The organism is Streptomyces asiaticus (genome assembly GCF_018138715.1).
GTDB lineage: Bacteria > Actinomycetota > Actinomycetes > Streptomycetales > Streptomycetaceae > Streptomyces > Streptomyces asiaticus.
Window position 1 is genome coordinate 3,830,270 of record NZ_JAGSHX010000006.1, and the last position, 55,515, is coordinate 3,885,784.

General features: G+C 71.3%; 52 protein-coding genes and 1 pseudogene (1 of these 53 running past the window's edge). 15 read left to right on the top strand and 38 right to left on the bottom strand.

The window, feature by feature from the left end; translation table 11 throughout:
• Positions 1–540 carry the 3' portion of a VanZ family protein gene (locus KHP12_RS23530; RefSeq protein ID WP_086880615.1) on the top strand. Its footprint begins 36 nt before the window's first position, so only the last 540 of its 576 coding nucleotides appear in the window; its start codon lies off the left edge, out of view; the stop codon is at positions 538–540.
• A gap of 60 nt (positions 541–600) precedes the next feature.
• On the top strand, positions 601–804 hold the full coding sequence (locus KHP12_RS23535) for a PspC domain-containing protein (RefSeq protein ID WP_037953531.1): 204 nt from the start codon (positions 601–603) through the stop codon (positions 802–804).
• Positions 805–936: 132 nt separating this feature from the next.
• Here KHP12_RS23535 and KHP12_RS23540 read toward each other — a convergent pair whose 3' ends face one another.
• Positions 937–1,176: a hypothetical protein gene (locus KHP12_RS23540; RefSeq protein WP_086880616.1), complete on the bottom strand. Its 240-nt coding sequence runs from the start codon at positions 1,174–1,176 to the stop codon at positions 937–939.
• 124 nt (positions 1,177–1,300) lie between these two features.
• Entirely contained in the window at positions 1,301–2,467 is a 1,167-nt protein-coding gene (locus KHP12_RS23545) for an adenosine deaminase (protein ID WP_086880617.1), read from the bottom strand.
• Between the two features lie 104 nt (positions 2,468–2,571).
• Between KHP12_RS23545 and KHP12_RS23550 the strand changes: the two genes are divergently transcribed.
• Complete coding sequence (locus KHP12_RS23550; RefSeq protein WP_086880618.1) at positions 2,572–3,339, top strand: alpha/beta hydrolase; 768 nt, start codon at positions 2,572–2,574, stop codon at positions 3,337–3,339.
• 570 nt (positions 3,340–3,909) lie between these two features.
• Here KHP12_RS23550 and KHP12_RS23555 read toward each other — a convergent pair.
• Positions 3,910–5,229, bottom strand: coding sequence for an MFS transporter (locus KHP12_RS23555; protein ID WP_086886066.1), 1,320 nt, complete (start codon positions 5,227–5,229; stop codon positions 3,910–3,912).
• Between the two features lie 92 nt (positions 5,230–5,321).
• Here KHP12_RS23555 and KHP12_RS23560 point away from each other — a divergent pair, with 92 nt between their 5' ends.
• Positions 5,322–6,275: a LysR family transcriptional regulator gene (locus KHP12_RS23560; protein WP_211833672.1), complete on the top strand. Its 954-nt coding sequence runs from the start codon at positions 5,322–5,324 to the stop codon at positions 6,273–6,275.
• A gap of 327 nt (positions 6,276–6,602) precedes the next feature.
• Here the strand turns inward: KHP12_RS23560 and KHP12_RS23565 are convergent.
• The 14 genes and pseudogenes from KHP12_RS23565 to KHP12_RS23630 all read right to left on the bottom strand — a co-directional run bounded on the left by KHP12_RS23565 (position 6,603) and on the right by KHP12_RS23630 (position 23,725).
• Positions 6,603–7,421 (bottom strand): annotated as a pseudogene (locus KHP12_RS23565) (IS5 family transposase).
• Between the two features lie 45 nt (positions 7,422–7,466).
• Complete coding sequence (locus KHP12_RS23570; RefSeq protein ID WP_086886366.1) at positions 7,467–8,684, bottom strand: helix-turn-helix transcriptional regulator; 1,218 nt, start codon at positions 8,682–8,684, stop codon at positions 7,467–7,469.
• Between the two features lie 191 nt (positions 8,685–8,875).
• The gene (locus KHP12_RS52915; RefSeq protein ID WP_208653299.1) at positions 8,876–9,085 is read right to left on the bottom strand and encodes a hypothetical protein; all 210 of its coding nucleotides are present in this window, start codon (positions 9,083–9,085) and stop codon (positions 8,876–8,878) included.
• A gap of 978 nt (positions 9,086–10,063) precedes the next feature.
• The gene (locus KHP12_RS23580; RefSeq protein ID WP_086886368.1) at positions 10,064–11,347 is read right to left on the bottom strand and encodes a thymidine phosphorylase; all 1,284 of its coding nucleotides are present in this window, start codon (positions 11,345–11,347) and stop codon (positions 10,064–10,066) included.
• Between the two features lie 89 nt (positions 11,348–11,436).
• Positions 11,437–11,859: a cytidine deaminase gene (locus KHP12_RS23585; protein ID WP_086886369.1), complete on the bottom strand. Its 423-nt coding sequence runs from the start codon at positions 11,857–11,859 to the stop codon at positions 11,437–11,439.
• Positions 11,856–13,151: an ABC transporter permease gene (locus KHP12_RS23590; protein ID WP_086886370.1), complete on the bottom strand. Its 1,296-nt coding sequence runs from the start codon at positions 13,149–13,151 to the stop codon at positions 11,856–11,858. The genes KHP12_RS23585 and KHP12_RS23590 overlap by 4 nt, the downstream gene beginning before the upstream one ends.
• Positions 13,148–14,275 carry an ABC transporter permease gene (locus KHP12_RS23595; RefSeq protein ID WP_086886371.1) on the bottom strand — a complete coding sequence of 376 codons (1,128 nt, stop codon included), beginning with the start codon at positions 14,273–14,275 and terminating at the stop codon, positions 13,148–13,150. The genes KHP12_RS23590 and KHP12_RS23595 overlap by 4 nt, the downstream gene beginning before the upstream one ends.
• Positions 14,272–15,918, bottom strand: a complete 1,647-nt coding sequence (locus tag KHP12_RS23600) for an ABC transporter ATP-binding protein (RefSeq protein WP_308017054.1) — start codon at positions 15,916–15,918, stop codon at positions 14,272–14,274. The genes KHP12_RS23595 and KHP12_RS23600 overlap by 4 nt, the downstream gene beginning before the upstream one ends.
• 127 nt (positions 15,919–16,045) lie before the next feature.
• The gene (locus tag KHP12_RS23605; RefSeq protein WP_086883672.1) at positions 16,046–17,080 is read right to left on the bottom strand and encodes a BMP family lipoprotein; all 1,035 of its coding nucleotides are present in this window, start codon (positions 17,078–17,080) and stop codon (positions 16,046–16,048) included.
• A gap of 251 nt (positions 17,081–17,331) precedes the next feature.
• Positions 17,332–18,552, bottom strand: a complete 1,221-nt coding sequence (locus KHP12_RS23610) for an amidohydrolase (protein ID WP_086883671.1) — start codon at positions 18,550–18,552, stop codon at positions 17,332–17,334.
• Positions 18,553–18,801: 249 nt separating this feature from the next.
• On the bottom strand, positions 18,802–20,028 hold the full coding sequence (locus KHP12_RS23615) for a hypothetical protein (protein ID WP_211833682.1): 1,227 nt from the start codon (positions 20,026–20,028) through the stop codon (positions 18,802–18,804).
• 116 nt (positions 20,029–20,144) lie between these two features.
• A complete protein-coding gene (locus tag KHP12_RS23620; protein ID WP_086883669.1) occupies positions 20,145–21,083 on the bottom strand; it encodes an N-acetylneuraminate synthase family protein in 939 nt (312 codons plus the stop codon).
• Positions 21,084–22,283: an acylneuraminate cytidylyltransferase gene (locus KHP12_RS23625; protein WP_086883668.1), complete on the bottom strand. Its 1,200-nt coding sequence runs from the start codon at positions 22,281–22,283 to the stop codon at positions 21,084–21,086.
• A gap of 80 nt (positions 22,284–22,363) precedes the next feature.
• On the bottom strand, positions 22,364–23,725 hold the full coding sequence (locus KHP12_RS23630) for a DUF6716 putative glycosyltransferase (protein ID WP_086883667.1): 1,362 nt from the start codon (positions 23,723–23,725) through the stop codon (positions 22,364–22,366).
• 187 nt (positions 23,726–23,912) lie between these two features.
• Between KHP12_RS23630 and KHP12_RS23635 the strand changes: the two genes are divergently transcribed.
• The 3 genes from KHP12_RS23635 to KHP12_RS23645 all read left to right on the top strand — a co-directional run bounded on the left by KHP12_RS23635 (position 23,913) and on the right by KHP12_RS23645 (position 27,621).
• The gene (locus KHP12_RS23635; RefSeq protein WP_037953487.1) at positions 23,913–24,890 is read left to right on the top strand and encodes a glycosyltransferase family 2 protein; all 978 of its coding nucleotides are present in this window, start codon (positions 23,913–23,915) and stop codon (positions 24,888–24,890) included.
• Entirely contained in the window at positions 24,890–26,299 is a 1,410-nt protein-coding gene (locus KHP12_RS23640; protein WP_086883666.1) for a polysialyltransferase family glycosyltransferase, read from the top strand. Before KHP12_RS23635 ends, KHP12_RS23640 begins: the two co-directional genes overlap by 1 nt.
• 203 nt (positions 26,300–26,502) lie before the next feature.
• The gene (locus KHP12_RS23645) at positions 26,503–27,621 is read left to right on the top strand and encodes an acyltransferase family protein (RefSeq protein ID WP_372455313.1); all 1,119 of its coding nucleotides are present in this window, start codon (positions 26,503–26,505) and stop codon (positions 27,619–27,621) included.
• Positions 27,622–27,677: 56 nt separating this feature from the next.
• Here the strand turns inward: KHP12_RS23645 and KHP12_RS23650 are convergent, their stop codons facing one another.
• The 7 genes from KHP12_RS23650 to KHP12_RS23680 all read right to left on the bottom strand — a co-directional run bounded on the left by KHP12_RS23650 (position 27,678) and on the right by KHP12_RS23680 (position 35,722).
• Positions 27,678–28,580 (bottom strand): aminoglycoside phosphotransferase family protein, encoded by a 903-nt coding sequence (locus tag KHP12_RS23650; RefSeq protein WP_086883665.1) that lies wholly within the window; start codon positions 28,578–28,580, stop codon positions 27,678–27,680.
• Between the two features lie 417 nt (positions 28,581–28,997).
• Positions 28,998–30,425: a CoA transferase gene (locus KHP12_RS23655; protein WP_210609401.1), complete on the bottom strand. Its 1,428-nt coding sequence runs from the start codon at positions 30,423–30,425 to the stop codon at positions 28,998–29,000.
• Between the two features lie 94 nt (positions 30,426–30,519).
• A complete protein-coding gene (locus tag KHP12_RS23660) occupies positions 30,520–31,521 on the bottom strand; it encodes a trypsin-like serine peptidase (RefSeq protein ID WP_210609403.1) in 1,002 nt (333 codons plus the stop codon).
• Between the two features lie 380 nt (positions 31,522–31,901).
• Positions 31,902–32,930 carry an L-idonate 5-dehydrogenase gene (locus KHP12_RS23665; RefSeq protein ID WP_210609405.1) on the bottom strand — a complete coding sequence of 343 codons (1,029 nt, stop codon included), beginning with the start codon at positions 32,928–32,930 and terminating at the stop codon, positions 31,902–31,904.
• 38 nt (positions 32,931–32,968) lie between these two features.
• On the bottom strand, positions 32,969–33,748 hold the full coding sequence (locus KHP12_RS23670; protein ID WP_086886134.1) for a glucose 1-dehydrogenase: 780 nt from the start codon (positions 33,746–33,748) through the stop codon (positions 32,969–32,971).
• A gap of 43 nt (positions 33,749–33,791) precedes the next feature.
• A complete protein-coding gene (locus KHP12_RS23675) occupies positions 33,792–35,189 on the bottom strand; it encodes a GntT/GntP/DsdX family permease (protein ID WP_086886135.1) in 1,398 nt (465 codons plus the stop codon).
• Between the two features lie 20 nt (positions 35,190–35,209).
• Positions 35,210–35,722 carry a gluconokinase gene (locus KHP12_RS23680; RefSeq protein WP_037953470.1) on the bottom strand — a complete coding sequence of 171 codons (513 nt, stop codon included), beginning with the start codon at positions 35,720–35,722 and terminating at the stop codon, positions 35,210–35,212.
• A gap of 133 nt (positions 35,723–35,855) precedes the next feature.
• On the opposite strand from KHP12_RS23680, the gene KHP12_RS23685 reads away from it, so the two are divergent.
• Entirely contained in the window at positions 35,856–36,587 is a 732-nt protein-coding gene (locus tag KHP12_RS23685; RefSeq protein ID WP_086886136.1) for a FadR/GntR family transcriptional regulator, read from the top strand.
• Positions 36,588–36,815: 228 nt separating this feature from the next.
• Here the strand turns inward: KHP12_RS23685 and KHP12_RS23690 are convergent, their stop codons facing one another.
• Entirely contained in the window at positions 36,816–37,565 is a 750-nt protein-coding gene (locus KHP12_RS23690) for an SDR family NAD(P)-dependent oxidoreductase (RefSeq protein ID WP_037953468.1), read from the bottom strand.
• A 96-nt stretch (positions 37,566–37,661) separates the two neighbouring features.
• Here KHP12_RS23690 and KHP12_RS23695 point away from each other — a divergent pair, with 96 nt between their 5' ends.
• On the top strand, positions 37,662–38,273 hold the full coding sequence (locus KHP12_RS23695) for a TetR/AcrR family transcriptional regulator (RefSeq protein WP_086885940.1): 612 nt from the start codon (positions 37,662–37,664) through the stop codon (positions 38,271–38,273).
• Positions 38,274–38,297: 24 nt separating this feature from the next.
• On the opposite strand, the gene KHP12_RS23700 is transcribed toward KHP12_RS23695, so the two are convergent.
• From KHP12_RS23700 to KHP12_RS23715, 4 genes are all read right to left on the bottom strand, one after another.
• On the bottom strand, positions 38,298–38,489 hold the full coding sequence (locus KHP12_RS23700) for a PIN domain-containing protein (protein WP_244203412.1): 192 nt from the start codon (positions 38,487–38,489) through the stop codon (positions 38,298–38,300).
• On the bottom strand, positions 38,486–38,779 hold the full coding sequence (locus tag KHP12_RS23705; RefSeq protein ID WP_086885932.1) for a type II toxin-antitoxin system VapB family antitoxin: 294 nt from the start codon (positions 38,777–38,779) through the stop codon (positions 38,486–38,488). Before KHP12_RS23705 ends, KHP12_RS23700 begins: the two co-directional genes overlap by 4 nt.
• A gap of 90 nt (positions 38,780–38,869) precedes the next feature.
• On the bottom strand, positions 38,870–39,697 hold the full coding sequence (locus KHP12_RS23710) for a DUF1963 domain-containing protein (RefSeq protein ID WP_086885933.1): 828 nt from the start codon (positions 39,695–39,697) through the stop codon (positions 38,870–38,872).
• Between the two features lie 39 nt (positions 39,698–39,736).
• The gene (locus KHP12_RS23715; RefSeq protein ID WP_086885934.1) at positions 39,737–40,072 is read right to left on the bottom strand and encodes an ATP-binding protein; all 336 of its coding nucleotides are present in this window, start codon (positions 40,070–40,072) and stop codon (positions 39,737–39,739) included.
• Between the two features lie 195 nt (positions 40,073–40,267).
• On the opposite strand from KHP12_RS23715, the gene KHP12_RS23720 reads away from it, so the two are divergent.
• Genes KHP12_RS23720 through KHP12_RS23730 form a run of 3 tightly spaced genes read left to right on the top strand, consistent with a single transcriptional unit; the run spans position 40,268 to position 41,833 of the window.
• Positions 40,268–41,008, top strand: a complete 741-nt coding sequence (locus tag KHP12_RS23720) for a helix-turn-helix domain-containing protein (protein WP_086885935.1) — start codon at positions 40,268–40,270, stop codon at positions 41,006–41,008.
• Positions 41,009–41,031: 23 nt separating this feature from the next.
• Positions 41,032–41,403 (top strand): hypothetical protein, encoded by a 372-nt coding sequence (locus tag KHP12_RS23725; RefSeq protein ID WP_244203413.1) that lies wholly within the window; start codon positions 41,032–41,034, stop codon positions 41,401–41,403.
• A gap of 40 nt (positions 41,404–41,443) precedes the next feature.
• Entirely contained in the window at positions 41,444–41,833 is a 390-nt protein-coding gene (locus tag KHP12_RS23730) for a hypothetical protein (RefSeq protein WP_086885936.1), read from the top strand.
• A 71-nt stretch (positions 41,834–41,904) separates the two neighbouring features.
• Here the strand turns inward: KHP12_RS23730 and KHP12_RS23735 are convergent, their stop codons facing one another.
• Together KHP12_RS23735 and KHP12_RS23740 are read right to left on the bottom strand one after the other, a co-directional pair.
• Complete coding sequence (locus KHP12_RS23735) at positions 41,905–42,678, bottom strand: SAM-dependent methyltransferase (RefSeq protein WP_086885942.1); 774 nt, start codon at positions 42,676–42,678, stop codon at positions 41,905–41,907.
• A gap of 233 nt (positions 42,679–42,911) precedes the next feature.
• A complete protein-coding gene (locus KHP12_RS23740; protein WP_086885937.1) occupies positions 42,912–44,324 on the bottom strand; it encodes an amidase in 1,413 nt (470 codons plus the stop codon).
• A gap of 149 nt (positions 44,325–44,473) precedes the next feature.
• On the opposite strand from KHP12_RS23740, the gene KHP12_RS23745 reads away from it, so the two are divergent.
• The gene (locus KHP12_RS23745; RefSeq protein ID WP_106969093.1) at positions 44,474–44,620 is read left to right on the top strand and encodes an SCO1431 family membrane protein; all 147 of its coding nucleotides are present in this window, start codon (positions 44,474–44,476) and stop codon (positions 44,618–44,620) included.
• Between the two features lie 22 nt (positions 44,621–44,642).
• Here KHP12_RS23745 and KHP12_RS23750 read toward each other — a convergent pair whose 3' ends face one another.
• Complete coding sequence (locus KHP12_RS23750; protein ID WP_086885938.1) at positions 44,643–45,905, bottom strand: alpha/beta hydrolase family protein; 1,263 nt, start codon at positions 45,903–45,905, stop codon at positions 44,643–44,645.
• Between the two features lie 120 nt (positions 45,906–46,025).
• Between KHP12_RS23750 and KHP12_RS23755 the strand changes: the two genes are divergently transcribed.
• Positions 46,026–46,742: a B3/B4 domain-containing protein gene (locus KHP12_RS23755; protein WP_210609407.1), complete on the top strand. Its 717-nt coding sequence runs from the start codon at positions 46,026–46,028 to the stop codon at positions 46,740–46,742.
• A gap of 370 nt (positions 46,743–47,112) precedes the next feature.
• On the opposite strand, the gene KHP12_RS23760 is transcribed toward KHP12_RS23755, so the two are convergent.
• Positions 47,113–47,328, bottom strand: coding sequence for a hypothetical protein (locus tag KHP12_RS23760; RefSeq protein WP_210609409.1), 216 nt, complete (start codon positions 47,326–47,328; stop codon positions 47,113–47,115).
• A 116-nt stretch (positions 47,329–47,444) separates the two neighbouring features.
• Complete coding sequence (locus KHP12_RS23765; protein ID WP_086886517.1) at positions 47,445–49,034, bottom strand: acyl-CoA mutase large subunit family protein; 1,590 nt, start codon at positions 49,032–49,034, stop codon at positions 47,445–47,447.
• Between the two features lie 131 nt (positions 49,035–49,165).
• On the opposite strand from KHP12_RS23765, the gene KHP12_RS23770 reads away from it, so the two are divergent.
• Complete coding sequence (locus tag KHP12_RS23770) at positions 49,166–50,062, top strand: L,D-transpeptidase family protein (RefSeq protein WP_244203517.1); 897 nt, start codon at positions 49,166–49,168, stop codon at positions 50,060–50,062.
• 239 nt (positions 50,063–50,301) lie between these two features.
• Here KHP12_RS23770 and KHP12_RS23775 read toward each other — a convergent pair whose 3' ends face one another.
• The 4 genes from KHP12_RS23775 to KHP12_RS23790 all read right to left on the bottom strand — a co-directional run bounded on the left by KHP12_RS23775 (position 50,302) and on the right by KHP12_RS23790 (position 55,303).
• A complete protein-coding gene (locus tag KHP12_RS23775; protein WP_211833684.1) occupies positions 50,302–51,537 on the bottom strand; it encodes a hypothetical protein in 1,236 nt (411 codons plus the stop codon).
• Positions 51,537–52,217, bottom strand: coding sequence for an RNA polymerase sigma factor (locus tag KHP12_RS23780; RefSeq protein ID WP_086881042.1), 681 nt, complete (start codon positions 52,215–52,217; stop codon positions 51,537–51,539). The genes KHP12_RS23775 and KHP12_RS23780 overlap by 1 nt, the downstream gene beginning before the upstream one ends.
• A 61-nt stretch (positions 52,218–52,278) precedes the next feature.
• A complete protein-coding gene (locus KHP12_RS23785) occupies positions 52,279–53,331 on the bottom strand; it encodes a DUF4328 domain-containing protein (RefSeq protein ID WP_086881041.1) in 1,053 nt (350 codons plus the stop codon).
• A 328-nt stretch (positions 53,332–53,659) separates the two neighbouring features.
• Positions 53,660–55,303: a beta-N-acetylhexosaminidase gene (locus tag KHP12_RS23790; RefSeq protein WP_211833686.1), complete on the bottom strand. Its 1,644-nt coding sequence runs from the start codon at positions 55,301–55,303 to the stop codon at positions 53,660–53,662.
• Between the last annotated feature and the right edge of the window lie 212 nt (positions 55,304–55,515).

Here is a 55,515-nt window from a genome sequence, read left to right on the forward strand (position 1 = left end):
TACCGCGTCGCGGGCTTCGTGCTCCTCGTGGCCCACCTCTCGTTCGTCTGCTGGCTGACCCTGCGACCGGTGAACGTCCCCTGGGTGTCCGCGTCCACCCTCGAACCACTGGCCACCATCCGCGCCGATCTGGCGCTCAGCCCCTGGTCGGCCGCCCGTTCCATCGGAGGCGGGCTGCTGCTGCTCGCGCCGCTGGGAGTGCTGCTGCCGCTGGCCGGGGGCCGGGTGGAGGCGTATCCGCTGGCCTCGCTGATCCGTACGGCCTTCACCGGGGCGATGGTGGCCATGGGGTTCGCGCTGCTGCGCAGCGAGGTGACCGGGCAGATCATGAACGTGGACGCGGTGCTGCTGAACACCGTCGGGGTCGCCCTCGCGCATGTGCTGGTGGTGCCCGCCGTACGGGCCCGGCTCCGCCGCCGGGCCGACCGGGGCCGGGCGGCCCCCCTCCCCCGGAACGACGGCGCCCAGGCCCCGACCCCGACGATTCCCAGGGTCGGGATCGCACCGTGGAGCGACGTCTCCTCCGGCTCGCGGACATAGCTTTGAGGACATCGGGAACCAGCTCTTCCCGAGCCCACCCGACGACGAGGAGTGCCCATCATGGCCGCACCGCTGGTCCGCCCCCGCCACGACAAGAAGATCGCCGGTGTCTGCGCCGGTCTCGCCCGGCGCTTCGGGACCACCCCGACGACGATGCGGGTGCTCTTCGTGGTCTCGTGTCTGCTGCCGGGGCCGCAGTTCCTGCTCTATATCGCGCTGTGGTTCCTGCTTCCGGCGGAGGACGCCTATCGCGAGGCGTGGTGACCCGTCGCGCCGACGGCGCGGGGTGACCCCGCATACGTAAGCGCCGTTACCCCGCATACGGACCCATACGGAAATGACCGGGCCGCACACCCCCTTCGGGATGTGCGGCCCGGCCGTGTGCCCAGGCGGGGTTCAGCCGAGCTTGACGAGGCCGAGGCTGCCCAGCGGGAGCTGGCTCAGCATGCCCTGGGCGGGCTTGGCCTGAGGGGCGGCGGGGGCCGCGGGCTGGCCGGCGGTGGGCTGCCCCGGGGCGGCGACACGGCCCGCGGAGCCACCGGGGACCGGCGCCGCGGACGCGGCGCTGCCTCCGGCGACGACGGCGGCGGCACCGAGGGCAATGACACCGAGAGTCTTGAGGGTTCCCTGCTTCATCAGAAATCTGTCCTTGAGACGGGGGCTTGACCGATACGGAAACGTAGCCATGGATTTCGGCTGCCCGCAAACACCGAAAACGGCCTCCGTTACCCCGCCCGGGTCGTGTGCCAGTGTCGCCCGCTCAGCTGCTCTCGGGTGCGGAATCCCTGGTCACAGCCGATGCGGAGGCCACATTGCGGAACAGCCATTCGGACTTGAGCTCGGCGTATCCGGGCTTGATCACGTCACTGATCATCGCCAGACGTTCGTCAAAAGGAATGAAGGCCGATTTCATCGCATTGACCGTGAACCATTGCATGTCGTCGAGCGTGTAATGGAACGTTGATACAAGATGCTGGAATTCCCCGCTCATGCTCGTCCCGCTCATCAGACGATTATCCGTATTCACGGTGGCGCGGAAATGCAGCCGACGGAGCAGCCCGATGGGGTGCTCGGCGTACGAACTGGCCGCGCCGGTCTGGAGGTTGGAGGTCGGGCACAGCTCCAGCGGGATGCGCTTGTCGCGGACGTACGAGGCGAGGCGGCCGAGGCTGAGGGAGCCGTCGTCCCCGACCTCGATGTCGTCGATGATGCGGACGCCGTGGCCCAGCCGGTCGGCGCCGCACCACTGGAGCGCCTGCCAGATGGAGGGCAGTCCGAACGCCTCGCCCGCGTGGATCGTGAAGTGGTTGTTCTCCCGCTTCAGATACTCGAAGGCGTCCAGGTGGCGGGTGGGCGGGAACCCGGCCTCGGCGCCCGCGATGTCGAAGCCGACCACGCCCAGGTCGCGGTAGCGGTTGGCGAGTTCGGCGATCTCCAGGGCGCGGGCCGCGTGGCGCATCGCGGTCAGCAGCGCGCCGACGCGGATGCGGTGGCCGTTCTCCCAGGCCCGGCGCTCACCCTCGCGGAAGCCCTCGTTGACCGCCTCGACGACCTGCTCCAGGGTCAGCCCGCCCTCCAGGTGCTGCTCGGGGGCGTAGCGGATCTCGGCGTAGACGACGCCGTCCTCGGCGAGGTCCTCGGCGCATTCGGCGGCGACCCTGACGAGCGCGTCGCGGGTCTGCATCACGCCGACGGTGTGGGAGAACGTCTCCAGATAGCGCTCCAGCGACCCGGAGTCCGCCGCCTCGCGGAACCAGATGCCCAGCTTGTCGGGCTCGGTCTCCGGGAGCGCGGCGTACCCGGTCTCCCTCGCGAGGTCGACGATGGTGCCCGGGCGCAGCCCACCGTCGAGGTGGTCGTGCAGCAGCACCTTGGGGGCGCGGCGGATCTGTTCGGGGGTGGGCTCATGGGTGTGCTCGCTCGTCATCTGGGCAGCGTAGCCCCTACGCGCGTAGAACGTGAGGGATAGATACGGAACAGTGACCCGCACGGGTAGTGGAGTACACCAGTCCTTCTGCGATCGTTTCTGCCATGGCTCAGCAAGCGTTGCCCGAGCGGGGCGCACGGCTGGGGCGGCCGATGGGCGCGGCCGCCGCGCGAACGACCGTACATGGTGTGGTGCTGCTGCTCCCCGAGGGGGAGCCCAGTGGGACCAGACGGCCGTCCAGACTCTCGGTGGCCGCCACGCTGCCGCTGGCCCGGCGGCTGGTCCGGGCGGGCCGGGAGGAGGGGCTGGCCGCCCATGTCGTCCACTACCGGTGCCGGGGCTGGAACGGGGCGGCCGCCGATGCCGCGTCCGATGCCACCTGGGCGGTGGAGGAGGTGGTGCGGCGCTACGGCGACGTGCCGGTCTGCCTCGTGGGCCACGGCATGGGCGGGCGCGCCGCCCTCCGCGCCGCCGGGCACGAGGCCGTCACCTCGGTGGTGGCGCTGGCGCCCTGGCTTCCGGCACCGGACGAGGTGCTCGAACCCGAGCCGGTGAAGCAGTTGGTGGGACGGCAGGTGCTGATCGCCCACGGCACGAATGACGAGCGCACCGACCCCGAACTGTCCTACCGGCTGGCGGAACGGGCCAAGAAGGCCAACCGCGATGTGTGCCGCTTCGAGGTGCACACCGATGGGCACGGGCTGCATCAGCACCGCTCCGAGGTGCAGGCGCTGGCCGCGGACTTCCTCCTCGGCTCCCTCTTCCACTCCGGCTTCTCCCGCCCGGTGACCGACGCGCTGGCGGCTCCGCCGCCGCTGGGTCTGCGGATGCCGCTGGCGGCGGGCTTCGGGGCGAATCTGGGCCGGCGTTGAGCGCTTGGTTGTGCGCCTCTGGGTTTGCGTTCGCTGCCGGGTGCGTCGGGGTCCGGGTACGTCGCCGGGTGCGGCGCCGTCTCGCGCCTTCGGCGCCTGCACGCTTGGGGCCGGGGGCCGGGCCCGCGCCGCCGGACGAAGGGGCCGCCCCGCCGGACAGTGGCGGAACGGCCCCTTCGCGCTTCGGGGGTCGGCCCTGGCAGGGCGCTTACGGGGGGGCGGGTGGATCTTTCCCCTCTCCCGCCCCTTCCCGATACCAGGGGCTCCGCCCCTGGACCCCGGGGTCTGAGGCGGAGCCCCAGCTCCACCCGGGGCCCGGGGCAGAGCCCCGAACCCACCCCCGAGCCCTGGGGCAGAGCCCCGAACCCACCCCGGGGTCTGGGGCGGAGCCCCAGTTGTGGGGAGGGGCGGGGAGGGGAGGAGCACGCCGCAGGCGACGCCCCCCCTAAGCAGGGGAGGAAGCTCGCTACGGCTCGGGCAGCGCCCCGAAGGGGCGCGGGGAACTGCGCGACCAGTCACGACGGCGCCGCAGTCGGCCGACGACGCATCGCCACACTTCCAGCGAAGCGCTTAGGCGGGCACTCCGCACAGCTCGCGCCGCGCTGCCTCCGCGCGCCGCTCGGCCATCGCCTTCCGCGTCGCGTACACCGTGATCGCCGCCGCGCCGCCGACCGCCACCAGGCCCATGGCGACGGTGCCGGCCCACCCGGCCGCGTGGAAGGCGAGCGCGCCCAGCGCACCGCCCACACTGCTGCCGATGTAGTACGACGCCTGGTAGAGCGCCGCGGCCTGGGCGCGTCCGGTCTTGGCCGTACGGCTCACCGCCGAGGACGCCGCCGCGTGGCCCGCGAAGAAGCCCGCGGTGATCAGGACCAGACCGGCCAGCACCGCCGGGATCGAGTTCAGCAGGGACAGCAGCAGCCCGGCGGCCGTCGTGGACACCGCCACGTACAGCGCACCGCGCCGCCCGAGCCGGCCGACCAGCTTGCCGGTGGCCGCCGAGGAGACCGTGCCGACCAGGTAGATCAGGAAGATCGAGCCGATCAGGCTCTGCGAGAGCCCGAAGGGCTCGGCCACCAGGCGGTAGCCGATGACCGTGTAGACCCCGCCGAAGACCGTCATGAACAGCGCGCCGATCGCGTACAGCCGGCACAGCAGCGGATCGGAGAGGTGCCCGGCGAGGGTGCGGGCCAGCGCCCGCGGGCTCACCTCGGCCGGGGTGAAGTGCCGGGCCTTGGGCAGCAGCATCCGGAAGGACGCCGCGCACAGCAGCGCCATCACACCGACCGCGGCGAGCGCGGCCCGCCAGCCCCAGGCGTCCGCCACCCAGCCGGTGACGATCCGGCCGCTCATCCCGCCGACGCTGTTACCGGCCACGAACAGCCCGATCGTGCCGATCAGCGCCTTCGGGTGGACCTCCTCCGAGAGGTACGCCATCGCGGAGGCGGGGATCCCGGCCAGCGCCGCGCCCTGGACCGCGCGCAGCCCGATCAGCCAACCCAGGTCCGGTGCGAAGGGCACCAGCAGGGCGAGGACGACCGCGACCGTGAGCGAGACGGTCATCATGGCGCGCCGGCCGAACCGCTCGGACAGCGCGCTCAGCGGCACCACCGCGAGCGCGAGACCGAACGTGGCCGCGGAGACGCTCCAGCTGGCCTGGTCCGCCTGGACCCGCAGATCGTCGGAGATCGCGGGCAGCAGCGCCTGGGTCGAGTAGAGCAGGGCGAAGGTGGCGAGTCCGGCGGTGAAGAGGGCGAGCCGCATCCGGAGGTAGCCGGGGTGGCCCGGGCTCATCCGCTCGGACTCGGAGTGGTTCGGGTTCGGGGACATCGAAGCGGAGGCGTCCACGCGGTGGTTCCCGGTGGACGCCCTGGTATCAGCAGGAGGCATGGTTCGACCGTACGTATCCACGGTTGATGCGTCCAATGCACGGAATGGCGATAATCAATCCACTGCCGCATGAGTAAAGGTCAGGGCCGCCCGTGTCACGCATCAGTTACGAAAACGGCATTCCGGTGACAGCAGATGTCGAGGCGGAGTCCTGGGCCGCCGCGCTCACCCCGCGCCTCGCCCAGTTCGCCGCCGTCGCCCGCCATGAGCATGTGACGCGCGCCGCACAGGAGTTGGGGGTGCCCCAGTCGACGCTCAGCCGGGCGATGGTCCGGCTGGAGGAGGACCTGGGCGTGTCGCTCTTCGCCCGCCGGGGCCGTACGGTGGCGCTCACCCCGGCCGGACGGACCTTCCTGCGCTCGGTCGAACGGGCCCTCGCCGAGGTCGACCGGGCCGCCGAGTCCGTACGGGCCGACGCCGACCCCGCGGCGGGCCGGGTCTCGTTCGGCTTCCTGCACACGCTGGGGACCGAGACCGTGCCCGGTCTGATCCGGAGCTTCCGGGTGGACCATCCGCGGGTGCGCTTCCAACTGGTCCAGAACTACGGCGAGGCGATGATCGAGCGGATGCGCGCGGGCGGCCTCGACCTGTGTCTGACCTCCCCGGTCCCGGACGCCCCCGATCTGGTCGCCCGCCGCCTGGACGAACAGCGGCTGCGGCTGGTGGTCCCCGACGACCACCGGCTGGCCGGACGCCGCCGGGTCCGGCTCGCCGAGGCCGCCTCGGAGCTGTTCGTCACCCTGGAGCCGGGCTACGGGCTGCGGCGCATCACGGACGCGCTGTGCGCCGAGGCGGGCTTCACCCCGCGGATCGCCTTCGAGGGCGAGGAGGCGGAGACCCTCCGCGGCCTGGTCGCCGCGGGCCTCGGCGTGGCCCTCCTCCCACCCCCGGCGGTCCCCCGCCCCGGCGTGGCCGAGCTGACCGTCACCGCCCCGCGCGCCGTCCGCGAGATCGGCGTCGCCTGGCTGGACGGCCACCCCGACACACCCCCGGTGGCGGCCTTCAAGAAGTTCCTGCTGAGCCGCCGGGGCCAGCTGCTGCCGTAGGCCAGTCGCGAGCGCAGGATGCCCGGGTCAGGCGATGCGTTCCCTGCTGGGGCAGCACGAGAATGGGCGTACGTCGACGGGAGCTGGTCTGTACGCGTCGACAACATGACCTTGTTGCTTATGAGTTGAGCCCGTAGCCCCTGATTTGCCGGGTCGGCTACGAGGTTTTTCTCATCACCTCAGTCCGCATCAGTGTCACTGGCCGACGGCTCGATTTCCGGCGACCCGGTGCGCCTAGCTTCCAATTCATTGGCCAGTGTCCGGAAAATCTGGGCCATGGCATTGGCCTGCTTCTCGTGGGCCTTCCTTGCCTTCTTAGAGGTTGTCTCACGTGGCGAGTTTTGCGAGCTTCTTGTAGCAGGTCAGGGCAGCTGCGAAGCCGAGGAAGGCAAGGAAGTGGGAGCGTTTTCGCTCGTATCGCACGGTGAGCCGGCGGTAGCCGAACAGCCAGGCGATCGACCGTTCGATCTTCCAGCGGTGCCGCCCGAGCCGCTCGCCGGACTCGATTCCCGGGCGGGCGATCCGCGGGATCAAGCCCCGACCGCGGAGCCAGGCGACGTGGTCGGCGGAGAAGTACGCCTTGTCAGCGCGTACCTTGACCGGTCGCCGCCGGCGCGGTCCGCGCCTGGAGCGGACGGCAGGTATCGCCAGGATCAGTGGCTTGAACGCCTGGCTGTCGTGCAGGTTCGCCCCGGACACCGCAACGGCCAGCGGGATGCCCTGGGCGTCGGACAGGACGTGCAGTTTGCTGCCCTTCTTGCCGCGATCAACCGGATTCGGCCCGGTCAGGGTGCCCCCCTTTCCGCCCGGACAGATGCCGCGTCGATGATCGCCGAGGGTCAGTCAACATCGCCCCTGGCGCCGAGTTCGTCCAGCACCGCCCGGTGCAGTCGGCGCCACAGGCCCGCCTCGGTCCACACCGTGAACCGGCGATGCGCCGTCGCGGGAGACGTACCGAACGTCGGCGGCAGATGCCGCCAGGCGCAACCGCTGGTCAGCACGTACACCACGGCGGTGAACACGGCCCGCTCATCACACGGAGCGGTCCCGCCGCCCTGCGGACGAGCAGCGAACGACGGCAGTAACGGCGCCGACCAGCTCCCACAGTTCATCAGGAACCAGCCGCTGCGACAGATCAGCACCCACGACCGGCATCATGCCGCACAAACATCACGCCACGTGAGACAACCTCTAAGCCGCTTCATGCTCATCGAGTAGAGCGGCGACTTCCGGCACCTCTGCATACTCCTGCAACCGGCCAAGTACGATCCGCACTCTTTCCGCCGTGCGTTCCGAAGCAACGTCGGCGGAAAGAGTGAGGACCCGTCCCGCCACTGTCGCCGCTTCTTCAGGCTCATTGGCGTCGACAAGGGCAATGGCGAGCCAAGACAGATACAGCGCCATTTCGCGCGTGTGCGTGGCGTCGTATTCGCTGAGCACTTCCCGGAGCAACGGCACTGCGCGCAAGGGGCGATGAAGCTCCGTATAGACACGTGATTCCATGACACGGAGTTCCCCGGCATCCACCCAATACAGGTAGGTAGGCGACTCGGTGCCGTCGCTGTCTTCGCTGAGCGCCTGCCCGGCTTCTCCCAGTGCGCGCATGGCTTGTTGGCCGTTCTCTGCACCCCCGGCTTTTGTGTGCGCCCAGGCCACACGGTCCAGATACAGTGCACGGGCTTTCGGGGGCGCTTCGGCGCGTGCGTCATTGAATGCAGCCTGAGCGAGCCTGAGTCCTTCGGATTCCCGCCCCGTATTGCTGAATTGGTAGGCCAGCGATCCTGCAATATTTCCGGCAAGGGTGTGGTCTTCAGCCTGCCTTGCAGCGCTGATCCCTAGCCTGTAGATGCGCTCTGCCTCTTTATGTTGTCCGGCGTCACTCGCAATCCATCCGGCAATCTGCGTCAACTCACCGATTTGCCGCAGAAGTTGCCGCCCTACTTCGCTGCTGTGGGTTCCCTCACGGTACAGCCTCACAGCTGAGCGGAGTTCCCGGAGCGCCGGGCGAATCAAGTCGCCTCCGGCAAGAACGTCATCGGCAAGTCTGAGCCCATGCACGCGCTGTTGTAGGTCATCCACCGCACCCATACCGATACGGCGTCCCTTACATCTTTCCAGCGGGCTTAGCGGATCGTCTTCGGGCAGGAAGTCAGCGAGCATCGGCAACGGCGGTTCGGCGCGCTCTTGATGCGCTCTCAGAACTTCCACGGTCACGCCTAAGGCGGTAGCAATGAACGGCAACCACTCCCAAGGTGTGCGCTTCCCGTTCTCCCACCGGCTGACTTCCTGCCGCCCCACTGGATCACCGGCTAATCCGGCTGCCCGGCAAACCTCACGCGCCAGCCGTGCCTGACTCCACTCGTGCTCTTCGCGTAGGCGTCGGATGTTGGCCCCGATGTCGCTGCCCATGTGCCAATTGTGGCCGACAGTTGGCCTACAGGGGGCCACTATGCAGTCACTCATTGGAGCGGAAGCGTGGGGAAGAGCATCAAGGACCCCCGCGACCGTGCGACCGGCCCGGGGGCGTGGCCATCAACCCCATGGAGGTTGACGACGTGTCCCAAGCTACAGCGAGACTGTTCCCGCCGTTGCTACGGCTCTTACTGCCCCCTGTAGGCCGTCACCGAGCGGATGATCAGCGATCGTTCTCCCGGCCCGTGAGTGCCGCCCGTGTAGCCGCGCTGAGCGGCGAGGACATCGGGCTTGTCCGGCCGTACGTGGTGGCTCATGAACGACGGCAGCAACGGGTGCGCCGCCGTGCCCTGCGGCTGGCCGTTCGCGGCGTCGATATCGGCCCCCGGCGGATTCACGGAGCGGAGGCTTCGGCATGACCGGTCAGCCAACTGACCCATCAACGCCCCCGGCCGAGAACTGCGACCTATGCGACGCGTTACTGCGCCAGCAAGCGGAGCACCGACGCAAAGGCGACGTGCAGATGGCCGCCGCATGCGTGCGTGAGCTCCAGTGGCATCACAAGGGCCCAATGCACCGGGAGGAGTCATGAGGGGCCCCGACACCTTCATGACACTCCGTGTGTCGCGGGACGGGGGGAAGACGTTCGGGCCCCGAGTCGTGTACAGCGCCGCCAACAACCCGCTGTCGCCGCTCATGTCGGACCGGTGGCCAATGTGCAGGTGCTCCCGATGCCAAGTCAGCGCCGGTGTAGCCGAGCAACAGCTACAGGTGGCGCTGGCGAGGATCAGCGCCCTGCGCATGCTCAGGGGGTTCGCGTGAGAAGTTCCGGCACCATCATGACCATCCGGGTGTCCCGGGACAGCGGGAAGACGTACGGCCCCGTGCGCGTCCACGATGCCGAGAAAGACAATCTCCTACCGATCGTGCCACGCAGATGGCCTGTGTGCGCATGCTGTCTGTGCACGGCACGTCCCGGGTCGGCGATGGAACGGCATGCACTAGCGCGGATCGTGGTCGACGTCGCTATGGAAAACGCGGGCGTACCCGCGAAGCTGTACGAAGGGGGATCATGAGGCGAGCGGCCAAGGCGGCTGGAAGCCGGCTGTTTGACCTCATGCCGCTGGTCATCATCTACGGAACCTGCGCTGTCGTCGTTGTGATCGCCTACAGCGGGAAGCTGTAACCCACCCGACCGACCCCGCCCATGAGCTGACCCCCGCAGCACTGGGCGGGGCTTCCGTGCGCCTGCCCACGAGCGCACCACGCGTATGTGTTTTGGCCAGGAACCAGCCCGCCTGGATGCCCGAAGCTCATGCTCATCCACGTTGAGCTCTGACTTCTGTTCCCCCGTAGAACGATGCGACCGAAGCAGCTCACCCCTGGGCGATGCGTTCCAGCACGATCGGGTTCGTGGTGAATTCCGTGGTCGCGGGGGCGTAGTCGATCGCGTCGGCCAGGGCTTCCAGGGCGTAGGGGAAGGCCGACGGGGTGTCGGTGTGGAGGGTGAGGAGGGGCTGGCCGGCGGTGATGTGGTCGCCTGGTTTGGCGTGGAGTTCTATGCCCGCGCCCGCCTGCACCGGGTCCTCCTTGCGGGCGCGGCCCGCGCCCAGGCGCCAGGCGGCGAGGCCCACCGCGTAGGCGTCGAGGCGGGTGAGGACGCCGGTCGACTCGGCGTGGAGGACGTGGTGTTCGCGGGCCACCGGGAGCGGGGCGTCCGGATCGCCGCCCTGGGCGGCGATCATGCGGCGCCAGTGGTCCATCGCGGTGCCGTCGGCCAGGGCCTTGGTGGGGTCGGCGTCCTTCAGGCCCGCCGCGTCCAGCATCTCGCGGGCCAGGGCCAGGGTGAGCTCGACGACGTCGGCCGGGCCGCCGCCCGCCAGCACCTCCACGGACTCGCGGACCTCGAGGGCGTTGCCCGCCGTCCGGCCGAGCGGGGTGGACATGTCGGTGAGCAGGGCGGTCGTACGGACGCCGTGGTCAGTGCCGAGGCCGACCATCGTGGTGGCCAGCTCGCGCGCGGAGTCGATGTCCTTCATGAAGGCGCCGGAGCCCACCTTGACGTCCAGGACCAGCGAGCCGGTGCCCTCGGCGATCTTCTTGGACATGATCGAGGAGGCGATGAGCGGGATCGACTCGACCGTGCCGGTGACATCGCGCAGCGCGTACAGCTTCTTGTCGGCGCGGGCCAGCCCCTCGCCCGCCGCGCAGATGACCGAGCCGACATCGCGGAGGACGGCCAGCATGTCGCCATTGGTCAGCTGGGCGCGCCAGCCGGGGATGGACTCCAGCTTGTCCAGGGTGCCGCCGGTGTGGCCCAGGCCGCGGCCGGAGAGCTGCGGTACGGCGGCTCCGCAGGCGGCCACGAGGGGGGCGAGCGGCAGGGTGATCTTGTCGCCGACGCCGCCGGTGGAGTGCTTGTCGGAGGTCGGGCGCGGCAGGGAGGAGAAGTCCATCCGCTCACCGGACGCGATCATCGCGGCGGTCCAGCGGGCGATCTCGGCCCGGTCCATGCCGTTGAGGAAGATCGCCATCGCGAGCGCGGACATCTGCTCGTCCGCCACCTCGCCGCGCGTGTAGGCGTCGATGATCCAGTCGATCTGGGCGTCGGTGAGGCGGGTGCCGTCGCGCTTGGCGCGGATGACGGAGATGGCGTCCATGAGGGCTGTACGGGGCCTTTCGTGTTCGGGGGGCCGCCCGGGCGGGCCGATTCAGGGGACCGACCGGACGGGCCGAGGCGGCGCGGGCGTCAGCCGTGGGCCGCGGCGCGGCGCAGGTCGGCGGGGCCGAAGGCGTCCGGGAGGAGTTCGGCGAGCGGGCGTATGCCCGTGGCGGTGTCGATCTGGAGCTCCGGGCCGCCGTGCTCCCACAGCAGCTGACGGCAGCGGCCGCAGGGCATCAGCACGGTGCCCTCGCGGTCGCAGCAGGTGAAGGCGGTGAGGCGGCCGCCGCCGGAGGCGACGAGGGAGGAGACCAGACCGCATTCGGCGCACAGTGCGACGCCGTACGCGGCGTTCTCCACATTGCAGCCGCTGACCGTGCGGCCGTCGTCGACGAGCGCGGCGGCGCCCACCGGGAAGCCGGAGTAGGGGGCGTAGGCCCGGGACATGGCGTCCCGGGCCTGTACCCGCAACGACTCCCAGTCGGGGGCCGCGGCGGCGGAAGTGCTCATGTGCCCTGTCCCTTCCGGTAGGGCCTGTTGTTCGCCTTGGGCATCCGCAGCCGCTGTGAGGCGAGCCCCATGACCAGCAGGGTCACGATGTACGGCGTGGCGCTGACCAGGTCGTTGGGGACGGTGTCGGTCAGGGCGTACCACAGCAGCAGCGCGACGGCCGCGGCGCCGGACACCGCGCCCGCGACATAACTCTTGCGGACAATCCGCCAGGCCGCCAGCGCGGCGAGGCCGAGCGCGACCAGGAGCAGCAGGGCGTGCACGGTCGCCCCGCCGTTGCGGAGCTGGAGCGCGTCGGAGTAGCCGAAGAGACCGGCGCCCATCGCGAGCCCGCCCGGCCGCCAGTTCCCGAAGAGCATGGCGGCGAGGCCGATGTAGCCGCGGCCGCCGGTCTGGCCCTCGTTGTAGATGTGCGAGCGGACGAGGGCGAGGAAGACGCCGCCGAGCCCGGCGAGACCGCCGGAGATCACCACGGCCGCGTACTTGTAGAGGTAGACGTTGACGCCGAGGGACTCGGCCGCCGTGGGGTTCTCACCGCAGGACCGCAGCCGCAGTCCGAACGAGGTGCGCCACAGGGCGAAGAAGCTGCCCACGACCAGCAGGACGGAGACGATGGTCAGCGCCGAGATGTCGGTGACCAGGCCACCGAGGATGCCCGCGATGTCCGAGACCAGGAACCAGTGGTGGTTCTCCAGGTCGGCGAGCCAGTCGGACAGTCCGGGGACGGTGAACGACTGGATGGGGTCGACCTGCGGGGAGTTCTTCGGGGAGCCGCCGATGTCGGCCAGCGGCTCGAACCAGCGCTTGGCCAGATAGGTGGTGGCGCCGAGGGCGAGGATGTTCATCGCCACACCGGAGATGATGTGGTCCACCCCGAAGGTGACGGTGGCCACCGCGTGGATCAGCCCGCCGACCGCGCCGCCGAGGACGCCGGCGAGCACCCCCACCCAGGGGTTGGTCTGGTAGCCGGCCCAGGCGCCGAAGAAGGTGCCGAGGATCATCATGCCCTCGAGGCCGATGTTGACCACACCCGCCCGCTCGGACCACAGCCCGCCGAGACCCGCGAGACCGATGGGCACGGCCATGGAGAGCGCGGCACCGATCTGCCCGGCGGAGGTGACGCGGTCGAAGTCCGCCTGCTGGGCGGCGTCGACGAGCGCCCGCAGCACCGACAGCGCGATCAGCGCCCCGGCGACGATCAGCAGCACCTTGCCCAGGGACATCCGGGAGGCGGGACCGTTCCCCTTGCCCGGCGTGCTCGTGCTCTTGGTGGTGGTCACCGTGGCACTCATGCCGGCACCTCCTGCTTGTCCGTACCCTTGTCGGCCCTGGCCTGGGCGGCGAGCTCCGCGCCCACCCTCTGCTGCTGGCGCTTGAGCCCGTAGCGGCGCACCAGTTCGTACGCGATGACGACACACAGGACGATCACGCCCTGCATCACGCCGACGATCTCCTTGTCGTAGCCCTCGAACTCCAGGCGGTTGGCGCCGCGCTCGAGGAAGCCCCACAGCACGGCGGCCAGGCCGATGCCGACCGGGTTGTTGCGGCCGAGCAGCGCGATGGCGATACCGGTGAAGCCGATGCCGGTGGGGAAGTCGGAGGTGAACTGGTGGGTGTCGTTGAGCAGGGTCGGCATGCCGATCAGACCGGCCATCGCGCCCGAGAGCAGCATGCTGGTGAGCACCATGCGCTTGACGTTGACGCCGCTGGCCTGCGCGGCGGACTCGGAGCGGCCCACCGCGCGCAGGTCGAAGCCGAACCGGGTGCGGCCGAGCAGGAACCAGAAGCCGGCGCCCGCGAGCGCCGCGACCACGATGAAGCCCCAGATGGGGTCGAGGTCGCCGCCCGCCGGGATGGTGAAGAAGTGGCTGGAGGACGGCAGCGGGTCGGTGGCCACGATGTTGGTCTGCTTGTCGAGGTCGGCCAGCCGCCCGTCCACCAGCAGATAGCTGATGACGATGCCCGAGAGGGAGTTCAGCATGATGGTGCTGATCACCTCGCTGACGCCCCGGTAGACCTTCAGCAGACCGGCGATGGACGCCCACATGGCGCCGACGAGCATGCCGACCAGCAGGATCAGCGGGATCTGCACCAGCCCGGGAAGCTTCAGCGCCCCGCCGACGACGGCGGCGAAGAAGGCGGCGAGCCGGTACTGGCCGTCGACGCCGATGTTGAAGAGGTTCATCCGGAAGCCGATGGCCACCGCGAGCCCCGCCAGGTAGTACGTGGTCGCCTTGTTGAGGATGTAGACCTGGCTGTCGGCCTTCACGCCGTAGTCGAACATGATGCCGAAGGCGTTGAACGGCTCCTTGCCGGTCGCCAGCAGCACCAGCGCGGTCACCACGAACGCGGCGGCGAGCGCCAGCACCGGGGCCGCGACCGCGAGCAGCACCCGCTCCTTGTCCAGCTTCTTCATCGGTCCTCTCCCCCGGTCGCGGTTCCGGCCTCGGCCTCGTTGCCAGGGGCGGCCTCGGTCCCGTCGTCCGCCGGGCCCTCCAGATGGCCGGAGGCGGCGCCGGTCATGGCCGAGCCCAGCTCCTCCGGGGTGATCGTGGCGGGGTCGGCGTCGGCGACCAGCCGGCCGCGGTACATCACCCGCAGGGTGTCGGACAGGCCGATCAGCTCGTCCAGGTCGGCCGAGATCAGCAGCACGGCCAGGCCGTCCCGGCGCGCGGCGCGGATCTGGTCCCAGATCTGCGCCTGGGCGCCCACGTCCACACCCCGGGTGGGGTGCGCGGCGATCAGCAGCTTGGGGTGGTGGCTCATCTCCCGGCCGACGATCAGCTTCTGCTGGTTGCCGCCGGACAGCGAGGCCGCGGTGACCTCGATCCCCGGCGTACGCACGTCGTACTCGGCGACGATCCGCTCGGTGTCCCGCCGGGCGGCGGCCGGGTTCAGCAGCCCGGCCTTGCTGTTGGGCTCCTCGGTGACATGGCCGAGGATGCGGTTCTCCCACAGCGGCGCTTCCAGCAGCAGCCCGTGCCGGTGGCGGTCCTCGGGGATGTAACCGATGCCGTCCTCGCGCCGCTTGCGGGTGGGCGCGTGGGAGATGTCGGCGCCGTCCAGGGTGATGGTGCCGGCGTCGGGGTCGCGCATGCCCATGATGGCCTCGACCAGTTCGGCCTGGCCGTTGCCCTCCACACCGGCGATGCCGAGGACTTCGCCCTTGCGGATGGTGAGGTCGATGTCGTCGAGCACGGCCCGCTCGACCCCGTCCACATCGGTGGCGGTCAGCCGCAGCCCGTCCACGACGAGCATGTCGGTGTCGGTGACGGTGGATTCGCGGGTCTCGGGCGAGGGCAGCTCGCTGCCGACCATCAGCTCGGCCAGCTGCCGGGGGCTGGTCTCGGACGGTACGACGGAGGCGACCGTGGTGCCGCGCCGGATGACGGTGATGTCATCGGCCACGGACAGCACCTCGCCCAGCTTGTGCGAGATGAACAGCACCGTCAGGCCCTCGGACTTGAGCTCGCGGAGGTTGTCGAAGAGCGCGTCGACCTCCTGCGGGACGAGCACGGCGGTCGGCTCGTCGAGGATCAGCGTCCGGGCGCCCCGGTAGAGGACCTTGAGGATCTCCACCCGCTGACGGTCCGCCACGCCCAGGTCCTCGACCAGGACATCGGGGCGGACACCCAGCCCGTAGGCGTCGGAGATCTCCTTGATCCGGGCCCGCGCCCTGCCGGCGATGCCGTGCAGCTTCTCGGCGCCGAGGACCACGTTCTCCAGCACGGTGAAGTTGTCGGCGAGCATGAAGTGCTGGTGCACCATGCCCACACCGCGGGATATGGCATCCGCCGGGGAGTGCAGTTCCACCGTCTCGCCGTCGATCGCGATGGTGCCCTCGTCCGGGCGCTGCATCCCGTAGAGGATCTTCATCAGGGTCGACTTGCCCGCGCCGTTCTCGCCCACGAGGGCGTGCACGGTGCCGCGGCGCACGGTGATGTCGATGTCGTGGTTGGCGACGACTCCGGGGAACCGCTTGGTGATTCCGTGGAGTTCCACGGCGACGTCGGTGACGGCACCGGCGGGAGCGCCCTTGGGTGGGCTGGCGGCTTTGATGGCGCACTCCTGAGGGGCGGAGGGGGTGGGGCTGGCCGGGGGCCGGACCGGCCGGGGTACGCCACGGACCCGGGCGGACCCGGGGCGGATGCCCGGGGGTCTCGTCGCGGGTCCGTGGCGCGAGGGGTCAGTCCTTGTAGGTGTCCTGGACCTTGATCTGACCGTCGATGATCTTCTTCTTGGCCGCCTCGATCTTCGGCTTGATGTCGTTGATGAAGCCGCCCGAGTAGGAGAGGGAGACGCCGCCGCGCTTGAGGTCGTAGGTCTGGACGCCGCTCTCGGGCTTCTTGTCCTTCACGACGCTCTTGATGAAGTCGTAGACCGAACCGTCCACGGTCTTGACCATGGAGGTCAGGATCGCGTTCTTGTACTGGGCGAGGCCCTTGTCGTAGTACTGGTCGCCGTCGACGCCGATCGACCAGGTGCCCTTCTTGCCGGCGGTCGCCTCGATGGCGCCCGCGCCGGAGCCGCCGGCCGCGGAGAAGATCACGTCGACCTTGTTGGAGAGCATGCCCTCGGCGATGTCCTTGCCGCGGTCCGGCATGCCGAAGCCCTTGGGCGAACCGACCTGCACCCACTGGACGTCCAGCGACGCCTTGGGGTTGGTGTCCTTCAGGCCCTGCTGGAAGCCGCCCGCGAACTTCTTGATCAGCGCGCTGTCGGTACCGCCGATGAAGCCGACCTTGTTGGACTTGGTCTTCAGCCCCGCCGCCACACCGGCGAGGTAGGAGCCCTCGTGCTCGGCGGAGACCAGGCTGGCCACGTTCTTGGCGTCGACGACCGAGTCGACGATGGCGAAGTCGGTGTCCTTGTACTTCTTGGCGGCCTTGGTGAGCGAGGGGGTCCACGCGTAGCCGACGCCCACGACGGGGTTGTAGCCCGCCTCGGCGAGGCTCGCCAGCTTGTCGTAGCGGTCGGCGTCCGTGTCGCCGTCCTTCGCCGTCAGCTCCTTGCCCTTGACGTCGAAGTCCTTCAGGGCCTTGTCGTAGCCTTTGGCGGCGGAGTCGTTGAAGGAGTGGTCGCCGCGGCCGCCCACGTCGTAGGCGAGGCCGATACCGGCGTTCTTGCTTCCCTCTTCGGAACTGCTGCCACACGCGGTGACGGAGAATGCGAGAGCCGCGGTGGCAATGCCCGCGACAGCTATCGTGGATACCCGGCGCACGAGGGTCCCCTCTGATGATCTCGAAGCGCCCCTTGCGGCGCTGGCTCCGCCGCATCGTAACGCGCGTAGATGCCAGATAAAGCCCCCCTCGGAAGCCGTTATCGGATCGTCGCGAACCTCTCGTGTCCGCGAGCGGTACCGGCGGTGACGAAGGGGTGATCGCGCCGCGCGCCAAGGGAAGCGCGCGGCGCCGCGACCATCGCATCTACGGGTTCCGGCCCGCCCGGTCTACGCGTTCCGGCCGTTTGGATCTACGCGTTCCGCTCCAGCAGGACGGCGGCCGTGAACAGCTCCACGCCCACCGCGATCGCGCCCTCGTCCACGTCGAAGTCGCCCGCGTGGAGGTCGCGCCGGGTGGTGTCGCCGACCTTGCGGACGCCGAGGCGGGCCATCGCGCCGGGCACCCGCTCCAGGTACCAGGAGAAGTCCTCGCCGCCCAGGGACTGCTCGGTGCCCTCGACCGCGTCCGCGCCCCGGCGGGCGATCATCGCGTCCCGCAGCAGTTCGGCGGAGCTCGCCTCGTTGACCACCGGCGGGACCCCGCGGATGTAGTTGATCTCCGACTTGGCGCGGTGCAGGGTGGCGATCTCGTCCACCGCGGCATGGACCAGGTCCGGGGCCTCCCGCCAGGCGGGCAGGTCCAGGCAGCGGACCGTGGCGGACAGCTCGGCGTGCTGCGGGATCACATTGCAGGCGTGGCCCGACTCCACCCGGCCCCAGGTGACGGCCAGACCCGAGCGGGCGTCCACCCGGCGGGCCAGCAGCGCGGGCACCTCGGTGATCACCTTGGCGACGGCGGTCACCAGGTCGGTGGTCAGATGGGGGCGCGCGGTGTGGCCGCCCGGCCCGTCCAGCGAGACCTCCAGCCGGTCGCAGGCCGAGGTGATCGGCCCGACCCGCAGCCCGATCCGGCCGACCTCGACCTTCGGGTCGCAGTGCAGGGCCAGGATCCGGCCCACGCCGTCCAGCACGCCCGCCTCGATCGCGTCGGCCGCGCCGCCGGGCAGCACCTCCTCGGCGGGCTGGAACAGCAGCCGCACCGGGCGCGCCAGCCGCCCCTCACGGGCCAGCTCGGCGAGGACCAGACCGGCGCCGAGCACCACGGTGGTGTGCACATCGTGGCCGCAGGCGTGGGCGCGGTCGGCGACGGTCGAGCGGTAGTCCACCGTCTTGGTGTCGGGGATGGGCAGCCCGTCGATGTCCGCGCGCAGCGCCAGCAGGGGCGCTACGCCGTCGCGCGGGCCGATGTCACAGATGAGACCGGTGCCGGAGGGCAGCACCCGAGGCTCGAGTCCCGCCTGCTCCAGCCGCGCCTTGATCGCGGCGGTGGTGCGGAACTCGCAGTTGCCGAGCTCGGGGTGCATGTGCAAGTCGCGCCGGAAGGCAATGAGTTCGGCACGCAGTTCGTCCGGGAGCGTGCCGGGCAGCGCGGGCGCGTCGGCGGGTGTGACATCGGTCGCATCGAGGGACATCAATTGCTTCACCTGAAGAAGCGTAGAACGCCAGGTGGGTCCACCGAATGTCGATCAACAAAAATTCAATCTGTTCGGGTACGCAAAAGTACCCGCCCCGCTGCATGATCTTCCTAGTCAGAGGGTATAACAGCCGGTTTCCCGATCGGCCGCGGGTGAGATGTGCCACACGGCCGTACGGGCGACGAGCTCAGAACCTGAGACGCCTCAGGACGCCCCGACCGGTCTCAGGACGCCGCGTGACCGGTCTCAGGACGCCGCGACCGGTGCCGCGGGCGGTCCTGGGTTCGCAGGCGGGGCCGCCTCCCGCTGCGGGGCCGCCTCCCGCTGCGGGACCGAGTCCCTGGGCGGGGCCGCGTCCCTCGGCGGGGGTGACCCCGCCTGCGGCCCCGAGCCCAGCCGGCGCACATCGCGCGCCGTCCCGGTGACCCCGGACAGGAAGCCCTGGGCGCGCGGGGAGGCGTCCCTGGTCAGCCAGGCGGGATCCACATCGCAGACCGCGACCTGAACGCCGGTGCCCACGAGCGCGAGCGGCAGGGTGTGCACCACGGTCGAGGGGAAGCTCACGATCGTGTGACCGATGGGGCCGCGGCGGGCTATCAGCTCGAGCGGCAGATCGGGCCGTACGATCTCCAGACCCACCTCGGCCGAGACCCGGTGCAGCTTCTCGGCGCTCTCCCGGCGGTGGGCGAAGTAGCGGGTGGCGCCATGGGCGCGGGCCAGCGAGCCAACCGCTTCCAGATAGCGCTCCAGGTCCACCACGCCCGTCTCGACCAGGGACGTGCCCACCAGGTCGGTGCCCCCGGTGAGCCGGGGCGGGCCGAACCTGGCGCGGGTCCAGGCGAAGTCGTTGGCGGTGATGGTGACCCCGGCGGGCGGCTCCACCGGCATCGAGCTGAAGACCTCGACCCGGCGCCTGGTGCCCGGGGTGAGCCGGCGGCGCGCGGTGGCGGAGACCGGCGCGAACACCATGTCGCGCGGCCCCTTGCTGCCGCGCCGGTGCCAGCGCACCAGGGGCTCGCCCTTCGCCAGCTGGGAGATGAACTCCATGGTGGCCGTGCCGTCGTCCACCACGACCAGGTCCTTGGCCCGGGTGAGGGTCAGCAGCAGCTGGACATAGCGGGAGAACGGATCGCCTATCACGATCCGCCCGGCCCGGCGCAGCGGTCCGCGCAGTCCGGCGATGGTCTTGATCGGCGCACCGGCCCCGCCGCGGGCGTCCTCCCAGCGCACGGCGAAGCCCTCGTCCCGCGCCAGCTCGGCCATCCGGCGCAGCTGGCCGCGGGTCATCGGATCGTGCGGGGAGAGCACCACCACGGTGAGGTCCTGGGGCGCCGTGGCTTCGGGGCCCGCGGCGCGCTGGGCGTCGGCGCGCTGGGCGTCGGCGTACGCCCACTCCAGCACGTTCAGCAGCTGAACCGGGCTCTCGACGAAGGCAAGCGTGGCCGGAGAGGCAAGGGGGGCAGCGGAGACCATCGCACCGTCCAAAGGCAGGGCCCGGAAGCGGTGGGCAGCCCCCGACGAGTCAGGGGTGCCCGCCGCTTCCGGGCAAGGGCCGGGCTCACCGGCCGGTGGATTCACGGCAGAGTGCCTCAGACCGCGGCGGGCTCGCGGTCGGCGGACTCGGACTCGGACTCGGCGACGACGCCCGCGACACGGCGGAGCTTCTTCATCGGGCCGAGCTCGCTCTCGTAGACCTTCTTGACGCCGTCACCGAGGGACTCCTCGATGATGCGGATGTCCCGCACCAGGCGCGTCAGGCCCTGCGGCTCGACCGAGGCGGCCTGGTCCGAGCCCCACATGGCGCGGTCGAGGGTGATGTGACGCTCGACGAACGCGGCACCGAGCGCCACGGCGGCCAGGGTGGTCTGGAGACCGGTCTCGTGGCCGGAGTAGCCGATCGGCACGTTGGGGTACTCGGCCTGGAGCGTGTTGATCACGCGCAGGTTGAGCTCCTCGGCCTTGGCCGGGTACGTGGAGGTGGCGTGGCACAGCAGGATGTTGTCGCTGCCGAGCACCTCCACCGCGTGACGGATCTGCTTGGGGGTGGACATGCCCGTCGACAGGATGATCGTGCGGCCGGTCGCCCGCAGGGCGCGCAGCAGCTCGTCGTCGGTCAGCGAGGCGGAGGCCACCTTGTGCGCCGGGACGTCGAACTTCTCCAGGAAGGCGACGGCCTCGGTGTCCCACGGGGAGGCGAACCAGTCGATGCCGCGCTTGGCGCAGTGCTCGGAGATGGCGCGGTACTCGTCCTCGCCGAACTCCACGCGGTGGCGGTAGTCGATGTAGGTCATCCGGCCCCAGGGGGTGTCACGCTCGATGTCCCACTGGTCGCGGGGGGTGCAGATCTCCGGGGTTCGCTTCTGGAACTTGACCGCGTCACAGCCGGCCTCGGCGGCGACGTCGATCAGCTTGAACGCGTTCTCCAGGTCGCCGTTGTGGTTGATGCCGATCTCACCGGTGACATAGACCGGGTGGCCGGGTCCGGCGGTCTTCGCGCCGAGGGTGCGGAGGCGAGAGTTGGAGCTCACTTAAGACAGTTCCTTTCCGAGAATCCACGAGGCGATCTCGCGGATCGCGCCGTCCCCTCCGGGGGTGGAGGTGACCGCACGTGCAGCGCCGCGCACGACGTCGTGCGCACCTGCGACCGCCACGGGCCAGCCGACGAGGCCGAAGCACGGGAGGTCGTTGACGTCGTTGCCGACGTAGAGCACGCGCTCCGGCGCGATGCCCTGCTCCTCGCACCACTGCTTCAGTGCGAGATCTTTTCGGTCGATGCCATGGAGCACGGGGACCTGGAGTTTGCGGGCCCGTGCGGCGACGACCGGGTTCTTTTCCGTGGACAGGATCAGCAGCGCCAGCTCAGCGCGGCGCAGGGCGGCGATCCCGAGCCCGTCGCCGCGGTGCACGGCCACGAGTTCGCGTCCATCGGAGTCGACGAGCACCCTGTCGTCGGTCTGGGTGCCGTCGAAGTCGAGTACCACCGCGTCGATGTCGTCGCGGGTGGGGAGGGCGCCCGGCCGCTCGGCGTCGAACAGCGGGGCGAGCGCGCGGGCGCGGGCCAGATCGTGCGGATCGTCGATCTCCAGCACCCGGGCGGGGTCGGTGCGCACCAGGTCGGTACGGCCGAAGAAGCGGTGCCCGGCCTCGCGGAAGCCGCGCGCGTCCATCGCGTAGGCGGCGCCGGTCTCCAGGAAGTCCTGGGGGCGGTCCTGGCGGCGCGGGCGGTACGACTTGTCGTGGTTGACCCCGTCGCCGCCGTCCGCCTCGGGGTTCTCGCCCTCGCGCCAGACGAAGCCGTGGAAGGGGGCGACGGTCAGGGCGGTGTCGGCGCCCTTCTCGGCGACCGCCGCGGCCACCCCGTCGATGTCCTCGCTGATGATGAAGGGGCTGGTGCACTGCACCAGGAGCACCACGTCCACGGTGGTGTCGTGCGACGCCTCGTAGGCGTCCATCGCGTGGATCACCGCGGCCTCGCTGGTGGCGGTGTCCCCCGCGATGTCGGTGGGCCGCTGGATGACCACCGCGCCGGCCCCGCGCGCCGCGGCCGCGATGCCGGTGTCGTCGGTGGAGACGACCACGTCCGTCACCAGGCGGCTCGCCCGGCACTCCATGACCGCGCGGGCGACCAGCGGCACACCGCCGACGGCGGCGAGGTTCTTCGCGGGGACGCCCTTCGATCCGCCACGGGCGGGGATCACGGCGAGCACACACGGGCTCGATGCGGTCATGGCGGCTCCTTCAGGGGTTGCAGAGGTGATCGAGGCCGTCCCGGCCTCCTCTTGGTTCGCGTCGCTGTGATGCGCGTCGCTCACAGCTCCCCCATCCGCCGGATGACGGGAGCCACGCGCTGGACGCCATGGCGATAGGCGCCGCGGGCCGCTTCCCGCATCGTGTTGCGCACCACCCGCCGCAACGCGGAGACCTGCGCCTCGTTCTCGGCGGAGGCCCCGGGGCGTGGTGAGCCGTCCGGCTCGAAGCCGTACCGGGCGAGTCGGCCGGGCAGATAGCCGGGTGCGGTGACGGGGGTGTAGAAGGGGTCCAGCGGCGGCAGGGCCGGTGCGGCGGCCAGCTCGGCCACCCGCTCCCGCGCGGCGTCGAACCAGGTCTCGTACGGCCCGTCGGCGGCCACGCCCTGGCGGCTGAGCCACTCGGCGTCCGGCTCGGGCAGGTGCCCGGCGTCCAGCTGGTCCCAGGAGGCCAGACAGCCGGAGCCGAGGAAGTGGTGGTTGCCGAGCGTCTCCCGCACCCCGAGGTCGGTGAGCACGGCGGTCGGTATGGAGCGGTGCAGCGACTCCAGGGCGGCCGTGGAGCTGACCGTGACCAGCAGGTCCGCGGTGTCCAGGACCTCGCCCATGTTGCCGTAGGCGAGCCGGAAGTTCGCGGGCAGATCGTCGCCGAACTTCGCGATCAGCTTCTGGTAGGGAAGCTCCTCGATGTGGGTGGTGTGCTCGCCCGGCTTGGAGCGCAGCTTGACCACGACCTCGCGGTCCGGGTGGCGGCGCGCGTGCTCCACCGCGCGGCGCAGCAGATAGGTGCGGTCGGCGCGGTTGTCCGGGACGGACGGCTGGACGGCGAAGACGACCGTGCCGCCGGGGTACTCCCGGCCCAGCCGCGCCTTCTCGTCGTAGCGGTCGCCGCCGAGGAAGGGCAGCGCGCACTCCACGACGCTCTCCGCGTCGGCGCCGACGCCCTTGTAGACGTCACGGAAGCGCTCGGCGTCATGGCGCGAGTTGGCCAGCACCACATCGGCGCCGTGGCGCAGCAGCAGCCCGTCGGCCAGCTTCTCGTAGACGACCCCGACATAGCCGGTGACGACCACGGGGCGGCGTTCGGCGCCCTCCCAGGCGTGGCGCAGTCCGTGCAGCATGGCCTGGACGGCGCCGCCGACCAGGGAGAGGACGATCACGTCATAGCGCTCACGGTCCATCGCCCGGACGAATTCCACGCCCGTGACCTCGCGCATCGCGTCGGCGCGCACCCCGACCTCGGTGAGCTGCCGGGCGGTCGGCGTGGCGCGGCCGCGCAGCAGGAAGCCGTCGAGGCGGCGCTCCGAGGCTGAATCCGACCCATCCGGTACGAGGCGATGCGCGGTGAGCGCGCCCCATTTCCACCGGGTGTCGGAGTCGGCGAGCACGGCGACTCGCACAGGGGATTTGGTACGTGAGGACACGTTGGAGACGCTAGGAAGCGTTGTCGATTCACGGCCCAACGCAAGAGCAACAAAGGGTTAACAGAACGTCGACGATTGGAGAATCGGCTGGCTGGAGCGGCGGGTTAACCGTTCCGACGTCTTTCGTTCACCTTTACGTACACCCTAGGTCAAGACGAATGCCGACCGGCGACCTAGCGTCACCCGCGTGGTTAAGCTCTCCGTCATCGTGCCGTTCTACAACGTGCAGACCTATGCCCCCGACACGCTCAGAAGTCTGCGCGCGAACGCGCGCGAGGACTTCGAATTCATTCTCGTCGACGACTGTGCCACCGACGGGACGCCGGAGATCCTGGAGCGGGCAGAACGCGACCTTCCGGGGGCCGTCTACGTACGGCATGAGAAGAACGGTGGGCTGGCCACCGCGCGGAACACCGGCCTGGACAACGCCACGGGGGAGTACATCGCCTTCCTCGACGGCGACGACTGGCTGGCCCCCGGCTACTACGCCCAGCTGCTCGCGGCGATCGAGGACTTGGGGTGCGACTTCGTCCGCACCGACCATGTCCAGTGCACCGCCCGGGCGCGCTCCATCACCCGGGTGCCGCACGGCCGCCGCAATGAGGTGATGAACCCTCGGGACGTGATCCTCCCGGCCGACCGCTCCACCTCCGTCGACTACCCCTACGCCTGGGCGGGCATGTACCACCGCCGCCTGGTCGACGAGGGGCTGCTGCACTTCACCCACGGGCTGCGCACCGCAGAGGACCGGCCCTGGATCTGGCGGCTGCACCGCGAGGCCCGCAGCTTCGCCGTCCTCGGCCTGGCCGGGGTGTTCTACCGGCGCGGGGTCTCCTCCTCGCTCACCCAGATCGGCGATGTGCGGCAGCTGGACTTCATTCGCGCATTCGACCAGGTGATCGAGGAAACCGCGCGGGACCGCGACGCCGACGCCCTGCTGCCGAAGGCCGTCCGCACCTATTGCGCGATCATTTCCCACCACCTCGGCAACATCGAGAGATTCGAACCACAAGTGGCACGCAAACTCCGTTCCATGTCGGCGGCGGCGATGAAACGCATGCCCCAGGACGTATTGAAGGACGCACTGGATTCCATGGACTACGAGCGCGCCGCACGACTGCGGCGAGTCAAGCGCCGGTCCGCGGGGGCGGAGGTGGCGGCCTGATGTCCGCCTACAAGCCCCTGGCGGAGCGCAAGCGCACCCAGATCTTCCTCGCCTCGACCCTCTACGGGGCGGCGACCCTCGCGGCCGCGATCGACGCGGGCAGCGTCGGCCCGGCCGACCGCCGGCTGCTGCTGATCAGCAACAACGCCGCGACACCGGAGACCACCCCGCCGGTGGACGAGATGCCCGGCTTCGAGCGACTGCGCGGCCGCTTCGACCGGGTGCTGTCCTGGAACGAGACGATCTCGCCGTTCCACCCCGGCGGCTGGGCCCCGCGCGTCGACGACGCCCCGCTGTGGGAGCGCCATCTGCGGCTGCTGTGGAACCTCGGCGACGACAAGATCGAGCTGATCCTGGAGTCCATCCAGGTCAACCCGGCGATGGCGGTCGCCAATGTGTTCCAGGGCGCGCCCATCGACGTCTACGCGGACGGGCTGATGAGCTACGGCCCGACCCGCAACAAGCTGGACCCGCTGATCGGCACCCGGATCCGCCGACTGCTCCACCTCGACCTGGTGCCCGGGCTGCGGCCGCTGCTGCTGACCGAGTTCGGCGTCGAGCCGGAGATCCTGCCGACCGAGGTGTTCACCAAGGTGCTCAGCGAGGTGGCCGAGGCCGCCCCGCGCAGCGTCGCCTCCGCCAGCGAGCGGATCGCGGTCGGCAACGGCCCGGCGCTGCTGCTCGGCCAGTACCTGTCCGCGCTGGACATCCTCTCCCCGCAGGAGGAGGAAGAGCTGCATCTGCGGATGCTGCGCGGCGCCGTGGCGCTGGGCCATCGCACCGTCGTCTTCAAGCCGCACCCCACCGCCCCGGCCCGCTGGTCGCGGATGCTGGAGAAGAAGGCCGCCGAGCTGGGCGCGGAGCTGACCGTCATGGACACCCCGGTCCTCGCCGAGGTGCTGTACCAGCGGATGAGCCCGGCCCTGGTCATCGGCTGCTTCTCCACCGCGCTGCTCACCGCCGACGTCTTCTACGGGCTGCCGGTGGCCCGGATCGGCACCGACACGCTGCTGGAGCGGCTCACCCCGTACCAGAACAGCAACCGCGTGCCGGTGACGATCGTGGACGCGCTGCTGCCCGACCTCGAGAACCACAAGGCGGTGGCCGCCGCCCAGCCGGTGGACGAGCGGGCGGGCAAGCGGCTGACCGGGCTGGTCACCGCGGTCGGCTTCTGCATGCAGGCCAAGATCTACCCGGATCTGCGGCCCGCGGCCGAGCGCTATCTGGCCGCCCACCTGGACAACAACACCTGGCGCTACTTCAAGAAGCGCCGGCTGACCGCGCTCGCCCTGCCCGGGGCGGTGCCCTCGCAGCTGGCGTTCATCCCGCGCAATGAGACGGTGCGCAGGGTGGCGCGCCGGGCCCGGGCCCTGAAGCGGGCCGCCCTCAAGCGGACGGTCACCGGATGAGCGCGCCGCCGACCCCCGACGCCGGGCCGATATCCCACGCGGACGCCGGACCGATATCCGGCTCGGACGCCGGGCCGATATCGGACCCGGACGCAGGACCGATATCCGGCTCGGACGCAGGACCGATATCGGACCCGGACGCAGGACCGATATCCAACGCGGCGGCGACGGCTCCCACGCCGACGCCGCCGCGCGCCCCCGACATGGCCCTGGAGCGATCCGCCGAACGCACCGCCAAGGCGGCAGCGCGCGGCGGAGGCCGTCCTCAGGTGCGGCTGCGGGCGCTGGACGGGCTGCGCCTGCTCGCCGCGCTCATGGTGGCCGCGTACCACTACGGCGGCCGCGACGGTGAGATAACCCGGGCGTGGGGCTCCTCGCCCCGCGCCCAGTTCCCCACCCTCTCCAGCTACTTCGCCTACGGCTGTCTGGGCGTCCAGATCTTCTTCGTCATCAGCGGCTTCGTCATCTGCATGAGCGGATGGGGACGGCCGCTGCGCTCGTTCTTCGCCTCCCGCGTCTCCCGCCTCTACCCCGCCTACTGGGTCGCGATCATCCTGGTGACCGGCGTCTTCGCGCTGCCCTGGGTCGCCTACAAGGCGGTGTCGCCCAGCGACGCGCTGGTCAACCTCACCATGCTCCAGCAGCCGCTCGGCGTGGACCGGGTGCTGGGCGTGTGCTGGACGCTCTGGGCGGAGCTGCGCTTCTACGCCCTCTTCGCGCTGTTCGTGGTGCTCCCGGGCGCGACCCGGCACCGCGTGGTGCTCTTCTGCGCCGTCTGGACGCTGGGCTCTGCGTTCGCCGAGGCGTCGGGCCTGCCGCTGCTGAACGTGGTCCTGATGCCGGAGTACTCCTCGTACTTCATCGGCGGCATGGGCATCTATCTGCTCCACCGCTTCGGCCATGACGCCCTGGCCTGGGGCATCATCGGAATCAGCTTCCTGATCGGCCAGCACTACGCGATCCGTGAGCTGTGGCATCCGGCCAACATCGACGCCTTCTCCTACCGGTCGGCCACCGGCATCATCGCCGTGGTCGCCTTCGGCTATGTGGCGGTCACGCTGATCGCGCTGGGCAAGCTGAACTGGGCCAACTGGCGCTGGCTGACCGTGGCGGGCGCCCTGACCTACCCGTTCTACCTGGTCCATGAGCATCTGGGCTGGGTGGTCGTCTGGGTGCTCCACCAGAAGCTGGGCATCCCCTCCTACGGGACGTTCGCGCTGACGGTGCTGGTGATGCTGGGCCTCGCCTGGCTGCTGTACCGGTTTATCGAGCAGCGGTTCACGCCGATGATCAAGCGCTCGCTGAGTACGGCCCGGCTGTAGGGGTTCGCGCTCTCAGCGCTCCAGGGCTCCCCCGCTGTCCCGCGGCGAGGGGAGCCCTAGGCGTTTCTTTGGCACAGCACCTGGTCGATGACATGGCGTGCGTTGGCCGCCATCGCCGGGTTCGTCTCGCGGTAGTACGGGAGCTGGATGAGCGCCATGCTCAGGGCCCAGCCCCGGCCCCGCGCCCAGGTGGCGTCGTCCACGCCGAGCGCGGCGCGGAAGTCCTTCCGTACCGACGCCGGGAGCAGGTTCCAGGCCGGGATCAGATCGCAGGCGGGGTCGCCCACCCCGGCGGTCCCGAAGTCGATCACCGCGCTCAGCCGACCGTCCGCGACCAGCAGATTGCCCGGCATCAGATCCGAGTGCACCCACACCGGCGGCCCGTCCCAGCCGGGCGCCGCCAGCGCCTCCTCCCACGCCGCGGTGGCCGCGTCGGTGTCGATCGCGCCCGCTGATCCGCGCAACAGGCCGATCGCGGTACGGGTCTCCTCGTCCACCTCCCGCAGCGGTCCGCCCCGGTACGCGGGCGGCCCGTCCGCGGGCTCGATCCGGCGCAGCGCGACGATGAACTCCGCGAGGTCGGCGGCGAGTGCTCCGGGCCGGGCGACCCGCCCCTCCCGGGGGTTCTCCCCGTCGAGCCAGCGGTGCACGGTCCACGGCCAGGGGAAGCCGTCGCCCGGCGCGCCCCTGCCGAGCACCGCGGGGATGGGGACCGGCAGCGCGGGGGCGAGCCGGGGCAGCCAGTGGTGCTCCCGCTCCACGTCCCCGGCGCCGCCCGCGATCCTCGGCAGCCGTACGGCGAGGTCGTCGCCGAGCCGGAACAGGGCGTTGACGGTGCCGGACGAGGCGAACCGTTCGATGGGCAGCCCCGCCCACCGGGGGAACTGCGCGGCGAGCAGCCGCCGTACGAGAGCCGCGTCGATGGGCCGTTCGCCGGCGTGCATCGTGCTCGCGCTCATCGGCACCCTCCTGGGCCTCGTGAGTCGTGTCGGACACCACTACGCGTCAGGGGAGGGCTTGGCGGCAACCGAATTTGCGCTGGCGGGCGGGCGTTGGGGGTGCGCCTGGGGCGTGACGCCTGCGGCGAGCTGCTCCCCTCCCCGCCCCTTCCCTCAACTGGGGCTCCGCCCCAGACCCCAGGGGCCCAGACCCGGGGCCCAGACCCGGGGCCCGGGGCGAAGCCCCTGGAACGGGAACGGACGGGAAGCCAATCCAGCCTCTCCGGCGTTTGAGGAGCAAGCTTGAGGGCAGAGCCCCAGGAACACCAACCCAGCCCCTCCGGCGATTGAGGAGCGGGGCCGGGGGCGGAGCCCCAGTTGCGGGAAGGGGCGGGTAGGGGAAAAACAGCCCGACACCCCCTACGGCCCCGCCCGAGCTCAGAGCCAGCGCGGGTCGTCGGCGCCCAGGCGGCCGGGTGGGCGGGCCCAGTCGAGGGGGCCGGCCGGGGCGGCGATCGGCGCGCGAGCGTGGCGCAGCGCGCCCAGGTCGGAGGCGGTCTCGGCCAGCCAGAGCGCCGGGTCATGGACGGGGCCGTCCACCTCGGCGGCGGGAGCGATGCCGTGGATCAGCCAGGACGCCGTACCCGCGAGGGAGAGCCGCAGATGGCGCCCCCCGCCGATGCCATGGCGCTCAGTCAGCCCCCGCAGCACCGCCGCCGCCAGCAGATACCCGGTGCCATGGTCGAGCGCCTGGGCGGGTAGCGCCCCCGGAGGGCCGTCGCCATCGCCCTTCGCCTCGATCGCGGCGATACCGGTGGCCGCCTGGACCAGGCTGTCGAAACCACGCCGCCCGGCCCAGGGCCCGGACCAGCCCCATGCGCACAACTGGGCCACGACCAGCCCGGGGTGGCGCTCCAGCAGGGCGTCCGGGGCGAGCCCGAAGTGGTCGAGCGCACCGGGGCGGTAGCCGGTGACCACCACATCGGCGTCGGCGAGCAGCGCCTCGAAGGTCCGGCGGTCCTCGGGCGCGGCGAGGTCGAGTGCGGCGGAGCGCTTGCCGAAACCGGTGTCGGCGTGGGCGTCCGGATCCTCGGGCAGCCGGGGTGAGTCGATGCGCAGCACGTCGGCGCCGAGCAGGGCCAGGGTGCGGGTGGCCACCGGTCCGGCGATGACCCGGGTCAGATCGAGCACGCGCACGCCGCTCGCCGACAGATCGCCGCTCGCCGACAGATCGCCGTTCGCAGGCAGGGGCGCCTCCCGGAGGCCGCGCGGGGCGGCATCCCCGACCCGCCGGGACTCGATCAACGGCAGCGCGCCCAGCGGGATCTCGCTCTCACCCGGCTCCGCCACGGCCACCGCCAAACCGCCCGCCGCGTAAACGGTCTCCTGGATCGCGCGGGCGGGGCGGGCCGCGAGCGCCACCGCGAGTTCGTCCGGCCCGCTGTCACCGGGCAGGCCCAGGGCGGTGAGCAGCCGGGCCCGGTGGTGCGGGTAGTTGGCGTGCGTACGGACCCACCCGTCGGCCGCACGCCAGAAGCCGGACAGCGGGGCGAAGTTGGTGGGCCTCCGGCCGTCGATCCGCAGGTGCCGTTCGCTGACGAACGCGGTGGCGACGGCACCCTCGTCGACCCGTACCGCCGGAACCGCCCCGCCGGAGCGCCGCGCGCCCAGTTCGGCGGCGGCCAGCGAGCAGACGCCCACGGTGGCGCGGGCCAGCTCGGCCACGGGCAGCCGGGCGGGCAGTCCGCCGCTCACCGCGCGGTACGTCACCCGCTCCAGCAGCGCGGGGTCGCCGCCGAGGGCGGCCCACGCGTGGGCGGTGGCCGCGTCCCGCGTGTCCCGTGGTGATACATCGCTCCTCGTCATGCGCTCATTGTGCGCCGAGGCGCATGACGTCGAGCCCCGCCCCCTCCTCCTGGTCGGGGACGGAGAGGGCGGGCCGTGCGCAGTGGGTGGCGGGCTATGCGGCGCCCGCCTGCTGGTAGAGGCCGAGGGCCTCGTTGCCCAGCGTCGGGTGGTATTCGTTCGTGCCCGCGCTGACGCTGATGTTGCCGATCAGATAGCCCGCGCCGCCGGAGAAGTCGGCGAGGAAGCCGCCGCCGCTCGACCCTCCGGTCTGGACGCAGTCGATGCCCCACATCGTGGAGCCGGGGCGGCCCGCGTCGGCGAACTCATTGCCCTCGCAGTGGTTCAGCCGCTCGCCGTTGCCCTCGGCGGCGGAGCCTCCGTAGCCGAACGAGTGGACATGGCGGCCGGTCTGCGAGTTGAAGGCGATGCCCTGCGCGCCCACGGTGTCGGCCAGGGTGCGGCCGTTCAACGTGTTCATCACGGCGAAGGCGTAGTCCCAGTTGGCGTTGGACCGGGTGGAGACGTACTGCGCGTCCCAGAAGAGGCGGCGGGCGGCGAAGGTGCCGTAGGGGCGGTTCCCGTTGTTGTAGCCCGGGATGAAGACCCAGTTGCGGTAGCCGGTGCCGGTGGCCGCGTCCACGGTGCAGTGGCCGGCGGTGAGCACGACGGACTTGTTGTCGCTGTTGGCGACGGTGGCGGAGCAGGCGAAGGTGCCTCCGGAGGCGTTCTGGAAGAAGACCTTGCCCGCCGTGGTGCTGATCAGGCCGCCGCCGGTCCAGGCGGTGGGGGACGTGGCCCGCGGCGAGGGCGCGGAGACGGGGGCGTTGGGGCCCGGGAGCGGGGGCACGGTCACCCGCTCCCCCGCGGTCGGCGCGGGGTCCGCGAGCTTCGCGGTGCGGGCGGCGGGCAGGGTGGTGACGTCCCTGGCGGTGCGCAGCCGTTCCGCCGTCCAGAAGCGGACGGCGGCGCGCTGCTCCTCGGTGGCGACGGAGGCTCCCTGAGCGGAGGGAGCGGGGTGGGACGGGGCGGGGGTGGCGGCGTGGGCGGCGGTTCCGGCGGTCCAGCTGAGAGTGGCGAGGGTGAGGGCGCTGAATAAGGTGGCGACACGTCTCATGCGGTCGGCTCCAAGTCCGTTGGAGGTGCCCGAGAGCGTAGGACAACGTTGTCCTACGCTTTGTCGCCGGTAGGGTGCCACGACTGGTCCAGACCTGCCATGAGTCCGGACGTCACCATTAGGGATCCCCCTAGCGCGCTTGTGACGCGCCCCGACGCCGCAACGGTGCTTGGCGTGGGCCGCCCGCAGCGAGCACCGTCGCGGTGCTGACTACCGACTACTGGCGCGGGGCAGCCGGGGCCAGGGTCGCCTCGATGTCGCCCCTTCCCGTAACCAAGGGCTCCGCCCCTGGACCCCGGGGGGGGCGAGACGAGCAAGGGGCGGGGAGGGGGAGCATCGATATGCGGCTCCGCCGCGTGGCCCGCCGCAGGCGTCAGGGCCTACGCGAAGTCCAACAGCACCTTGCAGGACTGCCCACGATCGGCCGCCAAGGCAAACGCCTCCGCCGCCTCCCCCACCGGCCGCACCCCGCTGATCAGCGCGTCGAACGACGGCTCAGCCGCCAGCAGCCGCAACGCCTCGTCGAACTCGGCGTGGAAGCGCAGTGCGCCCCGCAGTTCGATCTCGCGGCTGACCAGCACGTTCCCGGCGAATGGGCTCTGCCCGGGCGGCAGCATGCCGAGCTGCACCACTACCCCGCCGCGCCGCACCCTCCGCAGGCAGGTGTCGAGTCCGGCGGCGACGCCCGACGCCTCGATGGCGACGTCGACCTCGACCGAGGGCCAGTTGGGGTCGTCCGGGTCGTCGGCCCGCACGCACGCGGTCGCTCCGGCCGCCGCCGCGAACTCCAGGGCGCGTGGGAGCAGATCGGTCGCCGTGATGGTCGCCGCGCCCGCCGCGCGGGCCGCCGCGATGGTCAGGCAGCCGATCGGACCGGCGCCGGTGACCAGCACATGACGGCCCTTCACCGCGCCCGCCCGCCGCACCGCGTGCAGCGCGACGGACAGCGGTTCGGCGAGCGCCGCCCGGCGCGGGTCCAGTCCGTCGGGCAGGGCGCGCAGCTGGGCCGCCGGGACGGTGATGCGGGAGGCGAAGCCGCCCTGGACATGGGGGAAGCGCGCGGCGCTGCCCAGGTAGCGGGTGTCGCGGCAGACGTTGGCGCGGCCGTCGGCGCACTCGGGGCACACCTCGCACGGCGTGGCCGGATGCACGGCGACCGGGGTGCCGACCGCGGGCCCGGTCGCGCCCTCGCCGTACGCCACCACCGTGCCCACGACCTCGTGCCCCAGCACCATCGGCTCCTGGAGCCGGAAGTCGCCCACCCCACCGTGCCGGTGGTAGTGGAGATCCGATCCGCAGATCCCGCCGTAGCGGATCGCCACGAGCGCCTGCCCGGGCGCCGGTTCCGGCTCCGGGAGTTCCTCGACCCGCAGATCACCCGGCCCGTGGATCACACAGCCCAGCACCATTCGCCCAGCCTCCTCAAGCTCACCTGATATCCCGGCGTTCACAACACGCTCGTCATGCCGCCGTCTACGTACAGCACCTGCCCGCTCACGAAGTCCGCCGCCGGGGACGCGAGATACAGCAGCGCCCCGATCAGATCCTCGGTGCGGCCCCAGCGTCCGGCCGGGGTCCGCCCGCGCACCCAGGCGCTGAACTCCTCGTCCTCGACCAGCGGCCGGGTCAGCTCGGTCTCGATGTAGCCGGGGCCGAGCCCGTTGACCTGGATTCCGTACCGGCCCCAGTCCGCGCACATGCCCTTGGTGAGCATCTTCAGCGCGCCCTTGGTCGCCGCGTAGGGCGCGATGCCGGGGCGGACCACCTCGCTCTGCAGGGAGCAGATGTTGACGATCTTGCCGTGGCCGCGGGCGGTCATCCGCCGGGCGGCCTCGCGGCCCACCAGGAAGGCGCTGGTGAGGTTGGTGTCCAGGATCTGCCGCCAGGCGTCGTCGGTGAACTCCAGCAGCGGCGCCCGGTTCTGCATCCCGGCGTTGTTGACCAGGATGTCGAGCGGGCCCACCCGCTCCTCGACATCGGCGATCCCCTCGGCGACGGCCGGGCCGTCGGTGACGTCGAACGCGGCGGTGTGCACCTCCGCGCCCCCCGCGCCGATGCCGTCGAGTTCGGCGGCGGCCTTCTCCAGGGCCCGCGGATCGCGCCCGTTGAGCACCACCGTGCAGCCGGCCTCCACCAGACCCCGCGCGAAGGCGTGGCCGATGCCCCGGCTGGAGCCGGTGACCAGCGCGGTGCGGCCCGCGATGTCGAAGAGCGGATGTGTCGTCATGGCGTACGTACCCCTACCTCTGCTCGGTTACCTCTGCTCAGCGCTAGATCACCAGTGACAGCAGCAGGACGAAGACGAGCCCGACGACGGAGATGATCGTCTCCATCACCGACCAGGTCCGCACCGTCTGCCCGACGCTCATCCCGAAGTACTCCTTGACCAGCCAGAATCCCGCGTCGTTGACATGGCTGAAGAAGAGCGACCCGGCGCCGATGGACAGCACCAGCAGCGCCACATGCGTGCTGGACATATCGGCGGCGAGCGGGGTCATCAGCCCGGCGGCCGAGATCGTGGCCACCGTCGCCGAGCCGGTGGCCAGCCGGATGGCGACCGCGATCAGCCAGGCGAGGAGCAGCGCGGAGACGCTCCAGTCCTCCGAGAGGTCCATGATCATCTTGCCGACGCCGATGTCGATCAGCGTCTGCTTGAAGCCGCCGCCCGCGGCGACGATCAGCAGCATGCCCGCGATCGGGGCGAGCGAGTGCTCGACGGTGGAGGAGAGCCGGTCCCGGGTGAAGCCCGCCGGCCGGCCCAGCGTGAACATGCCCACGAGCACGGCCGCCAGCAGCGCGATCAGGGGGTTGCCGATGACGTCGGCGACGCGCTGGACGCCGTTCTCCGGGTCGTCCACCACGATGTCGACCAGTGCCTTGATCAGCATCAGCACGACCGGCAGCAGCACGGTGAACACGGTGACGCCGAACCCGGGACGCCGCTCCAGCTCCTCCGACGGACGCGTGGGCATCAGCCGGTCCGGCGGGGTGACGTCGACCCAGCGGGCGGCGACGCGCGAGAAGACCGGGCCCGCGATGATCGCGGTGGGGATGGCGATGAGGACGCCGAGCGCCAGGGTGATCCCCAGGTCGGCGTGGACCGCGTCGATCGCCGCGAGCGGGCCGGGGTGCGGCGGCACCAGGCCGTGCATCACGGACAGGCCCGCGAGCGCCGGAATGCCGATCCGCATCAGGGAGAAGTTGCCGCGCTTGGCGACCAGCAGCACCACCGGGATCATCAGCACCATGCCGACCTCGAAGAAGAGCGGCAGCCCGATGATCCCCGCGATCAGCACCATGGCCCAGGGCATCGTCCGGTTGCCGGCCCTGGCGAGGATCGTGTCGACGATCTGGTCCGCGCCGCCGGAGTCGGCGAGCAGCTTGCCGAGGATCGCGCCGAGGGCGATCAGCACGCCGACGCCCGCGACGGTCGATCCGAGACCGGCCGAGAAGCTGGTGATGACCTTGTCGAGCGGGGCTCCCGCGACGGCGCCGAGCGCCAGTGAGCCGATCGTCAGCGACAGAAACGCGTGCAGCTTGGTCTGGGTGATGAGCAGGACGAGAACGGCTATGCCGACGAGGACGGCTATGCCGAGCTGTGCGTGACCGGCCGACGTGATCGGGTCGACGGTGTCCGCTGCCAGCATCTCGGCGCTGAGTCTGGTCACGGCGGGTTTCCTTACGTGCGTTACTGATGTTCGAGCCGCCGCAGTTCGGCGGCGGCCCGCTCGGTGATGGCCTCGGGTTCGGGGGAGACGTCCACGGCGACGCCGTACTCGTCCGGCTGGAGCGGTTCGAGCGTGGCGAGCTGCGAGTCGAGCAGGTCCCCGGAGAAGAAGTGGCCCTTGCGCTCCTTCATCCGCTCGGCGATCAGCTCGCGGTCGCCGGTCAGATGGAGGAAGACGATGTCGGGGGCGGCGGACCGCAGCCGGTCGCGGTACATCCGCTTGAGCGCGGAGCAGCTCACCACTCCCCCGCCCTCGGCGTGGGAGTGGGCCCAGGCACCGATGGCGTCCAGCCAGGGGCGTCGGTCGTCGTCGTCCAGCGGGGTCCCGGCCGACATCTTGGCGATGTTGGCCGGCGGGTGGAAGTCGTCGGCCTCGGCGTACGGGACGCCGAGCTCCTCCGCCAGCAGGGGGCCGACCGTGGTCTTGCCCGTACCGGACACTCCCATGACCACGACAACCTGGGGGGCGTGCATTGTGTGAAACCTCGCTGTCTTCCTCGACCTCGGCGCCGCCGGACACTCAACCCCACAGATACGACGTATTCAAGAGTCCGTGACTTAAAAGTCATACTTATTTGAGGGACGGGTGGCCGCGTAGGCTGAGCGCATGGACGAACAGGGGCCCGAGGGCCGTGGTCAGAGGCCCAGGAGCCGGGGGCTGCACGACCGCGTCCTGGAATCTCTCGGCCCCGCGATCACGGCGGGCGACTACCCGCCCGGCACGGTGCTCCGCACGGATGAACTGGAGCGGCGCTACGACGTCTCCCGCACGGTCGTCCGGGAGGCGGTGCGGGTCCTGGAGTCCATGCACCTGGTGGAGTCCCGCCGCCGGGTCGGGGTGACCGTGCGCCCCACCGAGGAGTGGGACGTCTTCGACCCCCAGGTCATCCGCTGGCGCCTGGCCGGCCCCGACCGCCCCCGCCAGCTCCGCTCCCTCACCGCCCTGCGCTCGGCCATCGAGCCCGCCGCCGCCGGGCTGGCCGCCGAGCACGCCACGCCTGAGCAGTGCGCCGAACTCACCGAGCACGCGCTCAATATGGTGGCCACCTCGCGCGGCCAGCAGCTCCCCGCGTATCTGATCCACGACGTGGCGTTCCACCGCGTGATCCTGCGCGCGTCGGGCAACGAGATGTTCGCCCGCCTCGGCGACGTCGTCGCGGAGGTCCTCACCGGCCGCACCCAGCACCGCGTCATGTTCAGCGACCCCGACCCGGAGGCGGTCACCCTCCACGTCCGCGTGGCCGAGGCGGTCCGCGCGGGCGACGCGGAGGCGGCGGAGCGCTACACGCGGGAGATCACCGTGGGCGCGCTGCGAGAGCTGGACATCCTGGCGCCGTAAGGACGGCGGGGTCCGCACCTGGAGTGCCGGCCGTCCGTTGAGTGCGGGTTTCGCTTCGCGCCTTCGGCGCCTTTGAGCAGCGGGGCAGGGGGCAGGGGGCAGGGGCGCGGGCTACGTCGCCGGGCGCCGGGGCTGCGGGGGTGAGCGCCGGTGGCGGCCTGGGCCCCGGCCGCGGAAGTCGCCGCCGAGGCCCACGAGTTGGATCCTGGCGCCCCGAGCCCGCCCGAGTCAGATCTGGTTCTCACCCCCGTCGACGTAGAAGTTGGCGCCGAGGACGAAGCTGCTCTGCTCGGAGGCGAGGAACGCCACGAGCCCGGCGACCTCCTCCGGGCGTCCCATCCGGCCGATCGCGGTGGTCGTGGCGAGGTGTGCCTTGAAGTCGGCCGCCTTGTCCTCGCCGGCGAGGGCCGTGATCGCCGGAGTCTCGACCGGGCCCGGCGAGATCGCGTTGACCCGGATGCCGCGGCCCTTGAGCTCGTTGGCCCAGGTCCGCGCGAAGGACCGGATCGCGGCCTTGGACGCCGCGTACGCGCCGAACGCCTCCGTGCCGTTGTCGGCGGCGGTGGAGGCGTTCAGGATCACCGAGGCGCCGTCGTTGAGCAGCGGCAGCGCCTTCTGCACGGTGAACACCGTGCCGTGCACATTGACGGCGAAGGTCCGGTCGAGGTGTTCCTCGGTGACCTCCTCCAGCGTCGCGAAGCCGGCCGTCGCCGCGTTCGCGAAGACCACGTCCAGACCCCGGCCCCGGGCGCGGACCGCGTCGTAGAGCCGGTCCAGGTCGGCCGGGTCGGTGACGTCACCCGCCACCGCGGTGGCCCCCGCCGGGCCGATGGCCTCGACGGCCGCGTCCAGCTCGGCCTTGCGCCGGCCGGTGATGAACACGTGCGCACCCTCGGCCGCCAGCCGTACGGCGGTGGCCAGGCCGATCCCGGTGCCGCCGCCGGTGATGACGGCGGTCTTGCCCTCAAGCTGTCCCATGACAATGACCTCCTCAAAGTTCGGTACCGATCGGTACCGAAGGCGAGCGTAGCGCACTTCTGAACCGACCGGTACTGAAGAGGTATGCTCGACGGCATGAAGACGCGGCAGCAGGCACCGATCGGCCGACCGAGGGGTTTCGACGCCGACGAGGCCCTCGAGCGCGCCATGCGGGTCTTCTGGGAGCAGGGCTACGAAGGCGCCAGCCTCACCGACCTGACCAGCGCCATGGGCATCACCCGCACCAGCATGTACGCGGCCTTCGGCAACAAGGAGGAGCTGTTCCGCAAGGCTCTGGAGCGCTACTCCGAGGGCCCCGCCGCCTACGCGGACCGGGCCATGCGGGAGACGACCGCCCGGCAGGTGGCCACCGCGTTCCTCCACGGCTCCGTCCGGGCCAACACCCGCCCCGGCTGTCCCGCCGGATGCCTCGGCGTCCAGGGCTCCCTCGCCGCCGGCGACCCCGGACGCAGCGCCCGCGACGCCCTCATCGCCTGGCGCAACGAGGGCACGGCCCGCCTCCGCGACCGGTTCCGGCGGGCCGTCGACGAGGGCGATCTGCCACCGGACACCGATCCCGGAGTGCTCGCCCGCTACCTCATGACCGTGGCGAACGGCATGGCCGTCCAAGCGGCCAGCGGTGCCACGCAGGAGGAGCTCCAGCAGGTGGCCGACGTGGCGCTGCGCAACTGGCCGCTCGCGCCCTGAGCCTGCCCGAGGGCGGTTCCGATCTCAGCGGGGAGTCGCGAGGACGTTGCGTTCCGCGAGGGCCGGGAGAAGGCGCGCGGCCGCCCGGAAGTCCGCGTCGTCGTGCAACACGACGAGCCCGTGGTGTGCGGCCGTCGCGCAGATCAGCCAGTCGACGGCGGACAGCCTCTGATGCTGCCCCCGTTGGGCCAGCCGGTACTGGCCGGTCTCGGTCACGCTGGAGACGCCAGACGGCCGTGGAGTCGGCGAGGTAGCGGATCACGGTCAGGCCGCACCCTTCTCCGTACGCTCGGAGCCGCCTTCTCGGCCGCGTGACGCCGCCAGAACCCTTCCTCGTCCCACTGCTGCGCCTGCTCCAGGTGGCGCAGACGCGCCTCGGTGCGCGCCCGGCGTTCGGCGTACTCGCGGAGGGCCATGTTGACCATCTCCTTCTTGGTCTTGGCGCCGGACAGCCGCATGGCCTTCGCGAGGGCGTCGTCGTCGATGTCGATCTGAGTGGCGGACACCGGAACGTCCAAGGGATGGGCTACATACAAAGGTGGTCGATGCCGCATACAAAGCGCAGGCGATGCGGGCATCGATGCGGCTTCAAGACATCACCAGATGTCCGGTGCCGGGATCGCCCGGCTGAAGTCGCCACCACACAGTGCATCGCTGGGGATCGACCAGTGCATCCAGCCGCCGTCGCCGCCGATCCACCACTCGTCCTGCCCGGACAACTGAAGCAAGTGCTGGTATTGGCTCGAATCCTCGCCGTCCGGCAGCGTCGGCGAGGATCCCGTGGGGAACAGCGGCCAGCCGAAGGCCATGTTGTCGGCGTGGAGCGCGTACGGCTGGTCCGACCAGCCGGGGAGCAGATCGGTGATGTCGTAAACGGGCATGTCGTCGACCACGGATCCCAAGTCGACCGTGTCCCAGGCCGGGTCGAATGTGTCGGGGAAGGCGAACCCGGGTGACGCCGCCCAAGCGACCGGCTCGAAGACGCTCGACCGGGCCGGTGCGTCCGTCTCGACGGCGTGGGCGGAACGGGCCGGGACGACCGCCCCCAGCCGCGGGTCCATGAGGTCCAACTTGAGTGACAGTTCAAGGGCGGCGGGATCGCACCGCTCCGATTCGGAGTCGAGCGAGAAGAAGTTCAGCAGGCCCGTCCCGGCGGGGAGCAGGTCACCGAGCCAGGGGGCCAGGGCGTCGGTGTCGAGGACGGCGAGCAGGCTCAGCGGTACGCCTTCACAGTCGGGCCACGGCGTGCCCGGCTCGAGCATCGCCCGGCCACCGAATCGACTGTGCCCGGCCCCCTCGCCCGGCCCGGCTTCGGTGAGCTCGAAACCGGGCCGGGCGAGACGTACGAGACGGGCGGCCAAGGGGGTGCCGAGTCGCTCGGCGCAGAAGGTGCGCAGGGCGGAAAACGTGGTCTCAGGGTCCATCCGGGGAGTCAAACACGCCCGTGTGACAGGCGGGACGACCTAGGTCCCGACCTCGGCCCACACCGTTTTGCCGATCAGCTCGGGTACGACGCCCCAGCGATCCGCCAACTCCTCGACCAGCAGCAGCCCGTGCCCGCACTCGCGCGGCGCCTCGGGCTCGGGGGTCGGGCGCACGGTCGGCAGGCGTTCGACGCGTGGGTCCCGCACCTCGATACGGAGCGTGGGCCCGGTGACGGTGAGTGTCAGCCGGAAGTTCCGCCCCGGCACGCGGCCGTGCAGCGCGGCGTTCGCCGCCAGCTCCGCGATGATCAGCGCCGCCGCCTCATGCGGCAGCCCCCATGAGCGGATGCGCTCCGTCCCGAGGAGTCGTGCCAGGCGGGCGCCCTTGGGTGGCCGAGAGCAGGACGGTGAAGTGCGAAACGGAAGTGTCGGTTCGAGTGATTTGTTGCTTCACGTCACTCAGCGTGGCCACGCGCGAATAGGCTGAAAAGTAGCGACGCCGATACGTGCAGTGACGGTCCGGCCATCGTCCGGGCCTGTCCGACGGCGTCGGGTGGGAGGTGGACCCGTATGGAGGATGAGGAAAGCGGCGCGGTCCTGAGGACGGTCGGCCGTCAGATCAGGTTGTGGCGGGAAGCGGCCGGGCTGAAGCAGGCGGAGTCGGGGGCCGCGATCGGTTACGGGGAGGAGCAAGTTTCGGCCGTCGAACGGGCGCGGCGCATCCCCAGCCCGGAGTTCCTGGACAACGCGGATCGGGTGCTGGAGGCGGGCGGCAAGATCGCCGCGATGAAGAAGGATGTCGCGGAGGCGCGTTACCCGAAGAAGGTTCGGGATATCGCGAAGTTGGAGGCCGACGCCGTCGAGTTGGGCGCCTACAACAACTCGGTAGTGGATGGCCTGCCGCAAACCGATGAGTACGCGACGGCGGTGTTCCGTGAACGACGCCCGACGTTCACGGACGAAGAGGTGGAGCAGCGAGTGGCCGCGCGTTTGGCCCGCCAGGAGATCATCGACACCTCGGCGGCGCGGCCACTCTTCAACTTCATGCAGTGCGAGTCGACGTTGCGCCGCCTCATCGGGGGCAAGATGGTGTTGCGGCGGCAACTCGAACGCCTGTTGGAGGTGAGCCAGTTGCGGAACGTAGACCTCCAGGTCCTGCCGACCGAGCGCGACGACCACGCGGGCATGGGCGGCCAACCATCGCGCCCCTGGTGGCCCCACCGCAGGGCGCATGTTGACCTGATTCATGCTCCTGACGTCCGGGTTCCGTCCCTAATCTCACGGCGGTTGTTGCCGAGCGTCGCTGCGTGAGGCGACGCGCCAAAGGGGGGATCATGAGATCTGCGCGAACACTCGCGCGCACTGTCTGCGCCACCGCCGTACTCGGAACCACCGTCGCGCTGGGCACCGGGCCGGTCTCCGCCGCGCCCGCCACCACCACCGCGAGCTGCGCCTATCCGTACGTGTGCATCCAGCGGTTGTCCGACGGGGTCATCATCGGACGGTTCCAGGACGTCACCTCGGGCTACCAGGACCTGCCGTCCAGACCGAGCAACGTCAACATCATCAACACCCGGCACGACGACGTCGCCTACATCCGTTACGGCAACGGATCGAAGGTCTGCGTCGCTCCGGACAGCACCTTCTACATCAAGGACTACGTCCTGACGGGCATTCGCATCTCCTCGTCCGCGACCTGTAGTTGAGCCACGTCATCACCGACCGGACACCGATCAAGGAGGAGAGATGAAGGCATCACGTAAGCCTCTCAGACGAGTCGCGTGGGCCGTGGCAGCGGCCGCCGGTATCCTCGCCGCCTCGGCGGGAACGGCCGTCGCCGTGCCCGCCGCCGCCCCCGCGAGTGCTGCGGCGAGCTGCGCGTATCCCTATGTGTGCCTGTTCAAGGACGGCGTCAGGATCGGCCAGTTCCAGGACGTCACCTCGGGTTTCCAGTCCCTGCCGTCCAAGCCGACCGGCACGGCCAGCTCGCCCATCACCGTCACCAACACCCGTCACGACGACGTCGCCTACATCCGTTTCAACACCGGCACGACCGTGTGCCTCCCCCCGGAATACAGCACCAACTTCACCGGGACGCTGACCGGGATCCGCATCTCCTCCTCCGCGACTTGCTGAGGTCCGGCGTGGAGTGAGCCGCGATACGGCACGCCGAAGCGGTCGGGGTCGGTCGAGTTCGATCGGCTTCGTCAGGGCTTGCGGCCCACGCCCCCGTACGCGTCGACATCGGGGGCCGCGCCGCTCGCCCCGTCGGGCCCCGGCCGCCACCGCGTGATCCGGACGATGCCGGGCTCCAGCACGTCGAGCCCGTCGAAGAACGCGGCGAGCTCGTCGACCGGGCGGACGTAGTACGGGACCGCACCGCTCGCGTTGTACGTCTCGGAGGCCGCGATCATGCCCTCGCTGGTGGCGGTGGAGTCGCCGATCACCAGGTAGCTGCCGGACGGCAGACCGGCCATCAGGCGGTTCACCAGGGAACGGGCCTCGGCGTGGTCGGCGACGTGGCCGAGGACGTTGAGCAGCACCAGGGCGACCGGTTGGGTGAGGTCCAGCGTTCCGGCCGCCGCCCGGAGTACGGCGTCGGGGTCGTAGAGATCCGCGTCGAGGTAGTCGGTGGCGCCCTCGGGGGTGCTGCTCAGCAGGGTGCGGGCGTGCACCAGGACCAGCGGGTCGTTGTCGACGTACACGATGCGCGCGTCCGGCGCGACGCGCTGCGCGACCTCGTGGGTGTTGTCAGCGGTGGGCAACCCGGTGCCGATGTCGAGGAACTGGCGTACGCCATGCTCGGCGGCGAGGCAGGTGATGGCGCGGGAGAGGAAGTGACGGCTGGTCACGGCCACGTCGACCAGGCCCGGGAAGATCTCCTTGATCTTGTCGCCGACCTCGCGGTCGGCCTCGTAGTTGTCCTTGCCGCCCACGAAGTAGTTCCAGAAGCGGGCGGAGTGCGGCTTGGTGGTGTCCATACGCCGCGCGACATCGGCTGCCGTGCTGTGGGTCGGCTCGTGCTCGGACAAGGAGCTGGCTCCTGACGGGAGTTCGTGAGGGTAGGTACGTAGGTGATGATCTCCTGCGAAGTGAGACGGAACCAGTCGCCCAGTGCACCGAAACGGTCGGGGAGCGAAAGATTGGCCACATATGTGTGCGGCGCCGTCGGTGCGGCGGGGCCGCGCGGGCCGGGGCCGGCTGCCGCGCCGGGTTACGCGTGATGGGCGGGTGGGTGGCGCTCGTACCACCGCTGGTCGGCCTCGAGCTGGGACGCCAGTGAGATGAGCACGGGCTCGCTGTTGGCCGGGCCGAGGAACTGGGCGCCCAGGGGCAGGGTTGCGGCGGGGTCGGCGAACCCGGCGGGCACGTTCATCGCGGGCCAGCCCAGCACGTTCCACGGCCAGGCGTACGGGCACGCCGCGATCATGGCCCGATCCGTACGCCACCCGGACAGACCGGCCATGGCACCGATCCGCAACGGAGGCGTGGCCGTCGTCGGGGAGAGGACCACGTCGAAGCGGTCGAAGATCGCCCCGACCTGGCGCCGCAGCGGCTCCTCGTACGACCGCGCCCACCGCAGCGCGGCGCCGCCCAGCAGGCGGCCGTTGCGGACGGCGCCGCGGGTGCGGATGTCCAGCAGCAGCGGATCGGGGACCCGGCCGGACCATTCGGTGAGCCCGGCGGTGGCGCGCGGCAGGAAGGAGAAGCCCACGAGCCCGTAGCGCGGCTCGGCCTCCACGACCTCGTGGCCGAGGGCCGCCAGCCGCTCGGCGAGCCGGACGACGGCGGCCCGCACCACCGGGTCCAGCCTCTTCGGGGTGCCGGTGAAGGCCGTCTTGAACGACAGGGCGATCCGCAGCCGCCCCGGGTCGCGGCCCACCGCGGACAGCACGTCCACCGGCTCGGGGCAGTGCAGATCGCCCTCGCAGTTGCCGGTCGCGACATGCAGCAGCAGCGCCGCGTCGGCGACCGTACGGGCCAGCGGGCCATTGCAGGTGATGCCGTTGAAAGCCTCGGCGTCCGGCCAGGTGGAGATCCGGCCGCGCTGGGGCTTGATGCCGATGAGATGCGTCCAGGCGGCGGGGATGCGGAGCGAGCCCGCGCCGTCCGAGCCGAGCGCGGCGGGGACCAGACCGGCGGCGACGGCGGCCGCACCGCCGCCGGAGGAGCCGCCGGGGGTGTGCTCCGGGCTCCAGGGGTTGCGGGTGTCGCCGAAGGCGGGGCCCTCGGTGAACGGCCACTGGCCCAGCTCGGGGGTGTTGGTCTTGCCGACGATCACGGCCCCGGCCGCCTTCAGCCGCCGTACCGCCTCGCCGTCCTCGGCCTTGGCGGGGAAGTCGCCACAGCAGCCGAAGGCGGTGGGCTCGCCCGCCACGTCCGTGTCGTCCTTGACCGCGAGCGGGACGCCGAGCAGCGGCAGCCGCTCCCCCGCCGCCAGCCGCCGGTCCGCCTCGGCGGCCTCCCGCAGAGCGGCCTCGGCGCGGACGCGGCGGAACGCGTTGAGCGTGGGCTGGGTCTCGGCGATGCGCTGGAGCGACTGCTCCACCAGCGCACGGGAGGTCACCTCGCCCCCGGCCAGGGCGCGGATCTGCTCGCCCAGACCCTTGGGAATGACGCTGGTCACCGTGGACCTCCTCGGGTGAGTTCGGCCACTCCCCCTTTACCCCAGGTGGCCGCTCGACGCACCCTGGGCAACGGTGGTGGCCCCTTTCATCACGTCCATCACATCCATCACCTTCATCACGATCATCGCTGAGCACAGAGGACACCCGCATGACCGACATCGCGGCGCGCCGCACCGGCCTCCACACCCGCACCGGAGGCCCCTCCGACGGCGAGGACCACCGGCTGGAGCATCTGCTCGGCTGGTCGCTGGTCGTCGTCCTCGCATTGCTCACCTCGCAGCTCGGGCTGTTCTAGGTCCCCGGCCCGGACGCGAGGCTCAGTCGACGAACCGCACCTCCGGGTAGCGGGCCGACGGCCCGTCCAACAGACCGTCGTCATCGCGGTGGCGCAGCTCGCGGTCGAAGAACGCCGAGACATACGCGCGCTGGACGGCCACCGCCCGCTCGGGGGCGACCGTGCCGATCGCCCCGGTCACCATCTCCTTCGGCAGGCCCAGCCGCGCGGCGATCCGAGGCAGCATCGAGGTGGCGTCGGTGTAGGTCGCATGGCCCGAACCGAGCAGCGTCAGATCGAGGCGCGGGCCCGAGCCGTGCTCCCACAGCGCGCCCCACGACGGCACGGTGTGATGGTCGTTTCCGTCCTTGCCCATGAGCAGCACGGGGCGGTCCACACCGTCCGCGGCGACCGTGGAGAGGGGGCCGGGGTCGTGATCCTCCTGGACGTAGGCCAGCAGCCCGTCCAGATTCGCGGCCGCCGCGATCCGCCGGTCGTCGTGCATCGCCTGAAGGGCCGCGAAGCCGCCCGCCGACTGCCCGAACGCGCCGATGGCGGACGGGGCGAGCGGTGTCGGGACGATCGCCTCCAGCCGGTCGAGAACGAAGCGAAGATCCGCCACTCGCACCGCACAGGTCTTCCGCAGCAGCTCGACGACCGTGCCCTCGCGCTCGGCCCGTTCGTACTCCTCCGGCAGCCGGCTGGTCTCGACCCGGCCGTCCGGGAACTCGACCGCCGACGCGTCGTAGGTGTGGTCGACACAGATCACGACATAACCGCGCGAGGCCAGCTCATCGGTGAGCGTGGTACCCAGCGAGCGCGGGTCGCCGACGCCGGGCGAGTAGAGCACCACCGGGTGCACCACCGGGTCCGCGGCGCCCCGGCGTGCCCTCGCGGGCGGAGCCCCCTGGTGCGCGAAGGTGCGGGTCGCCGCCCAGTCGACGCTGCCCCGCGGCACGCCCCCGAAGTTGTTCAGTCGGTCGAAACCGGCCGCCTCGCCCGGCGACATCTGCGCGGCGCGCGGATACCGCCCGACGTCCCTGGCCGGATAGCGGACGCTGACCATCAGCTCACGCGACGGCCGGGAGGCGACCCAGGGATCGGGCCGGCCGTGATCGACGAGGCGGTGGGAGACCGTGCCCACGGGATACGGCCCGCTGGGCACGGGCAGCGTCAGCCGCACGCGCCGCGCGGCCGGGGCGGCGACCGCCCTCGGCTGCGCCGCCCCCACCCCTGAGGCGGCGAGGGCGGTGGCGGCCAGCAGGGTCCGGCGGCGCGGGCCGGAGCCGGAAGTATGTGTGGTCATGCGTAGAGCGTTCCGCTTCCGGCCATACGCCACCATCGGGGCACCCGCCGTCTCCCGGGTGGGGATGGCCCCCGAAGCCGTACAGCACACTGCACCGCAGTGTATGCCATAGTGGACCACATGACGTTCGACGCCGCAGCCTGGCTGGAATCCGCCACCATCGACCCCGCCGTACTCGCCCTGCGCCCCGACTACCGGGCGCTGCTCATCACCGCCGAGGGGCTGCTTCCCGGGCCCAGCGACGAGCTGAGCGAGCGGCTCCTGGCCGACGCCGAGTCGGCGGCGCGGGAGCGGTTCGGGGACGGGCCGGTGGAGGAGCATCCGCATCTGGCCGCCTGGCGCGAGGCGTTCCGCGCCTTCGGCGCGAAGCCGCAGCGCACCCGGCCCAGCGCGGAGGCCCTGCTGCGGCGGCTGTCCGCCGGGCTGCCCCGGGTGGACCGGCTGACCGACATCTACAACGCGATCTCGGTCGGCCATGTGATCCCGCTCGGCGGCGAGGACCTCGACCACTACGTGGGCGCGGCCCGGCTGGTGCGCGCCGAGGGCGACGAGACCTTCGAGACGACGGCCGGGGGCGAGCCCGTGGTCGAGCACCCGGCGCCCGGCGAGGTGGTGTGGCGGGACGACACGGGCGCCACCTGCCGCCGCTGGAACTGGCGCCAGTGCACCCGCACCCGGCTCACGCATGACACCACCCGGGCGATGTTCGTCCTGGACGCCCTGGGCCCGATGGACGACACGGCCCTCAAGGCGGCCGGCGACCAGCTCATGGAGGCGCTGACGGAGGCGAGCCCGGGGGTGACGATCGCCTCGCGGCTGCTGGGCGGGGCGGCGTAGCGCGGCCGGTGGGTCTTTCCCCTCCCCGCCCCTCCCCGCCCCTTCCCGCAGCATCGATATGCGGCTCCGCCGCGTGGCAGGGGCTCCGCCCCTGGCCCCCGGGGGTCGGCGAGGCGACCGTCGCCGCTGCGAACACCTGCACCAGCTGGCCGAGCGCAGTCGGCACGCTGGTGCGGCGGTTGAACGGAGCCTGGGGCGGAGCCCCGGTTTCGCTTCGCCCCCGGACCCCGGGGCCGACCATGGCCGCCGTGAACGCGGTCGGCACGCCGACGCAGCGGACGTCCGCGCGCATCCGGGCGGGGTCCGGGGCGGAGACCCGGTTCCGGGGAGGGGCGGGGTGGGGGGGCAGCCCGCCGCAGGCGTCAGCGGGCTAGAACAGGGACTGCTGGCCCGGCGTCGGGGGCTCTTCCTCGCCGAACAGCTTTGGCGGAGTCGTGAGCAGCGGCGCGATCCGTCGCGAGCCGGGGCAGGAGATCAGCTCGTACGCGGAGCGCCGCCCCGGCGGGTCATGGCGGGCGAAGCGCCCGCCGACGACCGCGATCTCTCGGGTGCAGACCGGGCAGGTGCGGCGGGGTGACGACGACATGGGTCCAGTGTCGCCCAGCCCTCCGACAACAGCTCCGTACCCACGCCCCGATGCCCCGGCGCCCGCCGCCCAGCCCAGCCGGGGCGACCCGGCATCCGGCAGCCCGAACCGCTCGCTCAGAACGCGTCCACCGGCTTGTACGCCCCCCACACCTCCCGCAGCGCGTCACAGACCTCACCAACCGTGGCCCGCGCCGCCAGCGCGTCCTTCATCGGGTACAGCACATTGGCCGTGCCCGGCTCGCTCTCGGCGGCCTTCCGCAGGGACGACAGCGCCGCGCTCACCGCCGACCGGTCGCGTTCCGCGCGCAGCCGGGTGAGCCGGTCGCGCTGCCGGGCCTCGATCTCGGGGTCCACCCGCAGTGGTTCGTACGGCGCCTCCTCCGCCAGCTGGAAGCGGTTCAGGCCCACCACCACCCGTTCACCCGCGTCCGTCTCCCGGGCGATCCGGTAGGCGTTCCGCTCGATCTCCTCCTTCTGGAAGTTCCGCTCGATGGCGGCCACCGCACCGCCCAGGTCCTCGACCCGCCGCATCAGATCGACGGCCGCCTCCTCGACGGCGTCGGTCAGCGACTCCACGGCGTAGGAGCCCGCGAAGGGGTCCACGGTGGCCGTCACATCGGTCTCGTGCGCCAGCACCTGCTGGGTGCGCAGGGCCAGCCGGGCCGAGGTGTCGGTCGGCAGGGCGATGGCCTCGTCGAAGGCGTTGGTGTGCAGCGACTGGGTGCCGCCGAAGACGGCGGCCAGGCCCTGGACGGCCACCCGTACGAGGTTCACCTCGGGCTGCTGGGCGGTGAGTTGGACGCCCGCGGTCTGGGTGTGGAAGCGCAGCATCTGGGACTTCGGATCGCGGGCGCCGAACTCCTCCCGCATCACCCGCGCCCAGATCCGCCGCGCGGCCCGGAACTTGGCGACCTCCTCCAGCAGCGTGGTGCGGGAGACGAAGAAGAAGGAGAGCCGGGGCGCGAAGTCGTCGACGTCCATCCCCGCGGCGACGGCCGTACGGACGTACTCGATGCCGTCGGCGAGGGTGAAGGCGATCTCCTGCGCGGGCGAGGCCCCGGCCTCCGCCATGTGGTAGCCGGAGATCGAGATGGTGTTCCACTTGGGCAGCTCGGCCTTGCAGTACTTGAAGGTGTCCGCGACCAGCCGCAGCGAGGGGACGGGCGGAAAGATGTAGGTGCCGCGGGCGATGTACTCCTTGAGGATGTCGTTCTGGATGGTGCCGGTCAGCCGGGCCCCGGACACGCCCTGCTCCTCGGCGACGAGTTGGTGGAGGAGCAGCAGCAGGGCCGCGGGCGCGTTGATGGTCATGGAGGTCGAGACCCGGTCCAGCGGAATGCCGTCCAGCAGCACCCGCATGTCCTCGATCGAGTCGATGGCCACGCCCACCTTGCCGACCTCGCCGTGCGCGAGGGGCGCGTCGGAGTCGTAGCCCATCTGGGTCGGCAGGTCGAAGGCCACCGACAGCCCGGTGGTGCCGTGCTCGATCAACTGCCGGTAGCGGGCGTTGGACTCGGCGGCGGTGCCGAACCCCGCGTACTGCCGCATCGTCCAGGGGCGGCCGGTGTACATCGTCGGATAGACCCCGCGGGTGAAGGGGTACTCCCCCGGCTCGCCCAGCCGCCCGGCGGGGTCCCAGCCGCTGAGCGCGCCGGGCCCGTACACCGGCTCGACGGGGAATCCCGACTCCGACTCGCGCGCCATGGGTCACGCCTCCTGATGGCTGATACCGGGCGTTCTCCCGGTACGGGGCCTTGTTCACAGCATGCGTCGATGTTCGCCCCACGGCAGCCCCGGGAAGCATTCAGAGCAAAAAGATCAGGGGAGGGGTTCGGATGCACCGGACAGCGGTGGTCGGCACCGCGCTGGCCACGGCCACGGCGGCGGCACTGGTCGCCGGGTGCCGGCCGGGAGAGGCGACCGTGAACGGCCGGGGGCAGGAACGGCCCCAGGCCCGGGCCAGTACGAGCGCGCCCGCGCGCGAGACGCCGCCCCGGCCGCAGCGCACGTACACCCACAAGGCCAAGCCCAAGCGGGTGGCGGTGCGCCCGCCGCGCGCCACGGCCCCTCCCGCGCCGCGGCGCACCGCGCCGAGGGTGGCCCCGCCGGTGATCCCCTTCGGCACCAGCGGGGACCGGGTGCGCGAGCTCCAGGCCCGGCTGCGCGCGCTCGGCCTCTTCCACCGGAACCCGACGGGGTACTTCGGCACGATCACGCAGGCGTCGGTCAGCGCGTACCAGCGGGGCCACGGCCTCGCGGCCACCGGCTCGGTGAGCCGGCGCACCTGGGCCTCACTGCGCTCGGCGACCAAGACGCCCACGCGCGACGAGCTCTACCCGCCGACCACCCTTCCGCTGGCCAAGCCCGATCCGCGGTGCCTGACCGGCCGGGTGCTGTGCATCAGCAAGACCAGCCGCACCCTGGCCTGGATGGTGAACGGCCGGGTGGTGTCGGCGATGGATGTGCGCTTCGGCTCGGAGTACACCCCGACCCGGGAGGGGCTGTTCCAGGTCAACTTCAAGAGCCGCGACCACGTCTCGACGATCTATCACACGCCGATGCCCTACGCGATGTTCTTCAGCGGCGGCCAGGCGGTGCACTACTCCGCGGACTTCGCCGCCCGCGGCTACAGCGGCGCCTCACACGGCTGTGTGAACGTCCGGGACAAGAAGAAGATCGCCGCCCTCTTCGACCGGGTTAAGGCGGGCGACAAGGTCGTCGTCTACAAGTAGGCCCGCAACCATCAATTGAGGAACCCCGACGGCGAGGACCCGGTCCGCGAAAGCGGCGCCGGTTTAGGCGCAAAAAGCAGGGCGGCGCGGGCAGAGCCGGGGGAACGTGCTCTGCCCGCGCCGAATGCGCGGAGCCGTCGGTACGGGGGGAACCTCGGCTCCCGCGCGGCCGATGACCAGTCGGCCCGTTTCTTTCAGCGTCACCGCTGAAAAAAACGTCACACCTGGGTGCCGGAGTCTCAGTCGGCACCCTTTTCCGCGGTGGTCGTGGGGTCGTCCGATGCGGGCGACTCCGTGGACTTCAAGGGGTCAGCGGCGGTCGTGGGGGTGGTGGCGTCGGTCGGCGTGTCGGTGGTGCCCGGCGGAGGGGGCGGCGGGGCCGGGTCGCCGTCCCCGCCACCTTTTCCCGGATCGCCGCCGGAGTCGCCACCGCTGTCCGAACCGGCACTGTCACCGGAGCCGGAGCCGCCGTTGCCGCCGTTGCCGTTGCCGCCCCCGTCGTTGCCGCCGTTGCCGTTGCCGCCGTTGCCGCTGTCCGTGCCGCCGCTGCCGCCGCCGCTGCCCGTGCTCTCGTCGCTGCGCGGGGTGTTGCCCGCACCGTCGTCGGCCAGGGCCTGCGTGCAGTAGCCGTGGATGGCGGACGCGCCGCCCGCCGCCTTCGTCAGCTTCTTCAGCGACTTCTTGTCGAGGCCCGCGCCCACACCCGTCTCCGAGTCCAGGTAGCGCGGGCAGACGCGCAGGGCCCACCCCGCAACGCCGGGCTTCCCCTTCGAGGAGCCGTTCGACGTGCCGTTCTTGCCCTTGCCGCCGCCCTTCGGGTCGGAGGAAACCGTTCCGCCCTGGGCGCCGTTCGAGCCCACATCGCTGGCATCGTTGTCGCCCGAACCACTGGGATCAGGCGTCGTCGTACCGCCGTCCTCGGAGATCTCCGGATGGGCGGAGTCCCGGCCGGAACCGCCGTCCGGCATGCTCACCGAGGGGCCCGGAGTGTGGTCGCTCTGCCCGAACGGTGTCGGCAGTACCCCCGCGGCTGCCGCCACCGCGAATCCGCTGAGCGCGCATCCGGCCACGACCGCGACCATGCCCGCGCGCAGCGGGCGCCGCAGCCGCGGCTGTCTCTCTCTGAACCGGCGGATCCGGTGCGGCCGCCGGGCCGTGTCCATGTCGGCCACCTCGGCCACGGACCCCGCCCCGGCCACGGACCCCGCCCCGGCCACGGCCTCCGCCTCGACCCGGGCCGCCCGGAAGGCGGCCACGGCCGCCTCCTCACCGGGCAGCGCGGACGCGTCGGAGGGGGCCGCCGTACGACCCGCGCCGGCGGCGGCGCTGAGCACGGCCGCCAACCGTTCCGCGTCGGCATATGACTGGTCGCCCCGGCCGTCGGGAGCTCCAGGCTGCCCCTCGACCGGTTCGCCGCGAAGCAACCGCTCCGCGGCACTGTCATCCAGCCAGCTGTAGCGGTGGTCTTCGGCCATCACATGTCCTTCTGCGTTGGCGCGCGTGAATCCGTCACACCAGCAGACTTCGCCGCACCCGGCTTGGTTGCGCCGCCGCCGTGTGACTCGCGTTGCCCCGGGACCCCGTCGAGCACCGAATCGCCCCCGGCCGCGGGGCCGATCAGATCGGCGAGCCGCCGCAGACCCCGGTGGGCGGCGGTGCGCACCGCCCCGGGCCGCTTGCCCAGCACCGCGGCCGCGCTCTTGGCGTCGAGGCCGAGGACCACCCGGAGCACCACCGCCTCGGCCTGGTCCTGCGGCAGCTGGGAGATCAGCCCGAGCGCCTTGCCGGTGCCGATGGACTCCATCGCCTCACCGGCCGTGTCCGCGTCGGACGGCCGGAACTCCAGCTCCGACTCATCGCCGCCGATGGCCGGGCGGCGGCCGCGCATCCGTATGTGGTCCAGCGCGCGATTGCGGGCTATCCGGGCCGCCCAGCCCCGGAAACGGTCCGCGTCTCCGCTGAACCGTTGCAGGTCACGGGCTATTTGCAGCCAAGCTTCCGAGGTGATGTCCTCCGCATCGCCATCACCGACCAGCGTGCGTACGTAGCCGAGGAGGCGAGGGTGCACGGACCGGTAGACGGTCCGGAAGGCGGTCTCGTCCCCTTCTTGCGCCGCGAGCACCGCGGCGGTCAGTTCCGCGTCGTCGCCCTGCACGCTCTCTTCCTGCCCCACTCGGAGAATCCGTGGTCCAGTCGATTCCGGCGTAACCCGCGGGCTAGCCCTGCCCGTAGGGCGGGTACTGCTGACCGGGCTGGCCGGGCGGCGGGGTCGGCGGCATCTGAGGGGCACCATACGGCGCGGAGCCGGGGGCCGGGGAGCCGTACGGGTTCGGCGACGGCATTCCAGACGGCATTCCATACGGGGCCGGACCGGCCATCTGCGGGGGCAGCGAGGCCCGCTGCTCCTGCATCGCGGTGATCTGCCGGACCAGCAGCAGCGCCAGGACCGCCGCGGCCATGAAGATCACGATGGCGAACATGTCGAAGGCCAGGATGGAGTGCAGGCTCTCGATGTCGCTCTTCGCCTCCGAGGGAGAAGGGGCGTAGTCGTCGCCCTCCACCTTGCCCCGCAGCAGGTTGTACCGGATCCCGCCGACGGCGTTGGTGACCAGCGCCACGATCCAGGTGACCCACCAGCCGTTGAGCACACCGCGGCTGACGGCCTGCGGCCCCTGCGGGGAGCTGGCGCGCCAGATGTCGTTGGCGATCTGCTTGGGGAACCAGAGGTTGACCACCGGGGTGAACCATGAACCGGCCGCCCAGCCGCTGCTGAAGCGGTGCTGGCCGGGGGCGAAGACCTCGGCGTTCAACCGCAGCCGCCGGAACCAGATCGCCCAGACCACGGCGATCGCGACGGTGAGCAGCGAGTAGATGACCTGGGCCGTGGTGAACATGTCGTCGGCGTCGTTGAGGTCGTCCTCGGTGATGGAGACCGACTTGCCCTCGACCGCGTCCAGCATGTCCCCGATCACGCTGTACTGGCCGGATCGCGCCACAAGGAGGAAGATGAGCGCGGGCAGCGCCAGCCCGAACAGCACGACGAGCGTGGTGGAGAGACCGCGCCGCAGATCGACCCCACCGGTCGGCATGCCCATCGGCGGAGCGGCCGGGTAGCCGTAGCCGCCGGGCATCGGCGGGCTCTGCGGCGGGACGGACGGCTGCTGCGGGGGGCCGGTCGGCTGCTGGAGCTGCTGCTGGTAGGTCCCGCATGCGGCGCAGCGCCCGTCGGGGCCGACGGCGACAGCGCGGCAGTTCCCACACGGATACATGGTCTTTTGAGTCCCCCTGGGAACGTGACCGCTCCGGGCCACGCGAGAAAATAAGCCTCTGACCGCGCCCAGAGCGCGGACCTGCACGTTACGGGCATCCGACCGGTCCCGTCCAGAGCGGATCGGGCCCCGGACAGCGGGGTGAAGTCCCCGGTTTCGCGCAAGGGGAGGTGTGACGTAATCGAGGCGTGCGACGCTGTAAGGGGTACGAGCCTGTTCCAGGCTCTCCTGATCGACGGTCGGGGCCTCTCCTGTGGGGGGTGGCGGCCCCGACCGTCCTTCTCTTCTCCCTCCCGGAGCGCTCTAGGAGCCCGCGAGGTTTCCGCGCTCAGACCCCCAGCCGCTCCGCGAGCCGGGTGAAGTCCGACCAGCTCAGCGGCGGCTTCCCGGGGTCCCACACCCGCTGCGCCAGCGCCGCGAGCGGCAGCCGGATGCCCTGGGCCACCTGAGCGGGGGTCTGGGCCTCGGGCCGGTCGCCCCAGATCGCGAAGCGGGCGCCGAGGATCCGGTCGGGTCCGGTCAGGCTCTTGTCGGCGACGGGCGTGGAGCCGCGCAGCACCGCCGGGGACCAGTCCTCGTACATGCGTTCCCCGGTCGGATAGGTGAAGCCGCCGGGCTGGCCGAGCACGTAATAGAGGAAGGAGTCGTTCAGGTTGACCATCTCGCGGCCCTCCCTCAGATACTCCTCCGGCTGCCGTGCGGTCTCCTTCAGCCGTCCCGTCCAGTACTCGACCTCGATGTTCTTGGCGGGCTGGACGACGCCGCCCGCGAAGAAGCCGTCGTTCCACGCCTTGGGCTGCTTGCCGAGCTGCCGCGCGAGCCGGGCCCGGTCGTTCAGCCAGCCGGTGACCAGATCCTGCACCCGGGCGCTGGGGCCGTATGCCCGCTTGGCGGCGGCCGCCAGCTTGGGGAACGACGCCTGGGGGTCCTTGACGGTCAGCGCGAGGTACTCATCGGCGCCCAGGTGCCACCAGCGGCCGGGGAAGAGCGGGGCGTACTCGCGCATCAGGTCGTCGACGATGCGGGCCGCGGCCGGATTGGAGATGTCCACCGAGCCCTGGAAGGTGGTGCCGCCCGCGTTGCGCAGCTGGAGCTGCGGATGGGCCCGGATGACGGTGCCGAGGTGGCCCGGCGAGTCGATCTCGGGGATGACGGTGATGTGCAGCCGCTGCCCGAGCGCGACGATCTGCCGGACCTGGTCCTTGGTGAGGTGCGGGGACGAGACGATCTCGGGGTGGCTGGTGCTCTGGATGCGGAAGCCCTGATCGTCCGAGAAGTGCAGGGCCAGCTGGTTGAGCTTGAGATCGGCCATCTCGCGCATCCGGGCCTCGATCCACCCGACCGAGTAGAACTTGCGCGCGATGTCCAGGTTGAGGCCGCGCTGGGCGCGGCCGGGCCGGTCGTGGATCACGCCCTCGGGGAGCTGACCGCCGGAGCGCAGGGCCTGTTTCACGGTGCGGGTGCCGTAGAAGACGCCCGCCTCGGCGGGGCCGGTGATCAGGGCGCGGCCGCCCGCGACCTTCAGGGTGTACGCCTCGCCGCCACCGCTCTCCTTCGGGGCGAGGCCCAGGGAGAGGTCACCGCGGCGGGCGGGGCCGGAGGCGGTGCGCAGCCCCAGCTCCGCGGCGATCATGCGGGCCTCGTCGGCGAGCGGGCCCTTGAGATCGGCCACCACCCGGCTGTTGTCGCCGGGCCGCCAGCCAGGGCCCGAGGCCGGGGTGAAGTCACGGACTGAGGGGATGGTGCGGGGCGGTGCGGCGGCCGCCGTGCGGTGCGGCGGGACGGCCGAGGGGGACCGCGCCGAGGTGGCGGTCGTGGCGTGCGCCGAGGACCGCGCGGGCGAGCGGGTGCCCGGCGTGCCCTGCCCGCCCTCCGTCTGCTGACAGCCGAGAGTGGTCAGGACGAGCGCGCCGACGGCCCCCGCGACGAGGCCGCGGACGCAGGTCCCGGTGGCTCTGAGCGGCAATCCCATGGCGGTGTACCTCCTCCTCGGGCCTCCCCGCTTCAGGCGTTCGGCCGCGTATGGCCGAAAAACGCCCTGCGCCCCGAATGCCGTCCACCGCATGCGATAAAACCTCCCCGTTCGGGTGATATCGCGCTCCCTCCGGCACGCCCGCCTCCCCGCGTCGTTAGCGTGTACTGCTCACGCGCCCAGCCCATGTGTCCCACGCCTCCCCCGGGTCC

Excerpts from the sequence above, each read along its gene's own strand:
- KHP12_RS23535 (WP_037953531.1), top strand. The coding sequence starts at position 601 with ATGGCCGCACCGCTGGTCCGCCCCCGCCACGACAAGAAGATCGCCGGT.
- KHP12_RS23540 (WP_086880616.1), bottom strand. The coding sequence starts at position 1,176 with ATGAAGCAGGGAACCCTCAAGACTCTCGGTGTCATTGCCCTCGGTGCC.
- KHP12_RS23545 (WP_086880617.1), bottom strand. The coding sequence starts at position 2,467 with ATGACGAGCGAGCACACCCATGAGCCCACCCCCGAACAGATCCGCCGC.
- KHP12_RS23550 (WP_086880618.1), top strand. The coding sequence starts at position 2,572 with ATGGCTCAGCAAGCGTTGCCCGAGCGGGGCGCACGGCTGGGGCGGCCG.
- KHP12_RS23555 (WP_086886066.1), bottom strand. The coding sequence starts at position 5,229 with ATGCCTCCTGCTGATACCAGGGCGTCCACCGGGAACCACCGCGTGGAC.
- KHP12_RS23570 (WP_086886366.1), bottom strand. The coding sequence starts at position 8,684 with ATGGGCAGCGACATCGGGGCCAACATCCGACGCCTACGCGAAGAGCAC.
- KHP12_RS23580 (WP_086886368.1), bottom strand. The coding sequence starts at position 11,347 with ATGGACGCCATCTCCGTCATCCGCGCCAAGCGCGACGGCACCCGCCTC.
- KHP12_RS23585 (WP_086886369.1), bottom strand. The coding sequence starts at position 11,859 with ATGAGCACTTCCGCCGCCGCGGCCCCCGACTGGGAGTCGTTGCGGGTA.
- KHP12_RS23590 (WP_086886370.1), bottom strand. The coding sequence starts at position 13,151 with ATGAGTGCCACGGTGACCACCACCAAGAGCACGAGCACGCCGGGCAAG.
- KHP12_RS23595 (WP_086886371.1), bottom strand. The coding sequence starts at position 14,275 with ATGAAGAAGCTGGACAAGGAGCGGGTGCTGCTCGCGGTCGCGGCCCCG.
- KHP12_RS23610 (WP_086883671.1), bottom strand. The coding sequence starts at position 18,552 with ATGTCCCTCGATGCGACCGATGTCACACCCGCCGACGCGCCCGCGCTG.
- KHP12_RS23615 (WP_211833682.1), bottom strand. The coding sequence starts at position 20,028 with ATGGTCTCCGCTGCCCCCCTTGCCTCTCCGGCCACGCTTGCCTTCGTC.
- KHP12_RS23625 (WP_086883668.1), bottom strand. The coding sequence starts at position 22,283 with ATGACCGCATCGAGCCCGTGTGTGCTCGCCGTGATCCCCGCCCGTGGC.
- KHP12_RS23640 (WP_086883666.1), top strand. The coding sequence starts at position 24,890 with ATGTCCGCCTACAAGCCCCTGGCGGAGCGCAAGCGCACCCAGATCTTC.
- KHP12_RS23645 (WP_372455313.1), top strand. The coding sequence starts at position 26,503 with ATGGCCCTGGAGCGATCCGCCGAACGCACCGCCAAGGCGGCAGCGCGC.
- KHP12_RS23650 (WP_086883665.1), bottom strand. The coding sequence starts at position 28,580 with ATGAGCGCGAGCACGATGCACGCCGGCGAACGGCCCATCGACGCGGCT.
- KHP12_RS23655 (WP_210609401.1), bottom strand. The coding sequence starts at position 30,425 with ATGACGAGGAGCGATGTATCACCACGGGACACGCGGGACGCGGCCACC.
- KHP12_RS23660 (WP_210609403.1), bottom strand. The coding sequence starts at position 31,521 with ATGAGACGTGTCGCCACCTTATTCAGCGCCCTCACCCTCGCCACTCTC.
- KHP12_RS23665 (WP_210609405.1), bottom strand. The coding sequence starts at position 32,930 with ATGGTGCTGGGCTGTGTGATCCACGGGCCGGGTGATCTGCGGGTCGAG.
- KHP12_RS23670 (WP_086886134.1), bottom strand. The coding sequence starts at position 33,748 with ATGACGACACATCCGCTCTTCGACATCGCGGGCCGCACCGCGCTGGTC.
- KHP12_RS23680 (WP_037953470.1), bottom strand. The coding sequence starts at position 35,722 with ATGCACGCCCCCCAGGTTGTCGTGGTCATGGGAGTGTCCGGTACGGGC.
- KHP12_RS23685 (WP_086886136.1), top strand. The coding sequence starts at position 35,856 with ATGGACGAACAGGGGCCCGAGGGCCGTGGTCAGAGGCCCAGGAGCCGG.
- KHP12_RS23690 (WP_037953468.1), bottom strand. The coding sequence starts at position 37,565 with ATGGGACAGCTTGAGGGCAAGACCGCCGTCATCACCGGCGGCGGCACC.
- KHP12_RS23695 (WP_086885940.1), top strand. The coding sequence starts at position 37,662 with ATGAAGACGCGGCAGCAGGCACCGATCGGCCGACCGAGGGGTTTCGAC.
- KHP12_RS23710 (WP_086885933.1), bottom strand. The coding sequence starts at position 39,697 with ATGGACCCTGAGACCACGTTTTCCGCCCTGCGCACCTTCTGCGCCGAG.
- KHP12_RS23720 (WP_086885935.1), top strand. The coding sequence starts at position 40,268 with ATGGAGGATGAGGAAAGCGGCGCGGTCCTGAGGACGGTCGGCCGTCAG.
- KHP12_RS23725 (WP_244203413.1), top strand. The coding sequence starts at position 41,032 with ATGAGATCTGCGCGAACACTCGCGCGCACTGTCTGCGCCACCGCCGTA.
- KHP12_RS23730 (WP_086885936.1), top strand. The coding sequence starts at position 41,444 with ATGAAGGCATCACGTAAGCCTCTCAGACGAGTCGCGTGGGCCGTGGCA.
- KHP12_RS23735 (WP_086885942.1), bottom strand. The coding sequence starts at position 42,678 with ATGGACACCACCAAGCCGCACTCCGCCCGCTTCTGGAACTACTTCGTG.
- KHP12_RS23745 (WP_106969093.1), top strand. The coding sequence starts at position 44,474 with ATGACCGACATCGCGGCGCGCCGCACCGGCCTCCACACCCGCACCGGA.
- KHP12_RS23750 (WP_086885938.1), bottom strand. The coding sequence starts at position 45,905 with ATGACCACACATACTTCCGGCTCCGGCCCGCGCCGCCGGACCCTGCTG.
- KHP12_RS23755 (WP_210609407.1), top strand. The coding sequence starts at position 46,026 with ATGACGTTCGACGCCGCAGCCTGGCTGGAATCCGCCACCATCGACCCC.
- KHP12_RS23760 (WP_210609409.1), bottom strand. The coding sequence starts at position 47,328 with ATGTCGTCGTCACCCCGCCGCACCTGCCCGGTCTGCACCCGAGAGATC.
- KHP12_RS23765 (WP_086886517.1), bottom strand. The coding sequence starts at position 49,034 with ATGGCGCGCGAGTCGGAGTCGGGATTCCCCGTCGAGCCGGTGTACGGG.
- KHP12_RS23770 (WP_244203517.1), top strand. The coding sequence starts at position 49,166 with ATGCACCGGACAGCGGTGGTCGGCACCGCGCTGGCCACGGCCACGGCG.
- KHP12_RS23775 (WP_211833684.1), bottom strand. The coding sequence starts at position 51,537 with ATGGCCGAAGACCACCGCTACAGCTGGCTGGATGACAGTGCCGCGGAG.
- KHP12_RS23785 (WP_086881041.1), bottom strand. The coding sequence starts at position 53,331 with ATGTATCCGTGTGGGAACTGCCGCGCTGTCGCCGTCGGCCCCGACGGG.
- KHP12_RS23790 (WP_211833686.1), bottom strand. The coding sequence starts at position 55,303 with ATGGGATTGCCGCTCAGAGCCACCGGGACCTGCGTCCGCGGCCTCGTC.